The sequence below is a fragment of the Phocaeicola sp. RTP21198st1_B8_RTP21198_201120 genome (genome assembly GCF_040929485.1).
Lineage (GTDB): Bacteria > Bacteroidota > Bacteroidia > Bacteroidales > Bacteroidaceae > Phocaeicola > Phocaeicola dorei.
This window is the reverse complement of sequence record NZ_JBCOCI010000020.1, coordinates 1-57,671: the sequence shown is the minus strand read 5'-3', so window position 1 is coordinate 57,671 and position 57,671 is coordinate 1. Positions and strand designations below refer to the sequence as shown.

The window sequence follows — 57,671 nt, the reverse complement described above, 5'->3', positions numbered from 1 at the left end:
GAAATAACGCGGGAAGAGATGTACTATATGAATACGAATGTCTTTTCCATCTCTCCTGAGGTGGTGGTTTCTGAAAAGAACTTTATCCGCCTGAATACCTTTATGGAAGAGGTATGGGGAATGACGGTAGAGCGTGTACCTTATTATGAAATATCTAAGATGGGCGGACTGTTGCGCTGCTCCACCTTACCATTAATCCGAGAAAATGACTAAACAAACAACAAACCACATTTTGATGGTGGAACCCGTAGCCTTCGGGTTCAATGAAGAAACAGCGGCTAACAATTATTTCCAGCAGCGGACAGTTGCGGCAGGTGAGACAGTACAAGCTTGTGCCTTGAAGGAATTTCGGGGCATGGTGGATAAGTTGCGTGCAAACGGCATAGAGGTAATAGCGGTGCAGGATACCCCGATACCTCATACTCCGGATTCCATATTTCCGAACAACTGGGTGTCCTTTCACGACGACGGAACGGTGGTGCTGTATCCTATGTTTGCGGAAAACCGCAGGGCGGAAAGACGGGCGGATATTTTGCAGCGGATAGAGTCGGAGGGGTTCAGCATCCGTCGGAAGGTAGATTATACAGGTTTTGAGGAAGAAAACCGCTTTCTGGAGGGGACCGGGGGAATCATTCTGGACCGAGTGAACCGTTATGCATACGCGGCTTTGTCGCAACGGGTGGACGAAGCATTATTGGGTCGGTTCTGCAAGGAACAGAACTTTATTCCAGTGCCCTTTCGCGCCTATCAGACTGTAAACGGACAACGTCTGCCCATTTATCATACCAACGTCATGATGTGTGTGGCAACAGATTATGCGGTCGTTTGTCTGGACAGCATTGATGACGTGGAAGAGCGTGAGCAGGTTTGCCACATCTTGCGGCAGACAGGGAAAGAAATCATCGCCATCTCCGAGGAACAGATGCATCACTTTGCCGGAAATATGCTTCAGGTGGAGAACGGGAAAGGTGCATTGTTTCTAGTGATGTCTCAAAGTGCTTACGATTCGTTGGATGAAGGCCAGTTACAACGGCTGTCTAAGTATAACGCGTTGCTTCCCATGCCCATCCCTACCATTGAAACTTTGGGAGGAGGAAGTGCCCGTTGTATGATGGCGGAAATATTCTTGAAGAAAGAAAAACATTAAATAATAAAAAGCTTATGGATGCAAAATTATCGGCAGCTCAATTAATGGAGCTTGAGAACAAACATGGAGCACACAATTATCATCCTGTTCCTGTGGTATTGGATAAAGGAGAAGGTGTGTTTGTATGGGATGTGGAAGGAAAGAAATATTATGATTTCCTTTCCGCTTATTCGGCGGTGAACCAAGGACATTGTCATCCGCGTATTATTGATACGTTGGTAAAACAGGCGCGAAAGCTGACTTTGACTTCACGCGCTTTTTATAACAGCCAGTTGGGACGGTATGAAGAATTTGTCACCCGTTATTTCGGATATGACAAGGTTTTACCGATGAATACGGGAGCCGAGGCGGTAGAAACCGCATTGAAGCTTTGCCGCAAATGGGCGTATGAAGTAAAAAAGCTTCCCAAGGATACGGCGGAAATCGTTGTATGCCGGAATAATTTTCATGGGCGTACTACCACTATCGTTTCTTTCTCCATTGATCCGGACGCTTACAATAACTACGGACCTTTTACTCCCGGCTTTGTTGTGATTCCTTACAATGATGCCGAAGCGCTGGCGAAAGTGCTGGACGAACATCCCCATGTGGCCGGATTCCTGGTTGAGCCCATTCAGGGAGAAGCAGGTGCTTATGTACCCGATGAGGGATATTTGAAAAAATGTTACGACTTGTGTCGTGCCCACAATGTACTTTTTATAGCCGATGAAGTGCAGACCGGCATTGCCCGTACAGGCAAATTGCTGGCTTGTGACTATGAGAATGTTCATCCGGATATCCTGATTTTGGGAAAGGCTTTATCGGGTGGGGCCTGTCCTGTTTCTGCAGTATTATCATGCAATGAAGTGATGGATGTTATCCGTCCGGGACAACATGGTTCCACTTTTGGCGGAAATCCTATTGCTGCGGCAGTGGCTGTTACGGCACTGGAGGTGGTACGGGACGAACAGTTGGCGGACAGGGCATACAGACTGGGATTGATATTCCGGGAAGAGATGAGAAAACTGTGTGAAACATCTCGTGTGGCTTCTTTTGTCCGGGGCAAGGGATTGTTGAATGCGTTGATAATCAATAATGATGAAACGAAGGATTTGGCGTGGGAAATTTGCTTGAAATTGGCCGAAAACGGCTTGCTGGCCAAACCGACACATACGAATATTATTCGTTTTGCTCCGCCATTGGTGATTACAGAAGAACAATTAAAGGAGTGTATCGAAATTATAAAGAAGACGATTGCTTTGTTTGAATAAAGGATTTTTTATCCTGTCTTTTAGGGGTGGATTCAATCTGCCCCTCTAATCGTTTTCACTGATACCCACCTGTTTATGACGCTTCATCTTTCACTGTTCCATACTGTTTGGCAATCAAGGAAGTATAGAAAAAGTAATTATTTGATGAGGCTGTTCTTCTTGATAAGAATATTTAATGCAGTTATATCCGGTTAACTCGGAAATAATTTCTATCTTTGCACCCCGAATTAAAAAATAGACGTATGATGCCGTGAATAGCGGTCGTGTATTCTAGAACACCACGTAAAAAACAGGAGAAATGAAGAATAATAACACTGTATCTGTATCGTTCATGTTGCTTGGCATACTGTTTTGTGTATGTCTTGTCGCAGCAAATTTATTGGAGACCAAAGTAGTCCAGATCTGGAAAATTACGGCAACTGCCGGATTGGTTGTATTTCCTATCTCTTACATTATCAATGATTGTATAGCCGAAGTATGGGGCTTCCGCAAGGCACGTCTTATCATCTGGATGGGCTTTGCCATGAATTTCATGGTGGTAGCTTTGGGGCAGCTTGCCATTCTGATGCCCGCAGCTCCGTTTTGGGAAGGAGAGGAGGGCTTCAACTTCGTTTTCGGCATGGCGCCCCGCATCGCTGTAGCCAGTCTGACCGCTTTCTTGGTCGGCTCTTTTCTGAATGCCTATGTCATGAGTAAAATGAAGCTGGCCTCGGGGGGAAAGAACTTTTCACTTCGTGCTATCACTTCTACCTTGGTGGGTGAGAGTGCCGATTCCATGATTTTCTTTCCTGTTGCCTTCGGAGGTTTGATGCCTGCCGGTGAACTGATAAAGATGATGGTTATTCAGGCGGTGCTCAAGACACTCTATGAAATTATTATCCTGCCTGTTACCATCCGTGTGGTAAATTACATCAAGAAGGTGGATGGCAGTGATGTCTTTGATGAGCATATCTCATACAATGTATTAAAAATCAAAGAACTTTAATAAGTTGCTGATGTGTCAGTGTGCCGGTTAGCCAATTACCATGCGGTATATGGCGCAGCATATCCACATAGCGCAGCAATTGGCACATTAGTAAATTGAAAAATTATCAACAATGAATAAAAGTGACGCATTGGTTGTGTTCAGCGGAGGGCAGGACTCAACCACGTGCCTGTTTTGGGCAAAAAAACATTTCCGCAAAGTGTATGCTTTAAGTTTTATCTATGGACAAAAGCATGTGAAGGAAGTGGAGCTGGCCCGTGCTATTGCCGGAAAGGCAGGTGTGGAGTTTAAAGCGATGGATGTTTCCTTTATAGGCAACCTGGGTAAAAATTCGCTGACAGATACTACGATAACGATGGATGAGGTGAAGCCTGCCGATAGTTTCCCTAATACGTTTGTGCCGGGGCGGAATTTGTTCTTTCTGAGCATTGCAGCTGTCTATGCACGCGAATTGGGGATCAATCATATCGTGACCGGTGTGTCGCAGACAGACTTCAGCGGTTATCCTGATTGCCGGGATGCTTTTATCAAGTCACTGAATGTGACGTTGAACCTTGCCATGGACGAGCAGTTCGTGCTTCACACTCCGCTGATGTGGATTGATAAAGCGGAAACATGGGCGTTGGCGGACGAATTGGGCGTGCTCGATTTGATCCGGCATGAAACGTTGACTTGCTATAATGGCGTACAGGGAGATGGCTGCGGTCATTGCCCGGCCTGTAAGCTCCGTCGTGAAGGATTGGAAAAGTATCTGGAGATAAAGGCGGAAAGAGAGAAACGATAGGATAAATGAATGTGTTTTCTCCTTGTATGAAAGGTGTTTTCTTTTTGCCGAGTATATTGTTTCACTTTAGTGAGCAAGTTTTATTACTAGAGTGAAGAAATTTCATCACTTTAGTGGTACAACTTCATCACTCTAGTGAAACGATCTGCTCGAAGCGGGGAGAGAATTTCTTTTCTAAGGTATGATAGAGAAAACATGAATATGAAAAAAATAACTTTAATGGAAAGAAAAGATGAATTGACCCTTCTCGGGGCGAAGACCGAGTACAGGCAGGATTATGCTCCCGAAGTGTTGGAGTCCTTTGTGAACAAACATCCCGGAAACGACTATTGGGTACGTTTTAACTGTCCCGAATTTACCAGCCTGTGTCCTATTACAGGACAGCCCGATTTTGCGGAAATCCGTATCTCCTACCTGCCTGATGTGAAAATGGTGGAGAGCAAGAGCTTGAAGCTGTATTTGTTTAGTTTCCGTAATCATGGCGATTTTCATGAAGATTGCGTGAATATCATCATGAAAGATTTGATTAAGCTGATGGATCCTAAATATATTGAGGTGACGGGCATTTTTACTCCGCGCGGTGGTATTTCCATTTATCCGTATTGTAATTACGGCCGTCCGGGTACTAAGTATGAGGAATTGGCGGAGTATCGGATGCGTAATCACGATTTATAGTTGTATCTCTTGGAATGAATAGAGAGATTGTGGACTCAAATATTTGCTGGTTCTGAAAATTTGTTCTATTTTTGCACTCCGAAAAAAGGAGAGGTGCTCGAGTGGTTGAAGAGGCACGCCTGGAAAGCGTGTATACCCCAAAAGGGTATCCGGGGTTCGAATCCCCGTCTCTCCGCAATAAACGCTGAAAATCAGCAAATTGCAAAATAAACACCCAATTTTACACCCAAGAACGTAAAATTGGGTGTTTTTGTATTATTTAAGAAAACCGCCAAGTGCATTCTGCATTACTCGGCGGTTTTTATGATTTCCAATTACCTTATGGAGTCATACTTGTTTATTAATCCTGTGATGGATTTAGTACGCAAATCCATTCCATCCACGCAATAATCGGGATCGGTGACACTTCGGGATAGTCTCGTTCATCAATGGAGCCGATGAAAGCTGTTTTCAATTTGTCAGCCATATTGCTGACGGTTTGTTCCGGATTTCGCATAATTTATGTGATTAGATTGTTATACGAGCAAATTCTTGATTTATCCAGATTGTAGCTTCCGAACCAATAAAGCGGACAAGCACATAGTTCGGATCTGTTGGGCCGCCGGGAATATAATTTATAAAATATTCCTGCCACATCCGTTTGCGTGTTTCATCATCCGTAATGATTTCGACTGTGCCGCGCAATGCAACACTATCGCCATAAAACGAGTAGGAAAGCCCGGCTTTAGGATTGAGCCTGAAATCGGCAACCTTTTCGGTGTCAGCGCCGGTCACTACCCAAACTTCATTATATCCGACTGAATGGATTTTATCCAATGGGATTGGGCGCGGAAAACCGTCCGAATTGACCGATGCCAACGTAACCTCTTTGCATAGGGAAAGAAGGTGGGTCGCTTTTTCAGTCAAACTCCTTTCATCTTTCTCTTTCCAGCGTGTGAGCGTTGGAAAGATTTTTTGCATTTGAGTTTTTGCCTGTTCAGGTGTAAGGTTCCAGCCCGTTTCTTTGTTAACTTGGTCTGTAAACTGCAGGCAGAACTCAATCATTTGGTTCATATTGACATCTAAGGTAAAATCGCCATTTTGGTAGCAATAGCCACAATAGTCCTCACTTCTGCTGCCGTCTGAATTTGTGCCGATATTCCCTTCAACAAGGGGCATACCACAGCTTTGACAAAATTTTTGTTCCATATCGTTTTTCTTTTTTCGCTCCTCAGTCCAAAAGAGCGGGTTATTGAATGCAAAAGCGCGGACTACGATACCACATCTTAGTTTGTAGGTCGTAGGAAACCTTTGATGCAGATGTGACAATAGCAGCCCACGCTATATGCGTGAGAACCACTATACTATCTCTTGCATCGGTTTCTGAATTTCCTACGTTCACAAACTACAAGATGAGCATAACGCTTCTTTTTTCTTATGTCTTGGGAAGAGTTGCCCCTATCCGAATGCAAAATTAGTTATTTTATTGATGTTTTGCATTATATAGAACGGAATTATAACTTGAATCCTCTACTTTTTCTTGGTTCTTCCGCTGATTGTCGTAAGCCTTGCCGAAGTTTCTCCCATTGCTCTTTGAACCATTCGCCTATCGGTTGCCTGTTTATTGTAAGCACCAATTTATTATTATCAACCGAACTTTTCTCAATCTTGAAAATATCGTTCTTTATGTCAAACTTTCGTCTATGCTCTTCGGAATAGATTTTCCCATTGCATCTGATTGCTTCCTTTTTTGTCAAAAGACTGTTTACCATATCTTTGGTAAATCCGATGGCATAGCAGAGTTTTTCCATTCTCAACATCTCTTTGAGTAAAGGGAACCAGTTGAACGCTTTTTCAAGAATGGTGTTCAATCGTGATATTTCTTTGTCTTTGATTTCAAGCTCTTGATTATGTATTCCTTGTAGGTTACGAATCTGCTTGCCGTGCTGTTCCTGCATTTGTTGCATCTTGGCTTTTAATTCATCAATACCCTTGTCACGCTTGGCAATTTCATGACGTAAATTCTCATTAGTTTGTTCCAAATCTTTCAATTTTCCGCTTCCGAAAAGAGAACCGACACCGTTTGCTATGGCTGTGGCTGCATCGGTAGCTGCGCTTTTGAGTTTGTCGGTGCGTATTTCCGATTTTACCTGTTTGAGTTCTTGCTCAGCAAGAGTTACCTGCTGCTTCTTGTGCCTTTGGGTTTCCTCTATACGTTGCAGTTCGGCTTTCTGTTTCTTTATGATGAAATCGTTACGTTCCAGATGTTCCTTGCCTGTTTCGGTTTTAGATTGTCCTCGTTCCATCAGGAGAATGTCAGAAGCCAAACTTTGCATTTCGGTCATATCCTCGTCATTGAGTTTACAGCTCTTTCCTGTATCGTGGTTCATCCAATCGAAAATGATATGAGCGTGATAATTCGGCTTGAACCACTTTCCATCAATTTGGAAACTCTCCCTATCTTCGGCTTCGGGTTGTCCGCTCAGCCAATGTCCTTCATCTTTGTGCAGGAAGATTTGCAGCGGAGTAATACCCCAGCGTTGTTTGCACTCCTCGCCAAATTTATGCACATCTGCCAATGTGGTGTCCGCTCTGATAAGCAACACCCCCTCACGGATAGGTGAACATCCTGCCACCTTGATGATTTTTCCGTTCTTGCCTTTGCGTTCACGTTCTTTCTCCTGCATGGCACGTCCGGTCTTTTCCTTGACCATCCGTTTGATGTTGTCGTAATGTGTCCGCAATTCGGTAGTACCGAAGTCAGGATTTACCCACTGCTCGTTATCGGTGGAAAGTTTGGAAACGACATAGATTCTGGACTCTCCAATGTTGCGCATGTACTCGGCAGTCCTTCGGTTGTGTGCCTCGCTCGATACGATGTTGCAAGGCTTGATATGTATGCTTGATTTTGTTGCCATAGTTTTTTGTTTATATTAGATTACTTTGTTCGCTTCCGCAGTGGGGTTCTTAGGGGTGCAACCCATAAGCGGTGATTGCAAAGAGAGGGTCACTCTTTGCTCGGGGTTCTCAGGGGTGAACGCCCTGAGTGGGTTATTAGGGCAAAGCCCTAATCCCCTCGGGAGAGCCCACAACTACGAAAGCGGAGCGTGTAGTTATAGTGGGCTATAACCGAAAGCCGTTCTTCTTTTTCGGTTGCCGATTGTGCGTCCCTTTTACGGATTGGACTTGCCTGTTTCTTTCAGCCTGTTCCTGTAAGTATTCGTTCAAGTCCTTGCATCCGCTGTAAGTTTGTGAAGCGTCACGGATGTATCGTTCTCTGCCGTATTCCTTACGGATTTGTTGGAGGGCTTCCATGCCTGCATGGTCGTTGTCGAAAAAGCAGTGGATGCGTTCGTAATTGCCCAACGGATAGAGAGCCTTGCTCACATTCGATACAGAGTTCAATACCATATAATCTTGTCTGTCCAGTTCGGGAAATTTCGAGCAATTTTCCAATCTCAAAGTAAGAAATGAAAGATAGTCCATAAATCCCTCGAACACATAACACGTTTCCCTCGCTTTTCCCGCCTGTCTGATGTGGGAGATTTCCTTATTGGCAATACAGCCCTTGAAATAACGGTTGCGAATCTCATAGCCGTCCGATATGTTTGGAAAGGCAATGGCGAAATACCGTTTGCCGTTGTTGGTGAAATGAGCTTCGCGGCATTCTCTTTTCGCCAGTTCCGTGTTTATTCCCCTTTCCTGCAAATAGGAGAGCAGGGCAGGAGAAGAAAGCGGTACAATCTCCAGTTGTTGAAAACTTGGCTCGGAAGATGACTGCTTGCCAAAAGAGAAAGAATCAGGACGGATATGTGGTGTCTGTTCTTCGATTCTTTGCAGGAGATATGGCACATGGTCGGAACAGTAAAGTTCCTGCGCCAGTGCGATGATATTTCCACCCTTGCCGAGTGCAAAATCATACCATTGGTTGCGTTCGGTATTTACTTTGAACGAGGCTTCCGTTTCTTCCCTTAGCGGTGATTTATACCATAGGTTGATACCCTGTTGTTTGACGGGAGAATATCCCAAACTGTGAAGATAATCTGCTATCCTGATTTGCTTGGCTGTCTGTATATCCATAAGATAATTGTTTGAGTAGTTGGTGAATTGATTTATTTTTCTTTTCGTCCGTACCATTTTAAGAAGTACGGTCTATATCACCACTTCACTAAATTGTCGTATATATAGAATACGGCAATTTAGTGAAGCGGTTTATCTATTCCTTGCATCACTTTGCTTTATCCTTAATATATAGACCCACAGAATAAAGTGAAGCGATTGCAGTTAACAGGCTAATAGTGGAAGTCGGGCATGAATGTGTATTTTCTGCCGTTCTCCTGCACTATCATCCGCTTGTTGCGAAGCATGGTGATGAGCGGTACCGCCTTTTGATGGTTCAGCTTTACACCTATTGACGTATAGCTTTTGATTAAAGCATCTTCCAGTTCCTTGTAACCGTATTCCTCTTTCAGCCCGAAAACGGCTTCCAATGCGATACGGTGCTGCTGTTCGGTGATATGCCTGTAAGGGTCGAACTTTTCTTCCTCGGGTCTTCCCGGTTTCCTGCTTTCTGTTTTGTAACCCTCTATGAGTTCGGGCAAGGCATTGTCGTTGATGCGAAAGGCAAAAGGCTCGAAATCCATTGCCCGGATGTGCATGGCTGAAACACTGCTTAGATCCCCGTTGCTCTTGTCCTTTTCCACCAGCAATACAGTTTCCGCCTTATTATTTAACTCCGTGCCGATATGCCCTCTCGCATTCTCATCCCCTTTGTTCTGATGCAGTATCGTATGGATATGTATCTGCCTGTCGTCCGTCCACTGCATCAGTTTGGATATGATGCGTGTGGATTCGCCGGGACTGTTGATGTCATATACCATGTCACGGATGCCGTCAATGATTACAAGACCAATGTCGGGCGTATTATAGATAGCCTGTTCGACAATCTTTATACGCTGCTCAGGTGTGTATTTCCTCAAGGCGAGAAACTCAAGGTTTTCGCTGTCCCTGTCGTCAGGCAAGCCAGCCATCCGTAAAATGCGTTTCATGACTTTCAGGCAATGATAAGGGCTTTGCTCCGTATCAACATAAAGCACTTTCCGCTTCCCGTCGGAGAGCTCTGCCACATACCGCAACACAGTGCCATTCTTCAATGTAGCGGCTACGATAGCCGATACATTGAACGTCTTTTTACTTTTGGCTTTGCCGATGGATGCGCTGAAGTTGCCCAATGTCCCAATGACAGAACCATGAACTTTGAGGATTTCGGGTGCTTTCTCATAACTTTTCGACAGGCTCAAACGTGAGGCTTGCCAAAGGATTACGGCTTCTTCTGCCGATATGTCCTTAATCTCTTTCATATAGTCCATAGCCATACCACCCGTTATTTCCGTCCTCCGGTTTTCTTTCCTGCTAGTTCAAGGGCAAGTTCCGCATCAACGATAATCTTGCGCCCTATTTGCGTAATGGCTTTGTCTATCTTACCGCTTTTCTTTATACGGTTGGCGGTGGGCAGACTGCACCCGAACAGTTTGGCAATGCCCAGTATTCCGTACACATATTTTCTTTCTGTGTCCGTAATGGGGCGTGGTTGCGCTTCCGCTTGACCGGAAGCGTGCTTGCTCAGGAATATGAACTCTTCGCCTGTCATCTGCCAGACGGGTTTTAATAATAACTCTTGAAGATTTGTCATCGTTCAATCTATTTAGCCGTTAAACAATCAGCCCTGCGCACTGGCTGTTATCTCTGTTCTCGAACGATGCAAAATTAGGTAGGGGCGTGAGTGGTAAGGATGTGGTTGGTGTAAATGGAATATTCTATTATTTATCTGAATATCAAATAATAAAAATACCACTCAAAAATTAATTTGAGTGGTAAAAGTGGTGATTTCGTAAAATGTCAGGACATATCACGGATTATCGGAATATTGCGTCCATTTCTTTGGCGAACTTCTGGTTACTGTCACTTGGAAAATCCGACACCGGTTCCTTGTACTTTGACTTGTAGTAGTTCTCGTCAATATCCAACTGTTTCAGGATTATATTCTTCCATTTATCCCTGTCTTGTTTGGGCAGTCTTTCACTCATCAGGAATATCAGGTAACACACCCGTATTTTTTCTCGTGCCTTGATTTTTAATTCCTTTTTACAGGAGTAGAGGTTCATGTTGGCATAAAAGTCCTGCGTTGCAATATCTTCAAACTGTTCCCCCACACAGACTTTATGAATAAGCGAAAGTAATTCTGCATCGAAATATTCGGGTTGCTCCTTTAGTGCATCCTGCTGTTTCTCTTGCTTGCTCGTTTCATCCGGCTTGTCTTTTGCTACGGGAATATATTTTGCCAATATTTCCATAAAATGAAAACTCAGTTTATAAATATCTCCGCAACAGTTCTCTATATATTGGAAAGCTTCTTTTCTTGCCTGCCTTTCCAATTCATAAAGCCTGTCCAGTTCTTCTTTTTCCTTCTCATATTCAGCCTTGCAGCGTTCATACTCCTTTTCGGCTTGTTTTTCTTCTGCTGCCGTATGTACCCTGTAGCCAATGGAATCATACCTGTTGTATGCTTCATTCAAAGGCTTGCTTAATTTTTGTGTAACCTCCAGTTGCGCCTTTATATCAATATCATGTCTGCCTGCGAAGTTGTAGCATACACGAGAAATTACCTCGTTATCAAACAATGGATGTTTTTCGTAAATCAGTATGTTTTTCTCTATCTCGGTTCTCAGGCTGTTGAGAACCAGAGTATATTGTTCCTTCGGTTTGTCAAGCACCAGTTCAAGGATGGCGGCTTCAAAAGCTTTTGTGTCATTGTATTGCTTGTAGAAGTCCGTGATGAATTTCTGCCTGTCAAAAGAGAAAGTATGGCTGATTAAAAAGTCGTTGTATATCCGATTGAGTTCGCCATATTGGGGAATCATGATCTGTATTTCTCCTGCCATATACGCTTGGTTTATGGGTTCTTATCTTTATCAAGGAAGGAAGTCAGTTCTTCCTCCACTTCTTCTATACTTGGCAGAGCCGATTTTAAGTTTTCAGGTATAGCCTTGCTCAACTGGTAATCGCTGATGCCTATCGGCTGGTCGTAGCCTGTCAATGCGTATTGCGCTACAACTTCGTCTTTTCCCTTGCACAGCAACAACCCGATAGTCTTGTTGTCATGCTCTCCCCTCAGTTTGTCGTCCACTACATTGATGTAGAAGTTCAGTTGTCCTGCATACTCCGGTTTGAATGGGGTCGCTTTCAATTCCACTACGATGTATGCGTGTAGGGGAATGGAATACAAAATCAAGTCTGCATAGAAATCGCTGTTACCAATTTGAAAATGCTTCTGTCGGGCAACGAAAGCAAAGCCATTGCCCATTTCCAGCAAGTAACGGGTGACGTGCTTAACCAGTTGTTCTTCTATGTCCCTTTCGTCTGCCTTTTCCTTCGTTCCAGCCAAGTCAAAGATGTACGGGTCTTTCAACAGGTAATTGGCAAGGTCGCTTTGGGGTGCAGGAAGCGTGGCAGTAAAGTTATTTACTTTGTTGTTGCTGATTTGTCTGCTATATAGATTGGTTTCAATTTGTATTTTAAGAACATTGCTGCTCCAGCCCATTTCCACGGACTGTTTCATGTACCAATAGCTTACACCTAATGGAAGCGAACTGTTAAGCATAATCACATGGCTCGCCCAATTGGTTCTTGCAACAGGTGATGCCATAAATACGTTTTCTATATCCTTAATTTCCATACGGTAAATGTCGGATACGGTTTTGGCAACATTATGAATTTGTGCAAGAGGTTCTTGCGTGATTATAATTTCTTTGTTATCAATAGATTGAATTTGCGCAAGAGGCTCTTGCGTAAATTGCGAATCGTTTAAGTAGCGTACTTCGTCTGCAATTTTCTTCACGCTTGGAGTTATCAGCTTTGCATCCGTATCAATGAAATTCTGCAATACTCTCAATGGATATGTTCTTGCAAACTGACACATATAGGTAAGGTTGCGTTCTGAATAGCCTTTCTTTTCAGGGAAATTCAGCCGGATAGCCTTTGCCAGCTGTTTGATGGTTTTGCTTCCCCATCCGTGCAGTTGCTGATGATAGAGAATATAGTTGCCCATTTTCCAATAATGGAACAACATTTGCGCATTGGCAGCGGTAATCAGCCGGACTTGCGCCTGTTGTATTTCCGAACCGACAGCATTTATAAATGCGTCAAAATTCGTCTTTTCTATGTTATGTCCGTTGTTGCTCATCTTATGATATTTTCAGAATACAAATATACTTCAATGGTGGTAATCTATGAAACTAATTGATACTTTTATAGTTGATTAAACTTGTTCATGGCGTTTGCCCTGATGTTATCCGCTATGTCAATGTAGGGCTTCATGGCTTTGTAATCACTGTGTCCAGTCCATTTCATAACCACCGGTGCCGGAATTCCGAGTGCCAACGCATTACAGATGAAAGTCTTTCTTCCGGCATGGGTACTTAACAATGCGTATTTGGGTGTGACTTCATCTATGCGCTCATTGCCCTTGTAGTAGGTTTCTCTTACAGATTCGTTGATTTCTGCCAGTTCACCCAGTTCTTTCAGATAATCGTTCATCTTCTGATTGCTGATGACGGGCAATGCCATGTGGTTCTCGAAATGAACATCCTTGTATTTTTCAAGAATGGCTTTGCTGTGGTCGTTCAGTTCGATTATCAGGCTGTCCGCAGTCTTGACTGTGGTGACTTCAATGTGGTCGGGCTTAATATCACTTCTTTTAAGGTTACGAACGTCCGAATATCGTAAACTCGTGAAGCAGCAGAACAGAAAGACATCCCTGACACGTTCTAAATACTGCTTGTCATGCGGTATCTGATAATCTTTCAGCTTGTTCAGTTCATCCCATGTCAGGAATATAACCTTTTTAGGGGTTGTTTTCAATTTGGGTTTGAATGCGTCGTATGCAACGTTCTGATGATGCCCTTTTTTGAAGCTCCAACGCAGGAACCATTTGAGAAATCCCATTTGTTTACCGATGGTGCTGTTTCTCATGTCCTTTTTGTCACGCAAGAAATTGACATACTCATTTAGCCCGAATTCGTTGAAGTATTTAAAGGTTACATCCTCCTTGAACTCTTTGATGTGATTTCTTACCGCTGCAAATTTCTCATAGGTGGATGCCGTCCAATTATTCTGGTTGCCACACTCTTTTACAAACTCATCGAACACTTCCCAAAAACTTATCTGCGCTTCTTCCGGCTGTTCTTTACTGCTGTCTTTCATCCGCAGATTGAACGCATCCTTTAGCTGCTGGGGGGTAGGCATGGTTTCCTGTACCTCAAACTCCTTGAACACGTTTTGCATTTCGGCATAGTATTTCAGCAAGTCTGCATTGATTTCGGATGCGCTTTGTTTCAGCTTGTTGGTGCATCCGTTCTTTACCCGTTGTTTGTCGGCATCCCATTTGGCTACGTCAATTCGGTAGCCTGTCGTAAACTCGATGCGTTGGCTTGCGTATATGACACGCATACGGATAGGCACGTTCTCTACGATTGGCACACCGTTCTTCTTCCGGCTCTCCAATGCAAAAATGATGTTACGTTTGATATTCATAATTGGGTGCGTTTGAAATTCTACACCCAAATATACACCCAAAAATTGAAATAGCAAAAGGCATTTAGAAAGATTTAGATTTACTCTGCATTGTATATAATGTATGATTATCAGTGATTTGCAATTTTATGATATTTTCTGAAAGCGTAGGTTCGGGAGCCTGTCTCTCCGCGAAAGTAGAAAAGTTAAAGTTGTAGATTCTTGAATTTGAACGATTCAAGAATTTTTCTTTTTCTAGTATTTTCCTTCATCTTTTCAAGGAGCTTATGTTAAATTGGAATCCGGTAATTTGATTTATGAAGACAATTTCGATATATGATTCGTTGCTTGTTTTAGGGCGTGGAATAGGACAAGTCATGTTTCAGAATAATGCGTTGTCCGGTTTGTTAATGTTGGTCGGAATTTTTCTGAACTCGTGGCAGTTGGGAGTATTAGCGGTAGGCGGTAATATAATAAGCACGTTGGCGGCTTGTATCTCAGGTTATGGACGTGACGATATAAAGAATGGACTGTATGGTTTTAACGGCACATTGATAGGTATAGCAGTCGGAGTTTTCATGCAGCTGTCTTTGTGGTCTTTGCTGCTCATGGCGGTAGCTTCATGTTTTTCTACTTGGATAGTACGGCTTTTCAGCCGGCAGCATTCACTTCCCGGATTTACTGCTCCTTTCATTTTTTCTGTGTGGATATTATTGGGAATCTGTACTTGGATAACGCCGGATTTATTGCTGGTTTCCGAAACGGTATCTGATACTGTGCGGGAGGTTGATTACGTTCAGGCTTTTTGTTTAGGTATTGGTCAGGTCATGTTTCAAGAAAATTTATTGACCGGACTGTTCTTTTTGGCTGGTATTGGGGTTAATTCATGGACTGGAACTTTTTATACTGCGCTGGGGACACTTCTTCCTGTTCTTTTTGCTGTATTTTGGGGGATAGATCCGGAAATGTTGAATATGGGATTGATGGGCTATAATGGTGTATTGTGTGCTTTGGCTTTAGGAGGCAAAACTTGGAAAAGCTTTGTATGGGCTTTATGTTCAGTCTTGCTGTCCGTTGTATTGCAGTTTGCAGGGATCAAGTTGGGAATTACTACTCTGACTGCACCTTTTGTACTATCTGTATGGATGATAATGATAATGCAGAAAGTGGTGAATACAAAAGGTGAATAATAGACAGTATCCGTAGTTCAGGCAGATTGATTTTATAATGGATGTAAAACAATCTAATTGGGATATTATTATGGATCTAAATTGATTGACGCAAAGGCTGGAAAAGTATAGCTTACGCTCAATGAATCATTTATGAAGGGTTCCTTTCAAGATCCTTCATGACAACACATTGAAAAACAATATATTGTGTAATTATGAAGGATTTGAAGGATTTCCCGGTATCTTTTTATATTTATAGGTTTTATGATAACTCCAATCCCAGTGCTTCTTTTAATTTCAGCAGATTCGGGTTTTTCTTGCTCATCATCTGGAAACGTTCCACATGGCTGTAAGCACGGATGTTCTCGGTAGGGGCACTGACACGTACCGTCATGGTGATTTTCCGGTTGTGCAGTCGTTCGCGTAAATGATTCTGAACCGATGGTATCAATTGTACCATATATTTTTCCACCATATCATTGTCTACTGTCACTTCAAAAGTCGTGTCATTCAACAAATGCGGATGCATGTTCATCATTCGTGCGGAGTTAGCCTTCTCTTCCTTGGGCAGGGCGGCTGCAAATTCACGCCAGTAATAGTCCAGATCTTTTTCATTGAAAATATAATCTTCGTATGTGGCATCGTTTTGGACAGCGGTGCTTGCCGCTTTTGCTTCTTGCTTTTCCGCAGCTTGCTGTTCGTGCAAAGGACGACGCAGGGATATACCGAGTGAGCCCGCCTTGAACACCGGGATTTTTTTCTCTTCTCTGGTCTGAGGCAGCGGGCTTGGACGGCTTGCGTTCATACTGCCGGCTGTACTTGTACCCTGTGGTTGAGGAACGGCGGTTGCTGCGGTCTGTGCAGCGGCAGCTTTAGCCTGAGGCTGTGGCTGCGTGGCGGCTGTGGAAGCCGCTTGCTGCGTAAATAGGGGTTTTAATATCTTCTTAGGGCCACGCCCACCACTTACATCATCGGCGTCGGGCAGAGTGAGTTGGGCGCATTGAATCAGTGTCAGTTCTACCAGCAGACGTTTGTTTTTGCTTGCACGATAGTTCAGGTCACAATCATTGCATAGCTTCATGGCACGGTACAGGAATTTCTGGTCACATTTTTGTGCTTGTTCTTTATAGCGGTCTCGGATACCGGCGCCTACTTCCAGCAATTGCAGGGTGGAAGGATCCTTGCTCACCAGCAAATCCCGGAAATGAGAGGATAGTCCGGTGATGAAATGGCTGCCGTCAAATCCTTTTTTCAATACGTCGTTAAAAAGCAGCATGGATTCGGGAACTTTGTTTTCAAGCAACAAATCGGTCAGCTTGAAATAATATTCGTAATCCAAGACATTCAGGTTTTCAATCACACTTTTGTAAGTGATGTTCCCACCTGTGAAGCTGACTACTTGGTCGAAGATGGAAAGAGCGTCGCGCATACCACCGTCGGCTTTCTGTGCGATGACAGTCAGGGCTTCGGGTTCGGCGTTGATATGTTCCAGTTTGGCAACGTATTGCAGATGGTCGATAGTGTCTTTGATGCCGATGCGGTTGAAGTCATAAATCTGGCAACGGCTCAGAATAGTCGGCAGTATCTTATGCTTTTCCGTTGTGGCAAGGATGAAGATGGCATGATGAGGCGGTTCTTCCAATGTTTTCAGAAAAGCATTGAAGGCGGCTTGCGACAACATGTGGACCTCATCAATGATATATACCTTGTACTTGCCGATTTGTGGCGGGATACGTACCTGCTCAATCAGCGAACGGATATCTTCTACCGAGTTGTTGCTGGCGGCATCCAGCTCATGTATGTTGTAAGAACGCTGTTCGTTGAATGCCAGACAAGACTCACACTGATTGCAGGCTTCGCCTTCGGCAGTGGGGGTCTGGCAGTTGATGGTTTTGGCAAAGATACGTGCACACGTTGTTTTTCCCACTCCACGCGGTCCGCAGAACAGGTAGGCATGTGCCAGCTTGCCGGTGGCAATAGCATTTTTTAAGGTGATGGTCAACGCGCGTTGTCCCACAACCGATTCGAATGTAGCGGGACGATATTTTCGTGCCGATACGATATAATTTTCCATAAGCGGAGTTCTTTTTTCTAATATGAGTTCTGCAAAAGTACATAAATTATCCGTTTTTATGGGTAGGATTGCTTGAAATATTTCTATCTTTGCAAAAATCAAAAAAGGGATTCTTTGTATGAGCAAATTGCTGACTATTTGGAACTACATCCGGCGCCATAAGTATATGATTACGGTGCTGATCTTTATTGTAGTTATTGGTTTTCTGGATGAGAACAGCTTGATTCAGCGGGTAAAGCATCGCAGTGAGATCAGCGCGCTGAATAGTGAGATAGAGAAATACAGAAAGCAATATGAGGAAGATACGGAGAAACTGAAGGAACTGACCACGAATCCTGAGGCTTTGGAGAAAATAGCACGCGAGAAGTATTTGATGAAGAAGCCTGACGAGGATATTTTTGTGTTTGAAGAATGAGTAAATCTTATAATATAATTTCGATGGCAGGGGCAGTCCTGCTGCTGGCAGGTGCGGTGTTGCAAATCACCCGGTGGGAGCTTGCGCCTTATCTGTATACGCTGGGTGCTGTGATGTTCGGCTATGTGCAGGTGATGGGGAATCGTTATGATGGAAGGAATTTTATCATCAAGCGTTTGCGTAGACAGCAGATTTTCGGGGCTGTCGCACTGGTCTTTACAGGAGTATTGATGTTTACCATGAAACGTAACGAATGGATTGTTTGTCTTTCCATTGCCGCTGTCCTGGAACTTTATACGGCTTTCCGTATTCCGCAGGAGTTGGAGAAGGAGAAACGTTAAGGAATCTGTGTCATTTTTTTGTCCGCGTTTATCAGAGGCTTATCTTGTGAAAAATAGGAGAACGCGGACAACACTTGTTACATGTTGTCCGCGTTCTAAAAAATAGTTGTCCGGTATTGTTATTCCACAATGGTCATTTCATCTACCAAGTGTTTCGCTCCTGCAAACTTATCAATAATAAATAAGGTATAGCGGATATCCACACAGGCTGCACGTTGTAACTGGGGATTATAAGCAATGTCACCGGTCAGTCCTTCGTAGTTGCGGTCAAAGCCGGTACCGATCAATTCTCCTTTATTATTGAAAACGGGGGAACCGGAATTACCTCCTGTATTATCTGTTCCTGTAACAAAACAGAGGGGCATTTCACCATTCTTCATGGCATAGCGTCCGAAGTCTTTCTTGTTATACAGGTCCTTTAGTTTGGCCGGAACCACGAATTCGTAGTTGTTCGGATCCTCTTTTTCCATCACTCCTTTCAGCGTGGTGTAATAGTTGTATTCCACACCGTCTTTGGGGCTGTATGAACCTACTTTACCGTAAGTGAGACGTAACGTGGAGTTGGCATCCGGATAAATAGGAGTACCTTCATGCTGTTTCAGCTTCATCATGCCCTCCACCCAAGTTTTATGGGCCAGATTATAAGCGTCGGTTTCAGCTTTCATGGCTGCATCGGTATCTGCATAACCTTGGTCTACTGATTTGGCATATTGCACCATCAGGTCATTTTCCAATGTCTTGGCATCCGGTTTTGCCACAAAGCTGTTGAAGGCCTCACGGCTTCGGAAGATGGATGTATCAAAACAAGCATCGACAAAGGCGTCAATGTTTCCTTTAAATTCTTTGTCTATTACTTTAAAGATACTGATGCGCTGTCCGGCCGGAATTAATTCTGCGTAAGTTTTCAGCAAAGCTTTGGAAACTTTGCGGTCTACTTCGGGATTATAATCTTTATTGAAAAACTTATCAGCCTGTTTGCTCAGTTTGCTTAATGCATGATCCAGCGGGCTGATTTCTTTAGTGGCGTGAGGTACTTTATATCCTTCTTTCAATGCTTGCAGGACTTTATCTGTAGAAGGAATTTTATAGAATTCCGTTCCCAGTTTGCAAACTTCATAAATGGCTTGCTGATGATATACGGCATCATGGCGTTTGCTCACGATTTCCCGGATAGCGTCGAAGGCTTTCTGATAGGCGTCTGTACCCATTTCACGTCCATAAGCCAGAAGCTTTTCCTGTTGTTTCTTTTTAGTATCAAGTACTTTCAGGTGAACCAGCCCTTCGTTCATACCGATGGCATTTTTCCAGTAGTTGGCTGATGAAGCGTATTTACTGGCGTACTGGATGCGTACTTTATCACTTTTCAGCATTTCTTCCAGCAGATTATTCAAACGTACGGTGCGGATGGTCTTACGCATGAAGTTGGTAGTCTGCATACGTTCTTCCACTTCGTCCGAAATCATGTATCGCCAGTTGCGTCCGGGGAATCCCATTACGAAAGTGAAGTCTCCCTCTTTGATTCCTCCCAGGTTGATGGTCAGATGTTTTTTCACCTTCAAAGGTACATTGCTTTCGTTATAGTCAGCCGGTTTACCGTCGGGTGTTGCATAAATGCGGAACATGGAGAAATCGCCACAGTGACGGGGCCACATCCAGTTATCGGTGTCAGCTCCGAACTTTCCGATGGAAGAAGGAGGAGCGCCTACCATGCGGACATCTTTATAGATGGTCTTTACAAACAAGTAATAGCGGTTGGCTCCGTAGAAAGGCTTTAGTTCCAAAGCGGTGAACGGAGTGATTTCTATCTTTTCTTGTTCGGCAAAACGTTTGGCTACTTTGCTCAGATAGGAGGGGGACAGGTAGTTCAGTCCTTCCGGATCCTCATCTTTGGCCAGTTGTTTCTTTACGTAAGGAGTGACGTCCAGAATTTTGTCTATGAAGGTGACAGTCAGCCCCTTGCAGGGAAGTTCTTCTTTGCGGCTCATAGCCCAGAAGCCGTCAGTCAGATAGTCGTGTTCTACTGAACTGTGTTGTTGGATATAGCTGTAACCGCAATGATGATTGGTCAGCACAAGACCTTCAGCAGAAATGATTTCACCGGTACAACCGCCTCCGAAATGCACTACGGCATCTTTCAGACTGATGCTGTCCGGACAATATACTTTATCAATGCTGATATCCAGTCCCATATCATACATGGTGGCCGCATTCTGTTCTTTCAGATCAGTCAGCATCCACATCCCCTCGTCGGCATGGCCGGCAAGGGTTGTGAGGGTAAATAGCGAGAGTAATAGTGTCTTTTTCATTATTCAACAATAGTCATTTCGTCAATCAGGTGTTTGCATCCGCCCAATTTGTCGATGATGAATAATACATAACGTATGTCCACTGCGATACAACGCTGCAGGTTGTTGTCGAAATTAATGTCACCACTCAGTGATTCCCAGTTACCGTCAAAAGCGGCGCCGATGAGCTCACCGTTACCATTGATGACAGGAGAACCTGAATTACCGCCGGTAATATCATTGGTAGTCAGGAAGCAAGCAGGCATATCACCGTTAGGTAATGCATAACGTCCGAAATCTTTTGCTTCATACAATTCCTTCAGTTTGGCGGGAACAACAAATTCCGGATTGGTCGGATCTTCTTTTTCCATGACACCTTTCAGTGTGGTGTAGTATTTATAATGTACTCCGTCTTTAGGGTTATATGACTTCACATTACCGTATGTCAGGCGGATAGTGAAATTTGCATCCGGGGCTTTGGGTTCCGGTGAATACATTTCACACAGGCCGCGTACATAAGTTTTATGTAATAAGTCCATGCCTTTCATAGATTCGGCCAGTTCGTTTCCCAGCTTGTTCATCAAGTCATATTTAGCCCGTACATATGCTGTCATCGGATCTTTTTCTATGGCTTTCACGGTAGGTTTCTTGATGAATTTATTGAAATTCGCTTCGTTGGAGAAGATGGAATTGTCATAACAATGGTCTACGTATGCATCATAATTCCCTTTGAAATCCTTCTGGATGGTGGTGTAGAAGGCAGGTAAGGCATCGGCAGGAACCATTTCGGCATACAGGGGCAACAGAGCTTTGGCCACTTTGCGGTCTACTTCATGATCGTAGTCCTTGTTATGTACATCGGCATATACTTTTTTCAGCGTTTCAATATTTTTATTAATCGCTTCTTTATCTTTATTTTTGATTGCTTCTTTCAGCTTGTCCAGAATCAGATAAGGTGTGCCGAATTCTATACCTCCTTGAAAGACTTCACGGAAACAGGTGTAGTTATAAAGAATAGGATTACTCTTTTCGATGGCGGCATCAATTTCGCTGACTACTTTTTCATAATCGGTGTTGCCTTTGGCTTTAGCAAATGCTGCGAACTTGGCTTCCTGTTCTGCTTTTGTTTCCAATACCTTATTGTCGATAATGGCTTTATTCATGCCGATAGAGTTTTTCCAATAGTTGCTGGAACCTGCATATTTGCTGGCGTATTGGATACGTACTTTGTCACTGGCAGCCATTTCTTTCTTCAGTACATCCTGACGCACACCACGTATGCGGATACGGGGTTCGTTGGTGGAATGCATCCGTTGTTTCACTTCACTTTGAGTTAGATAGCGGTTGGTGCTTCCGGGGAATCCCATAATCATGGCATAGTCACCCTCGTTAATACCTTTCAGGGAGATAGCCAGATGCTTTTTGGCTTTCAGAGGAACATTGTTTTCATTATATTCTGCCGGTTCGCCATTGGCATCCGCATAAATGCGGAAGACGGAGAAGTCGCAAGTATGACGGGGCCACATCCAGTTGTCTGTTTCACCACCGAATTTACCGATGGATGAAGGTGGAGCGGCAACCATGCGTACGTCGCTGTAGGTTTTCAGATAAATCAGATAGAATTTATTGCCTGCATAGAAAGGCAGAGCTTGTGCGCTGATACCTGCTTTCCCGTTCAGGTCACTGGCTTTCAGTTCCTCGTCGGCCAGTTTTTTCAGGAAGTCGTATTCAAAGGTTTCCTCTTCTTTTACTTCGCCTGATTTTACTTTATTGTTTACTTTATCTGTGACATCAACAATGCGTTCTACAAATTTGAACTTCAATCCCGGAGTCGGCAGCTCTTCTTTGCGGCTTTTTGCCCAAAAACCATCAGTCAGATAGTCATGTTCTACCGAGCTATGTTGCTGTATCGCTCCGTAGCCACAGTGGTGGTTGGTCAGGATCAGTCCGTCCGGTGAGATGATTTCACCGGTACATCCTCCTCCGAAAATGCCTACTGCATCTTTTAATGAAACGCGGTTCGGGTTATAAATGTCGTCTGCTTCCAGCAGTAAGCCTTGTGCTTTCATGCGGTCTGCCAAATGCTGCTCTTGCATCAGTTGCAACAGCCACATACCTTCGTCTGCCTTCGACGGCAAGAATGCTACACACATCAATGCGAGCAATAAAAGTTTGAATTTTTTCATGTTGTGTACTAATTGTTATTTCTTTATCCTTATATCGGTTACAAAAATAGAAAAAAAGAGGGAACTTTGCACTATAAATTGCCTTCTCGGTAATAATCTTCTATTTAGTTTTAAATTTTAATAAAATGTTTTTGTCACTAAATTATAGATTGTACCTTTGTATGCGAAAAATAGTAATGGGGCGTAGATAAGCATGAATAAACTTTTTTTCTCTGTGGTATCTTTATTGGCTTTTACTTCATGTGCCAGTGAGTATAAGATAGAAGGTAGTTCTTCTGTTTCTCGTCTGGATGGGAAAATGCTATTTGTAAAAGTTCCTAGTGGAGACCGGATGCTGAGTATTGATTCGGCAGAGGTGATTCATGGAATGTTCAAGATGGAAGGTATAACCGATTCTACTTCAATGGCATCCTTGTATATGGATGATGAGAGTATCATGCCTTTTGTCATTGAAAAAGGAAAAATATCCATCAGTATCGACAATGCCCGTATTGTGGTTACCGGAACTCCGTTGAATGATCGTCTGTATGATTTTGTGGGAAAAAAGACTTCTTTGGACGACAGAGCGTACGAGCTGGAGCGTCAGGAGAGCCGTATGATTATGGATGGAAAAGCGCCGGATGAAATTCAACGTGAGATAACGAGAGAACGTGAGAAACTGGCTGCTGAAATGAATGCATTGGCTAAGGAGTTTATCCAGAAGAATTATGATAATGTATTGGGACCGGGTGTTTTCATTATGTTGTGCAGCAATTTTCCTTATCCTGTCATGACTCCCTTGATTGAGGAAATTATAGAGGAGGCTCCTGACCGATTTAAAAACAACTCCTTGGTAAAGGAGTATGTGACGGTAGCCCGTTCGAATATGGAAAAATTAAAAGCTCCCCATTAATGAGGAGCCTTTTTTATCTGTCTTGGTCTGGATTGTCTATCTTTCCTTGATATTTTTCAGGTAAGTCTTTCTCAATTTCCCTGTAAGCCTCTTCCATGGTCGCTTTGATGTTTTCCATTCCCTGGCTTTGCGGATAAATGGGCTTGTGTACGACTAATGTCATAGGATGCCAGGATATAAAACCGCCGGTACGGGGAAGAATATTAAAGGAGCCGATAATAGTGAGTGGTACTACGGGAAGTTGCAAATCATCCGCCAGTTGGAAAGCGCCTTTCTTAAAATATCCCATGTGCCCGGTAAAAGTACGTGCACCTTCGGGAAATACCACTAGAGAAGTTCCATTCTGTAGTACGTGACGGGCATGTTCTATGGTTTCTATTACTTTCTTGGGACCGGATTTATCAACGAATATATGTCCGGCAGCTTCACAGGCTTTGCCGACGAAAGGCATTTTGCGCAGACTTTTTTTCATCATCCATTTAAAGTTTCGTCCCAGAAAACCATAAATAAGGAAGATATCGAAAGATCCTTGATGATTGGCTACAAACACGTAGGATGTTTTTTTAAGTACTTCCGGATGTCCTACTACCTTGACAGGAATAAGTAATACATAGCAGAAAAGCTGTGACCATATCTTTCCCGGATAATATCCCCAAAAATGCGGATCGCCTATCCATGAACCAATAATGGTAACTATTGCTGTAAGTATGGTTAATACCAGCAAAATGGGAAGTGCTATGAATAGTTGGTATAAAATATATAGTACTTTCATTTGTCTGAATTTTAGTTGTACAAAGATAGAAAAACTATTTTATATTTTATGTAACGTGATTACAGTAATTTCCGGCCATGCTCCAAGGCGCATAGGAAACATCAGATAGCCTAAACCGATATTGACAAACAAGGATTGTTTTCCTTCCTGGTATAAACCGTTGTGTTCGGGATATACGAATTTGGCAGGAGAGAAGCCAAACAGGCTGAATTGCATTTCATGGGTGTGTCCTGAAAGCATTAGCTGTACATCACTTTCCGGCAAGACTTCTCTGTGCCAATGAGTGGGGTCATGGCTCATTAATATTTTATACATTCCTTCCGTTCCTTTTAATGCTTTCTGCAGATCTCCGTGATTGGGAAATGGGGGATTTCCGCTGTTCTCTACACCTGCCAAGGCTATACTGTCTCCATGATGATGTAGAATGACATGATCGTTATTGAGCATCTTCCATCCCATTGCAGCCTGTTTGGATTTCAAGCTGTTTAGATTGGCTTCTTGAGCTTCTTCTGTTTCCCATTTTATATAAGGAGAATAGTCATGGTTGCCTAAAACGGAATACACTCCGTCTTTTCCTTTTATCTGTTCTAGAATAGGGATAAATTCGTCCAATTCCGTTGCCACGTTATTGACCAAGTCACCTGTAAAAAGTACCAAGTCGGCATGTTGTGCATTAATGAGGTTTACAGCTTTCTGTAAGGCAGCACTGTTGCCGCTCCAGCTACCGGAATGGATATCAGATATTTGTACAATGCGGTAGCCGTCAAAACCGCTAGGAAGTTCATCGGAACTGATGGTTACCTCCCTGATTTGAAAATGTTGTTTTCCTTCGGTTGCTCCATATACTACATATACTAAAGAGGCTAAAGCCAATCCTCCCGCTACATATCCTCCATACAGTTTTTTGCCGGAGATGATATATAGGAGCTTCATAAACAGGATAACAATGACGAAAAGTGCCTTGGGTACGGAGAAGCAAAGAAAAATCAATAAGAAATTGCTAAGTCGCTGCATGGAATCCGGACGTGGCTCGTGTATAGAAAAGACTAATGTCATTCCCAATAAAAGAAACAGACTGGGAAGCCAATAGGCCCAATGTGTCCATTTTTGGGAAACACGGCGTATATATGCTTTGTATATATACATATCGGGCAATATCAGTAGCACTAGAAAAAACAGAAATAATTTTATCAGCATCATAATTTATTCGTTTTTTATAGATTGGCGGCGAGAAACTTTTTAGTTTCTTCTATACTCATACCCCGGCGGGCGGCGTAATCTGCCAATTGGTCTTCACCTATTTTTCCGATGGAGAAATAGCGGGAGGCCGGATGAGCAAACATGAGTCCGCATACAGAGGCATGGGGCTTCATCATACCATTCTCGGTCAATGAAATTCCTATTTGCTTCATATCCAGCAACTCGTCTAATAAGAAATTGATGGACTGGTCGGGTAAGGAGGGATAACCCACAGCAGGACGTATCCCTTGATATTTTTCATTATGCAGGTCTTTTACGCTTAGATTTTCATCAGGTGCATACCCCCAAAGTTTTTTGCGTACATCTTCGTGTAGCTTTTCTGCAGTAGCTTCCGCCAGCCTGTCGGATAGCGTTTGTGCTAACATACGTTTATAGTCATCTTCTGCATAAAGTTGTTCCATCTCTGCATCTACCGTGGTGGCAAATGCTCCGATTTTATCTGTAATCCCCGAGGACAGAGGACGTACAAAATCACTCAGACATAGAAATGGGTCATCTTTTTTCAATTTTGCGGCTTGTTGGCGCAAAAGCGGGAAACGCTTGCCATTCAGCAGTAAATCATCTCCATCCGCATTAGCATCCATGATGTTGACCACTCCATGAGTTTGATACACTGCGTCCAGCTGGTTCAACATCCGGTTTGCCTCTTTGAAAAGCTGCATGGCTTCACTGGCTTTCGGACGATCTTCTTCCGTAAAACTAGTGAGCCACATGGCACGGCATGAATCACACCCATGTATGTCTGCGATGGCGGCAAATTTGGGCTGGAACCCCCATGCGTGGAAAAAATAAATCCAATTAATATATTCGCTGACTTCGTGAATCTTGTAATCTACAATCATCTTTTAAATCTTAATTCTTGTCCGCGATGGCTTTCATCTACTTTGTTGTCACTGTAAACCAAGTCACCATTGACGAATGTTTTTTCTACTCGTGAATGGAATTTTTGTCCTTCCATCGGACTCCATCCGCATTTGCTTAAAACGCAATCGGCTGTTACAGTCCATTCATGATCCGGATTTACTAGTACCAAGTCAGCTTGATAACCGGGGCGGAGGTAACCGCGTCTTTCAATATTATATAATTCGGCCGGTGCATGGCACATTTTTTGAACCAATTGTTCTATGCTTAATACGCCTTCGCGTACTAATTCCATGATGGCGACCAATGAGAACTGTATCATCGGCATACCCGATACGGCTTTCAATGCCCCACCTTCCTTTTCTTTCAGCAAATGAGGGGCATGGTCTGTACCTATTACATCTATGCGGTTGGTGGATAATGCTTTGCGCAAAGCATTCCGGTCTTCTAAAGTTTTGATGGACGGATTGCACTTGATATGTCCTTTCAATGCCTCATAATCTTTGTCATAGAAGTATAGATGTGACACGCAAGCTTCCGCAGTAATCTTTTTTTCACTCAGGGGTTTGTCTTCAAACAAATCCAGTTCTTGTGCGGTGCTGATGTGCAGGATGTGCAGGCGGGCATTGTTTTCTTTTGCCAGCCGGATGGCTAATGAGGAAGAATATACACATGCTTCCGCACTACGTATCTGTGGGTGGTATTTTATATCAGGATCTTCTCCATATTTTTCTTTGAAGGCTGTTGTATTGGCGCTGATTATAGATTGTTCCTCACAATGTGCTGCAATCAGTATCCCTGCATTGGCAAATACTTTTCTAAGTACTTCCATGCGGTCTACCAACATATTTCCCGTGCTGGCTCCCATAAATAATTTAACACCGCATACCCGGTTTTTATCTAGTGTGGGGAGTACATCCGCATTCGTATTGGTTGCTCCGAAATAGAATGAATAGTTTACGATGCTTTTGGTTGCCGCATCCGCAAACTTGGCATTTAAAGCTTCCAAGGTTGTAGTTTGCGGAGTGGTGTTGGGCATGTCCATAAAACTGGTGACTCCACCTGCCGCCGCCGCTGTGCTTTCAGTATGTATGTCGGCTTTGTGAGTCAGTCCCGGATCACGGAAGTGTACATGATCGTCTATTACTCCCGGTATTAGATAATAGCCTTTCGCATCTATTATTTCTCCACAAGGCTGGGCGGGAACTGTTTCTTCTGCCAGCACTTCAGCTATGACTTCATTTTCAATCACTATCGAACCGTGAAAGATCTTGCCTTCATTCACAATCCGTGCATTCTTTATCCATGTACGTTTCATACTGTTTTCTTTTGTGGGTATTTGCGGAACCAGCTACCCAGTTTTAATTGAATGACTCCTAGTACAGCTTCGCCGAAGATACTTCCGTTCATTTTTGAAGTACCTAATTCGCGATTGACAAAAATCACAGGAACTTCGGCTATCTTGAATCCGCACTTATAAGCAGTGAACTTCATCTCAATCTGGAATGCATACCCCTTAAAACGGATGCCGTCCAGACCGATTGTTTCCAAGACTTCACGGCGATAGCATTTAAATCCGGCGGTAGTATCATGTATGGGTAATCCGGTGATAATCCGTACATATTTGGAGGCGAAGTAAGACATCAGCACACGCCCCATCGGCCAGTTCACTACATTCACACCACTGACATAGCGTGAACCGATAGCTACATCATAGCCTTCAACGGCACATTTGTTATACAGCCTTGGCAGGTCATTCGGATTATGACTGAAGTCGGCATCCATTTCAAATACAAAATCATATTGATGTTCTATCGCCCATTTGAATCCGGCAATGTAAGCAGTACCCAGCCCTAATTTACCTTTACGCTCAACCATGAAAAGACGGTCGGGGAATTCTGTTTGCAGTTTACGGACAATAGTTGCCGTGCCGTCTGGTGAGTTATCTTCAATAATCAATATGTGGAAGAATTTTTCCAGTCCGAATACAGCCCGGATAATGTTCTCTATATTTTCCTTTTCGTTATAGGTGGGTATAATAATAATACTATCGGATTTCTCCATACATTTTTTGTATTAGCTGAATAAATATCATACAAAAGTAACTATTATATTAACACTCCCGTCAGAATTTAATTTTATTAATTAAAAAAAGAGGATTACCCCTGCCTGGCGCACGGATAATCCCCCTATTTAACAGAATAGTTTAGAAATCTTTAGAATGCCACACCAAGGCGGAAACCGAAATTGTTTAATTTATCCATATCATAGTTAAATACGGTTCCCTTGTTAGTAGAGTAGCTGTAGAATGCTGCCAGATGGAAGCCGATACTGTTTGTCCAAGGGTAGATATTCACACCGACTTCTGGTGATACATAGAAACCCCAAGTGTTGTCTTTCACTTCGTAAATGTAAAAGTCACTGGACATTTTGGTATAGTTGGCACCCAGCTTCAATCCGATATAAGGTTGGCATGCACCGTCACTGAAGCGATAGTGTGTCGCGAAACCGAAAGGCAACTGAAATACGGAATGTTGCTGGTCGGTTGTCAGGGCTGCCGAATTGCTGATTGGTAATGTCTGACGTGAAATATACTCATTGTTGGTATGATAATTGATGAAGGCACCGATTGACAAATCCGGTAGTACATAATATCCACCTTCGAAGTTCATACCCCAACCGCTTGCTTTGTTTGCAAAGTTATTGCTGATAGGAGCGTTGAACTGCCAGTCTACATTGAAATAGGTAAACGGAGTTACCTGTGCTTTTGCCGGCAGGGCAAAGGCTATGGCGATAGCGGCTACCGCCATCAGTCTGAGAGTAAAATATTTTATAGTTTTCATATTTCCTTTTTATTTTAAATGAATACTTGTTTCACTTACGTTTATTTTTTCAGATAAGGACTCTGAGTGAATGCTTGGTTGATGGCAGTAGTTGTACGGTTTACATTCAAACTGCCACTTCCGCCCAGCAACCCGCTGATGTATGCATTCCAGACAACAGTTAATTTCTCTTTTTGTCCTTCCGGAGCATTTTTTAAATTAATCATGTCGGCCAGCAATGAACCAGTGCTATAGCTGTAAGTGATAGGATAGGGATAGTACCATCCACCTCCCCAATTGCCGCCCCAGTATCCGGGATACCAATAACCGGGGTAATAGCCCCACCAAGGACCGTCATTGTAGTAGCCATGGAAATAGTAAGTACTTGCTACATAACTCACCTGTAGACCGAGGTCGGCGTCGTCTTTATCAACTGCGGTGTAGCCGGCAGCGTTCATCTTAGTCTTGAATGCATTGATGATGGTCTGTGCATTCTCGTCCTTCCAGTATTCAGGGTCTTTCTTGTCACCGATGATCAGGATGCTGTCAGGGATATAATAAGTACTGAAATCATTGAATTTAGTACTAGTGTCATGACTGGTGAATACCAGATACTCATTGTCCAATTTGTCCATGTCCGGGTCTTTCTCGCAAGATACCAAGGCAAAGACCGCCAGTAGGATAGGAATTAATTTTTTCATGTCAAGTTTTTGTTTAAGTTAATACTAATTGTTTTCGTCTAGTTTCTCTCATACAACGGCCAGCTTATGTTTTTGTTCACTAACAGTCTGTTCTTTAGTGAATTTTTTTGCTGCCGGGTTAATTAGAGTTTCTTTTTTAAAGTGTAATTTAGTTTAGAAACAGCTTTCTTGAAGTCCTTGCCAATCATTGTCAGTGCACTGTCACCCTCTGCCAAAAAGTTTGTCTTTTCGTGTCCCGGAGTAGCGGAAACTAATTGATAAACGATAGCGGTGCTGTCATTAGGAATTCCAATAATAGTTACAACTGTACCACTGTCGGTAAATGCCTGGTTACCATCTTTTGTTCCTAAATAAGTGGTCGTCAGATTGTACGTTCCCAGTGAGTCTTGGCCTGCCTCCTGAAGCGTCAGTTGATAGTTGATTCCTTCGGCATCGGCAGCTGGCAGAATACCTTCATAGCTATATGTTTGTAACTCACCCAGTGTGCTGTCGTTCACAGCGAAAATAGAGTCACTTTCACTTTCGGCTATTATTTCAGCACTTTTGTTTCCTTTAGAGCCACAGGAAACAATCATGGCAGCCAAAGCTGCTGCAATAAATACTTTTTTCATTGTTAAGTCAGGTTTTTAATGGTTATTTGGGTACATAACATCTGTTATGCCCGTTTTGTTTTTAATAAGTTCTCTTTTCAGAAAAAAACAAGACCATGTTTAAAATGCATTAAACATGGTCTTTAATAAATGGGGCGTTGTATCTGGATAAGTCAGACTACCGTAGCCGTATGCCGTTCATACTTCTTCGAATCAGTGAGTTATAGATAATTTTTCCTTTTGATACTTGTTCTTCTGCTTGTGGCAGGTCGGGCATACTTCCTGTCGTAATATAAGCTATGGTGTTCTTCAATAAATACTCTTGGGTGTCTCCCAGTGGGTAGAGAGGGGAGATGAGGTTACGTTCGCTCAATGTGAAATCGGGGGTGATGCCATTTACATAGTTGGCTTGTCCTGCCGAGTTGAGAACGTATGCCACTACCGGCCATAAAATAAAGTTGTAACGCTCATCTTGGTATGGTTCCATGGCTACATTTTTGCCAACAGTCGTTTCACCTATTACCACTACATTTTCTGTGCCTATATATGGACGGAGACAATTTATGACAGCTTCTGAAGCCGATGCAGTAAATTTGCTTGTTAGTACATAAAGCTTGCTTAAATTCAAGTTTTCAGAAGCAAGTCCTGTGTTGAGGGGGAAATCAACTTTTTGCGGGTCACTGATATTATTATACAAAGTTGTGCAAAATACTTTCCCTAGATCTACTGCGGGTGCCAGATAACTTCCTAAATCTGTGGCACAACTCAGATAACCACCGGGATTGTATCGTAAGTCCAGAATAAAAGCATCGGGTGACTGCCCTTTGAACCGGGCGAATATCTGTTTCATTTGTTCCCTGTATTCTGTATCTGTTGCCTGGTTATTGGGGCCTGTACTGAATTCATTGTAGACCATATAGGCTATTTTTCTTCCGGATACTTCATATATGGTATCTATATAGAACGGATTCAATTCTACGGGTCGTGATGCTGCTACTTTGACTGTATCTGTTGCAATCCAGCTGGAATTACCTTCCTCATCAAAAACCAAGCTTTCTCTGGCGAAAGTTGTATTGCCACCTTCCATCAGATATCCGTAATTATTGTTGGTTAGCTCTTCTTTGCCAATGGCTGATATCCAGTTCCCTCGTTCCAATCCGGCTTCTGAGGCTGGTGAATTGGGCAGTACGAATAAAATACGGGCAAATACGTGTGATGAGATTCCGGTGGGATCGGTCATTAATTCAAAATCAAATCCGTAAGTAGAAGTACGTTGCAGGTAGGAACGGGCCGCATCGGAAGTTTCTTTTGTTTCTATATACGAATACGGGTCTCCTTTTCCGTTTTGTGCCTTGGTATAAACCAATTTTTGCAGGAAGTTTTCCGGTTCGGCAAAATAGTCCGTTTCCTTTATTGCCGGAATACTGTCATACCACAAATAATGCTCTTTCATTATTTGCTCTATCCATAAATTCTCTCCAACTAATGCATAGTATTCCCCACTGCGGTCTTCGCCACATGAAGCCATTATAAATAAAGTGGTTAGAAGAAAAAAAGTGCTCCGTATATGCTTCATAATCTAATTCCTTTTTCGATCTGCAAAGCTAGGGATTTTATTTTAAAATAGGGATAAGGTTTGGAATAAATAATCCAAAAAACCTTTATATAAAAAAGAGATCCGCCGGTTAGGTCAAGCAGACTTCACGGCGGACGTTCTTAATTTTTTAGTTCTTTTCAGATTTCCATTTGTCAGCATATTCATTCAGAATTCTGCGGATACTGAGTCCGATTTTGATATAATCTTTCTCGTTCAGGTTGGCAAGTGATACACGTACACTCCATTCGGGTCCGTCGAATCCGCCACCATTCAATACGACCAGTCCTGTTTCATTGGCAAGACGGAATACTACGTCCAATGGATTATAAGTTGTCTGCAGATGTTGTACGAATTCATCTCCGTAAAATTTTTTGGCCCATACCAGCATGTCTATCTCTGAATAATAACCAGCCCTTAGTGGATCGTCGGGGAGAATGAACCCTGTGTTGTCCCATAATGCTTTCAGACGGGTATGGATTAAATTAAGCATGGCATGACGATACGTGTTTTCTTTGTCCAGCAATGAAAAAGAAGCAAAGAGTGACATCTGCATTTGTTGTGGCAAGGACAGTCCTGCTGTATGGTTCAAGGCTACTTGACGGCTATCTGCTACCATACGGTCAATGAATTTAATGTTTTCTACTTGCATGCTCAAGCTGCCATAGCGTTTGGCTAGTTCGCTTTTTCGTTTGCGGGGCAGATTAGCAATCATTCTGTCGAATACATTTTTCTCATGTAAGGCAATTACAGCAAGGCGCCAACCGGTCGCTCCAAAATATTTGGAGAAAGAGTAGACACAAATTGTGTTCTGTGGCAAATCAGCCATTAGGCTGCGGAATCCAGGGACAAAAGTACCATATACATCATCTGTTATAATCATCAGATTGGGATTCCAGCGTGTTACTACGTCTTTCAGGGCATCTACACATTCTTTGCTTAACTGATAACTGGGTGGATTACTTGGATTGACAATAAACAAGGCTTTGTATTTCGTGTCTCGCAGTTTATTGATATCTTCCACTTTGTATTGCCAGGTATGAAGCCCTTCTTCATTTAGAGTATTTGCAGGAATATTGAGCACATCATAATCGTAACGTGTCAATTCGGGTATCTCAATATAGGGTGTAAAGATAGGAACCATCAATGCTACACTATCTCCTTTGTGTAGCAGGAAATTTTCTTCCAGCGAGTCAAATACATAGCACATCCCTGCTGTTCCGCCTTCGGTGGCGAATAAATCGAATTTGCCTTGCGGGGGTTGCCCGTTGCACATTTCCTGATTCAGGTAATCCTGTACTAAAATTTCTGTATATTTCAAGATGCGGTCAGGCATGGGGTATTGGTCGCCTACAATACTTTCGGTCCATTCGTGTACTAGCTCGTCCGGATCGGCTGCATGTTCCATCAGCATATAATTATAGGTACGTTTCAATAGATCTGTCCCCGCATTTCCTTCATGCTTTTTCAGGTATTCCTCAAAACGTTGGGCTATGCCTGTTTTTTGAGGAATACCGGCAATGCCTTCGGGCATGTCCATGACCCGGCGACACTCTTCAATGCCAAAACCGCCCAAGGCAAAGAATGCTTCACGAGCCTCCGTTGCAATCCAGTTGGGATTACCTCTGCCTGCATTCAGCATGACGTGTGCCATTTTCTTCACACTTTCATCTGCCATTTCAATCAAACGGTTTTTTAATTCGAAAGGGCTGATCTTTTCCAAATTCTTGTCCATTCGGGCAACGCTGCTTTTATTACTTAAATATTCCATAATGTATGAGTTTAGTTTTTTTAGTTGATTAATAATACAATGATTACTCCCCAGATGATGAGTAGTGTATTTCCTACGGCGTAGGTCACGGTGTATCCTAAAGAAGGCGTTTCGCTGCCTACTGCTTCTTGTATGGCACCCAATGCAGCAGTGGTAGTACGGGCTCCTGCCGTACATCCCAAAGAGAGGGCGGGATGGAACTTGAATACATATCTGGCTAGAATCAGCCCTAATAATAAAGGCAAGGAAGTAGCCAACGCACCTATGATAAATAACATAGGACCTACTTCTTTTAGTCCCTGTACAAAGCTGGGTCCTGCAGAAATGCCGACTACGGCGATGAACATATTCAAGCCTACATTATTCAGCACCCATAAAGAGGATTCCGGTATTTGTCCGAAGGTAGGGCGTTTGCTGCGCCACCAGCCAAATACTAATCCGGTTATCAGGGCCCCTCCACTAGTGCTTAGGCTAATAGGTACTCCGCCGATATGGATTGCAAGTGCCCCGATGATACCTCCTAGTAAAATGCCGAGTCCTACAAATGTCATATCTGTGGCATTGGTGGGGCGGTCTATATATCCTAGTTCTTTTGCAGCAGATTCCACCTCTTTTTTCAGACCGACCAATTCCAGAGTATCTCCACAGTCGATAGTGGTTTGTGCGAAAACAGGGATATCAATACCTGCCCGTTTGATACGGCGTATACTGACTCCATGCATAAAGCTTTGACGGCGTATGAAGTCCAATTTTTGGTTGAAATATGGCTTTTTGTGTATCATGACAGGGAGTACTTCCACAGGGAAATCAAGCAGTTGGGGATCGACGATTTCTTCTCCAATCCAGTCTTCCTCACCAATGGCGAATTCTCTTCTTCCGCTCAGTACCACTTCGTCTCCTTTTTGTAATAATTGTCCGGGAATAATATCATTGACAATGGAAGATCCATGTCGCATTCTTTCAACAAACAATCTTTTCCCTTGTGAAATAAAATAGGATTCTAGCTGGTCAACGGTCTTGCCGTTGCCAAACCAATCGTTCTCTATGCGGTAAGCGCGAAAAACTACCGGACGGCGTGCTTGTTCAAATCCGGGCTCGTCTGCTTCGCTGGTACCCATTCGGGTTTCTAGCTCTTTGCAGGCGGCTTTCACTTTTTCTAATCCTCCCAACATTTTAGGACCTAAAGAAGAGAGGACCCAGGCAGAGCCTGCCGTACCGAAAATGTAAGTTACAGCGTATGCCACGGGAATGATATTAATCATATCACTTTTTTGGGAAGAGGCTATGTTGAGTCCGTTTATGGTATCTTCCGCTACCCCTATGACGGCAGAGATAGTTTGTGCTCCGGCCAGTAACCCGGCTGTTTCACCGGCATTATATCCCATTAAGGTAGCTAATAACCAAGTGATAACCAAACAACCTACGCACATGAGTACGGCGAATCCTACTTGAGGTAAACCATCTTTTTTCAGTCCGCGAAAGAATTGTGGTCCCACTTTGTATCCGATGGCAAAAAGGAATAAAAGAAAAAACACGGATTTCACCGGTTCTTCTATTGTAATGTTAAGCTGTCCCACTAATACCCCTACTAGCAATACACTGGTGACGATTCCCAAACTGAATTGTTTTATTCTCATTTTTCCAATCCAGAAGCCTGCGGCGATTGTCAGAAAAATCGCCAGTTCTGAATGTTGTCTCAAAAGATGTATAATCCATTCCATATTTCACTTCTTATTATAATTGCTGTTTAAAACAGCGTGAGGGTAAAGAAGTTGAGTTAAAAAGCTCCAAATTGTGCTTAGTTCTAATATTTTTTATTTTATTTGCATAGAGATGATGCTTGACTTATGAAAATGAAGTTGTTTGTAAAATATATTTCTTTATTAATTCTCTTGTTTGTTGTTGGAGGATGTAAAGAAAAAATGGCTGACATGTATGTGACTAAGGTCACCGATTTGACAGGAGAGGAAGAACAAGTTTTGAAATTGGAATATGATCGTGATGGTAAAATTATAAAGTATGGAGATACCCCGGTAAGGTATGAGGGCGACCAAATCACAATCGGACAGATGGATTGTTTGAATACCGGCAATAAGCTTTGCAATGTTACGTTTCAAATAGGAAAAGGCAAGGCGAGGGAAAGTAGGGCCCGTTGTATATTGAAGGTAGAAGAGGAGGTTTATGAAGTTGATAAACAGACTGTCTATGATTATAAAGGAGATACTATTTTTATCAATTCTGATTATCGTGCTACTTCCGATTATCGTTTCTTGAGAAAAGTGCAAGGAAAATATGTTTTTGATCAATTGGGACGGTTGAAGGAAGTAATGACTGTTTTTACTGAAGCAAATGATAGTGTGTCTAGTTGTCATACTTATTATAATTATGATAATAACATTAACTATCAGGCGAATTTGAATTTACAGGCTTATGTGATTGATTATGATGGGGTGGATAGTTTCTTCTATTTTTTATTGAATCTTGGGCAGTTGAGGAATAGAACAGCCTTACCTAATGATATCGGATATTGTATGAATCATGGTTTAAGCACTTATAATGTGCATGCCAATTATCGTCTGGATGATGAGAATCCGGTCAGGATAGAAGTTTTATATAATTATACCAAACTTCTATCCCGAATAGATTTATCTTATAATCCTTTAAATTAATTCATCGGGAAGTATAAACAAGTCTACTTCATTGGCGCCTTGCTTTATCAAGTCTTTCTTATCTATTTGGTAAAGACGGATAAACTCATCATGACTGTCGCATAGTTCCTGGGCTTTGCGATAATATTCTATTGATTTTTCTGTTTCATTCAGGATATAATACACATGTCCTGCATTCATCCAGTCTTCCATAATGGGTTTGGGCTCGGATATCAGCAAGTCGTAATATTTCTTGGCTTGTTGATGGTTGCCGGTAATGAAGGAACACCATCCGATGGCGCGTCGGGCATTCTGTGGCTTTTTATCCAGATACTCCACTTTGAAGAAATAAGCCAGTGCTTCATCGTATCGTTCCAGTGCCATCAGGCATTGTCCTATTTGTAGCGTCAGATTCAGATTGTCAGGCTGTACTTGTTCCACCTTATTATAATATTCCAAAGCTTGTTGGTAGTTTCCTTCTTTTCTATAACATTGTGCCAAATGGCGGTTATTCCATGCGTTATCAGGGATCAGCAGATCTGATTGCAGGTAATAATCTATCGCTTTTTTATAGGAACCGATTTTCTGATAAATGAAACCTGCTTTCTGCCATAATTCAGCATTTTTACGATTGTATAATTCAATTGATTTATCATAGAGAATCCCGGCTTCTGTCAGGTCGTCGTGTGTGAATAGGTAATCTGCCAGCTTGTTGATATAATCTTTGTGCAACAAGGCTTGAGACAATGTTTCTTTATTCCATAAGTCTAGAGTGTCCTCAAAAATGTCATGTATTTCATGTCTTCTTGACCATAATTTGAAGAAACGGTAGAGGTCATGAATATATTGCCGGCTCACGAATTCAGCGCGAGCTTTTGATTGTGACATTTCTTTTAAACGTTCTTTCAGTTCTTCAGAAGCCTCATGTTGTTCGTTCAATTGTTGCTGCATGAGATTTCTTTGGCTTTCCGGCATTTGTAACATGGTAAAACAAAAAGAGTATTTGTCGGAATTGCAGAATACATCCGAGTTCATCAAAATGTTGAGCAGAGAGATTTTTTGTTCGTCATTTCCGAGAGATAATTTGGCGATATCCTGATATTGGGGGTCAAAAGGATAGAACCAGTGAGAAATTTTGCGGAAAAACGGGAATTGTTTCAGCTGTGAAAAGGTACTCATATACACATCCGCCCCGGACATTTGCAGTTCACCTAATTCGCGCAATTTATCGGTAATGCCTGAACGGTCAATCCATTCTTCCCATTCCGGATTATGATCTTCGGCATCTTCATCCAGTCCTTCCAAATTAAGTTTGGGATTTTTCATCATTTCGGGAATGATTTCTTCACGCATTTTCTTGTCTATCTTTCGGGTTTCACGGGAAGATTGCAATAATTGAATCTGGATATGATGCAGGTTTTTGATGAACTCGGTATTTTCATTCAGTTCATTTATGCGCGACACGGCTTCAGGGTATTGAAGGATACGCTTTTCATAATAGTAGCATGTTAGTGCGATCCCTGCAATAGCCCGCTGATTCAGCATGGTATCCTGATGGGTATAGGCGTTCAATAGAAACATGAACTTGCGGATGTCGAATATTTGCAGCAGGCTCATGGTGACGGCGCTGACCATTATGGAAAGGTCGTTGACTTGGATCAATAGTGAGTTGAACAAAATTTGCGCTTCAGCATATTCCGATTCACTCCACCGGGTGGATACCCATATTTTTTCAAATAATTCGTCTACGGCTGTTTCGTGACGTTTTCTCATGGCATCCATTTCTTCATTTCTTTTGGCCTCGGTGGTATATATCAATGGGGCTGTAGCCATATCTTCTGTATATGCCTCCAATTGCATTTGTAATTCGGCATAGCTGTGGGGAGGGCTTTGGACAAAAGTGCGCATTGTGTCATAATAGGCTCCATAATTTTGTGTTGCCTGTACGGCTATATGGATACGGTCGGTCAGTTCGTATGCCGTGCGCAACATTTTATGGTATATTTCTACCTTATTGGGATCTTTCATCCCTTTTGAAGTATATTGCAGCATCAGGTCGTATGACGTTTGCAGGGCTTCTAGCTCATTCTTTAATTGCCAGTCGGAAGTATGGGTGGCATATCCTGTCATTTGGGATAATGCTTCTTTTAACCGATATTGGTCTAATAGTTTTATGATTTCTTCGCGCATATTTTAAAGTTCTATTTGTATGTCTTTTATAAACAAATGCGGGCAGACTTCGGTTCTTGGCTTATTTCAGCCAGGTTGCCCGTTTCCATATATATTCCATCGGACCGTGAGAGTGGTGATTCATCCACCAGCGGCAGAAAGAGAATTGCAAGATGAAGAAAACTATTCCTGCCAGGCAGCTGGCTGTGATACCAAACTGATTGTGCAATGCAAATCCCCAGTTGTAGTATAACATGGAACCTACTATACTTTGAGTGATATAATTGGTAAGGCTCATCTTTCCGTATGGCGTTATTTTCATTAATCCGTCGTGTAAGTTTGTCTTATAAAAAGCGAAGACGACACCGGATACCAGAATCAGCATAAATGCAAAATTGGAAAGCGAGGTGATGATTAGTGAAAGAGGGGTCAGAATGGATTTATTTGTGATAAAGTCTGGTAGCATATTGCCCAACCCATATAAAGGGAAAAATGAGATGAGTGAGCCTGCAAGTACCTTGTTCCATACCTTCAAGTGCTCTTTCAAAAAAAGTCCCTTGCGCCCTATCAGCATACCGAGCAGGAAGAGGGCGGCTGTTTGGAATACCCGTCCGTGATCCCAGGCCCAGGCAAGGCTTGCCAACTGTCCTTCCCATAAATTGACACGGATGGTTTCCAGAAAATTACCATTGCTTTGCACTGCAAAAGTTGCATTCCAGAAGCTGCGGGTGGGGATGGCCGGAGTAACAAATTCCGGATCGAGGCAGGCACGCATTACATAATAAAGCGGCAATGGCTGGATTAATAGCAGACATGCCAATGCAAATATCCATTTGTCTTTCAGCCGGCAAGTCAGTGGCAGGATGAAACCTACTAAAGAATAAAGGACCAGCACTTCCGCTGTGAAAAAACTGGCATTGATATTACCTATCAGGAAAAGAAGAATTAACCGCCAACAAAAACGTAGACGGAAATCATTGCCCCGTAGGCGTTGGTTGTCATCTTGAATAAAAAAACTAAAACCGAAAAGTAAAGCGAATATGGCGTATGCTTTTCCGCCGAACATGAAGAATAACCCGTTCCAAATGGCTTTGTCCGAGAAGTTCAGCCACGCACTTTGTCCGGCTGTATCGGGAAATGAGTAGAAATTAAAATGTTCGATAGAGTGCAGGATGATGATTCCCATCACTGCCAGTCCGCGTAGCACATCAGCTACATCTACACGTGCGTGTCCTTTCAATTTTGTGTTTATTGCTTTTGTTTCCATGGGGTTATATATTAGCGTACAAAAATAGGAAAATCTTGAATAGTTGGCAAAAAAAGGAGGAAGTAATCAGATATTTCTTTAATTTTGTCCCCATCTTAAAAAAAGATATGGATATTTCGGAATTGCAACGTATTTATGCCGGTCATCCTAACACTAAGGGACTGGCTGCGTTATTGGAAGATTCCTCAGTGAGGACTATTTTCCTGGGAGGATTATATGCTTCTGCGGCAGCTTTATTTGTTTCCTCCTTTCTTAGAGAGAATAAACAGACATTTGTATTTGTACTGGGTGACTTGGAGGAAGCGGGTTACTTTTATCATGACCTGACACAGGTGAACGGTGATGAGCATATTTTGTTCTTTCCATCCTCGTATCGTCGGGCTGTTAAATATGGGCAGAAAGATGCAGCCAATGAGATCCTGCGTACGGAAGTGTTGAGCCGTTTACAGAAAGGCGATCCGCTATGTGTGGTGACTTATCCTGAAGCGTTGGCGGAGAAAGTGGTATCACAAAAGGTACTGATGGACAAGACGTTAAAACTTGGTGTGGGTGAGCATGTGGACACAGAGTTTATCACGGAAGTGCTGTCCGGTTACGGATTCGAGCATGTAGATTATGTTTATGAACCGGGGCAATATGCTGTACGCGGTAGTATTATTGACGTCTTCTCTTTTGCTTCCGAGTATCCTTACCGTATTGACTTTTTTGGTGACGAGGTAGACAGCATCCGTACTTTTGAAGTGGAAAACCAGCTTTCGAAAGAGAAGAAACAGAGCATTGCCATCGTGCCCGAGCTGACGAATGCCGCCGACAAGAGCGGGGTGTCTTTCTTTGAATTCATTCCTCGGGAAACAGTTCTGGCAATGAAAGATTTTCTTTGGGTACGTGAAAGAATACAGGTAGTACGGGAGGAGGCACTCTCTCCTCAGGCGCTTGCCGCATACGAGGGAGAGAAGACGGAACTGATGAATTTGGAACTGAAGCTGATAGACGGGGCGGAATTTACAGTACGGGCTTTGGAATTCAAACGGATTGAATTTGGTAACAAACCTACAGGAACTCCACAGGCTACGTTGGCTTTCGATACGACAGTCCAGCCTATTTTTCATAAGAATTTTGATTTGGTAAGCACTTCATTCACTGATTATCAGAAACGAGGTTACACCTTATATATATGTACCGATAGTGAGAAGCAGGCAAAGCGTCTGAAAGATATCTTTGAGGAGCGTGGTGATCATATCACGTTCATTCCGGTCAACAAGACTTTACATGAGGGCTTTACAGATAATGTATTGAAAAGCTGCTTTTTTACAGACCATCAGATTTTTGACCGTTTCCATAAATACAATCTTCGTAGCGACAAGGCGCGTAGCGGTAAGGTGGCGTTGACCTTAAAAGAGTTGAGCCAGTTTGAGCCGGGTGACTTTGTGGTACATATAGATCATGGTGTAGGTCGTTTTGGCGGTTTGGTACGCATTCCGAATGGAAATACCACTCAGGAAGTGATTAAACTTACTTATCAGAATGAGGATGTGGTATTTGTTTCCATTCATTCCCTGCATAAAATATCCAAGTATAAAGGGAAGGAGGGAGAAACTCCCCGCCTGAACAAATTGGGAACCGGTGCGTGGGAAAAAATGAAAGAGCGTACCAAGAGTAAAATCAAAGATATAGCTCGTGATCTGATCAAACTGTATTCGCAACGTAAACAGGAAAAAGGATTTTCGTATAGTCCCGACAGTTTTATGCAACATGAATTAGAGGCAAGCTTTATCTATGAGGATACCCCCGATCAGTTGAAGGCGACCCAAGATGCCAAAGCCGATATGGAGAGCGATCGCCCTATGGACCGTTTAGTGTGTGGTGATGTGGGATTCGGAAAGACCGAAGTAGCGATTCGTGCCGCTTTCAAAGCTGTGACAGATAACAAACAGGTGGCTGTGCTGGTTCCCACTACGGTTTTAGCTTATCAGCACTTTCAGACTTTTAGCGAACGGTTGAAAGATTTTCCATGTAAGGTGGATTATTTGAGCCGTGCCCGCAGTACGAAAGATGTTTCCAGAATAGTGAAAGAACTGGCGGATGGAAAAATAAATATTTTGATCGGTACACATAAAATCATCGGTAAAAGCGTTAAGTTCAAAGATTTAGGATTGCTGATCATTGATGAGGAACAGAAGTTCGGAGTAAGTGTGAAAGAGAAGTTGCGTCAGATGAAAGTGAATGTGGATACACTTACTATGACCGCTACCCCCATCCCCCGTACTTTGCAGTTCTCGTTAATGGGCGCCCGTGATCTTTCTGTTATTCAGACTCCGCCTCCCAACCGTTATCCCATTCAGACAGAGGTGCATACCTTTAATGAAGATATCATAACGGAAGCGATCAATTTTGAAATGAGCCGTAACGGACAGGTATTCTTTGTCAATAACCGCATACAGAATCTGGTAGAATTGGAAGCCATGATCAAGCGGAATATACCCGATTGCCGTGTCTGCATAGGTCATGGACAGATGGAGCCCGAAAAGCTGGAAAAGATTATTTTCGACTTTGTGAACTATGATTATGATGTGCTGCTGGCAACCACCATTATCGAGAGTGGCATTGACATACCGAATGCCAATACGATTATCATCAACCAGGCGCAGAATTTTGGCTTGAGTGATTTGCACCAGATGCGTGGACGTGTGGGAAGAAGCAATAAAAAAGCATTCTGTTATTTGTTGGCGCCTCCGTTGACTTCACTGACTCCTGAGGCAAAGCGTCGTCTTCAAGCCATTGAAAATTTCAGTGATCTGGGCAGCGGTATTCATATAGCCATGCAGGATTTGGATATCCGTGGAGCAGGAAATATGCTGGGGGCGGAGCAGAGTGGTTTCATTGCCGATTTGGGCTATGAAACTTATCAGAAGATATTGGCTGAAGCGGTGAAGGAATTGAAAGAGGATGAGTTTGCCGATCTTTACGCAGAGGAGTTGCAGGCAGCGGGAGAAGAGAAAATCAGTGGCGAGAACTTTGTGGATGAATGTCAGGTGGAAAGTGATTTGGAATTGCTTTTCCCTAATGAGTATATCCCCAGCAGCAGCGAACGTATGTTGCTTTATCGTGAACTGGACGGATTGGAATTGGATAAGGACCTGCTCGCTTTCAAGGCACGGTTGGAGGACCGTTTCGGAAAGGTTCCTCCCGAAGGGCTGGAACTTCTGCGTATCGTACCTTTGCGCAGATTGGCTAAACGGTTGGGGGTGGAAAAAGTATTCTTGAAAGCCGGACGAATGACTTTGTTCTTTATCAGTAATCAGGAAAGTCCTTATTATCAAAGTGCGGCTTTTGGCAAGGTGATTGATTACATGAGCAAGAATCCGCGTTACTGCAATTTGCGTGAGCAGAACGGCAAGCGTAGTATGGTAGTCAAGAATGTGGAAACGGTAGAGACTGCGGTAGGTATTCTGCAGGAGATAGTGAGTTTGTGATAAAAGATGTCTGTATTGGCGGAAACCGGCATTGCCGTAGAGTAAGCAGGATATGTTAACGTAAAATTGAATATTAACTAAATAAACAGCTGATTTTTAATTAATTGTTTAACGGAATTGAATTTGGGGTGTTTTATATTAAAAAATAATATAAGACGTTCCTTTTTCTTTTAACTTATCTATATTTTAACTATCTTACTTCCAGTTTAAAAGCGGACACTGAGATTTTTACTCACATATTGTCTAATTAAAAAACACTTGTTATGGAAGTGAAAAAAACACGAAGAGCCGACCTTGAAAAGGGCAAGTCCCGTTGGCTGTTCATGGGTCTCATTGTGACGCTGTCGTTTATGTTTGTTTCGTTCGAATGGACTGAACGTAATGTAACTTACACGATCAGTGATCTAGTCAGTGACCCGGATTTCTTTGAAGAATTAGTTCCTGTAACCTACAATCAGGATAAACCTCTGCCCCCACCGCCACCTCCGGTTGCCGTCAACCCGGATGAGCTCAACATAGTGGATGATAACTCGACGGAAATAGAAGGCGATATTGCCGCTTCGGACCCTACGGACGCTCCTGTTATTATACCCATTCCTGTTGAAGTACCCGAGGAAGTAGTGGATGAAAATGTGGAATTTGTGGTGGTGGAAGAGATGCCGATGTTTCGTGATGGTACTGCTGATTTGATGAAGTATTTGAGTGAAAACATCAAATATCCTACTGTCAGTGCCGAGCAGGGAGTTCAAGGTAAGGTTGTGGTACAGTTTATTGTGGGTGTTCATGGCGAGATTCTGAATCCGGTAGTGGTGAAGAGCGTGGATCCGTATCTGGACAAGGAAGCAATCCGCGTGATCAGTTCCATGCCAAAATGGAAGCCCGGCAAGCAAAGAGGAAAAGCAGTGAGGGTGAAATACACTGTTCCTGTAGTCTTCAGACTGCAAAATTAAGATTTAATTAGTATGGATGGAGGAAGCGTAATCTCGGGAGAGGACGCTTCCTCTTTTTTTATCTCAAATTATCCTAAGCATAAAGAGATATATACGTTTGCTAATGTATTACTTTATTAAAATATACTTATTTATAAGCTGTGAATAGGTACAACCTAAATTGCATCATGAAAATCTAAATATGGAAAATTAGTTGCAATAACAAGCCTATGATATAATAGGCTGACAATCAAAAGATTTTCATTTTTACTGTTTAATAAAACTTGGGATTCTCTTAGTAAGAGAACCCCATTTCGCTGCAAAGATAACTATAATTCCTTAATATCGAAATATCATCATTAAAAAAAGACCTCAAAATTGGCTTCAAATTCGCGATTGTTTGCAAAATCAAGGTCGAAAGCACTCCTATAAACCATATTATCAGGCATTTAATAAAACTTGGGGTTCTCTTACGAAGAGAACCCCAAAATATAGAGGATATCTGATAGCAAATCTGTTCCTCTTTTTCAAATAAAGGTATGATAAAATGTAATGTTTTGATGGGAACAACAAATGACAATCAAGACATAACGAGCGAAGCGCCTAAGTTACTGCTCTGCAGTTCAATCGCTTCTGCTTCAGACCCGGGGTCAAATGCAGTAACCAAGCCACAGGCTGGAATAGGGAAAGAACACCCTGAACTCTCGTGGTACTATATGTATCTTTCCTATAAGGAACTGAAGCGTTATATTGCAGTCTTCAGTGGCAGAAAAGCAGTAAAGCTCCGTACTTCGGAAGGGATAACCGAGGAATGTTACTTCTGTTTCAAAGTATTTTCTTATACCGAGGCAGGTCATCGGAAACGTTTCGAACAGTGTGATTATACTAAACAAGAGTATGCTGCTCGCCGTGAATCCGCCAGAATCGTGAAGGAAGCCTTTTCCACCGGTTCTGCCTCACAACTCAATGCCCTGACAGATGAAAAGGAAGTACAAAGTAGCGGTTGGTTATTTGTGTGCGCTCCTTTGGAGCAACTTCAGCGCATCTTGTCTGCCATGCTCCCCCGCCAATATCTGGTAACGGACTACGTTACCCATCGTGCTGCGGTCATTCCCCAGTGTCAGATGGAGGAATTCATCTATCTATATGAATCCATGCCCTACAACATTGAACTGTTGAACCGTCCTTTAGAGGCTTATCTTCAGAAGAAACAACGTATTCGCATTACCGGCGGCATCTTTCATGGCAAGGAGGGGTGCATCATGCGGCTGCATCGCAATACAAGGTTGGTGTTCGCTTTTGGAAATATGACGGTGGCTATCAGCTATCTTCATGCTTTTCCGTTCGAAAAGGTGGACTAGGATACATATTATATTCCCTATTTAACTGAATGACAATAATATGTCCAATTCCTTAAAACAAGTAGCGACCAAGGGGGTTCTTTGGAGTTCGATAGAACGCTTTTCTGTGCAAGGTATTCAGTTTGTAATCATGATTATCATGGCCAGACTGCTAACTCCGGAGGATTACGGCCTTGTCGGAATGCTGACCATATTCTTGGCTGTTTCCCAATCATTGATAGACAGTGGATTTTCCCAGGCCTTGATACGTAAACAAAACCGGACAGAAGTAGATAATTCTACTGTGTTTTATTTCAATATAGCTGTCGGTCTTGCACTTTATCTGTTATTCTATATCTCCGCGCCTTGGGTGGCGGATTTTTATGGACTTCCCGAACTTTCTTTAGTGATGAGAGTGGTATGCCTGGGTATAATCTTTAACTCACTGGCTGTAGTCCAGCGTGCACTACTGACAGTCAGGATAGATTTCAAGACCCAGGCAAAGGCATCATTGATTGCTGCTGTTATCTCCGGTATGGCAGGTATCATATTGGCTTATACAGGATTTGGCATATGGGCATTGGTATGCCAGCAACTGGTCAATCTGGGGATAAACACCTTGTTATTATGGATCTTTTCAAAATGGAAGCCCATGAGAACCTATTCCTGGAAATCTTTCAGGGAATTGTTCTCCTTTGGCTCCAAACTGTTGGCGTCCGGTCTGCTGGATACCACTTACAACAATATTTATCCCATTGTCATAGGCAAGGTCTTTTCCGCCGGTGATTTGGGACATTATACACGGGCCCAGCAATTCTCTGTTTTTCCCTCTTCTAATATTACAGGGATACTGCAACGTGTGACTTATCCCGTGCTTTGCAGTATACAAAATGATATTGACAGATTACGGGGAGTGTATCGTAAATTTCTCAAGTTGTCCGCTTATGTGGTCTTTCCTCTTATGACAGGACTTGCAGCGGTTTCCTTTCCGTTTATCCGGATTGTGTTGGGTGAGAAATGGATATTCTGTGCGGTTCTGCTTCAAATCATCTGTTTCTCGATGATGTGGTATCCCATTCATGCCATCAATCTGAACCTGTTACAGGTACAGGGACGTTCCGATCTTTTCCTTCGGTTGGAAATTATCAAGAAGGCGATAGGAGTCAGCATCCTTTGCCTGACCATTCCTCTAGGTCTGAAAACCATGTGCTTTGGGGGAGTGGTAAGCTCCCTTCTTTGCCTGGTAATCAATACCTTTTATACAGGAAAGCTGATACAAGTCGGTTTTATCATGCAGATGCGCGATTTGTTTCCCACTCTGGTGGTTTCCTTGCTGATGTTTGTCCTTGTGTTTTCCCTTCAGTGGATGACTGAGAATCTGTATGCCCAGTTGCTGGGCGGCATCATTTTGGGCAGTGGGTTTTATCTGGCTGTAACAAGGATTCTCCGCTTTCAGGAACTACAGGAACTGTTCTCATTGTTCTCAAAAAGATAAATTTAAAAAAAATGATATGGATAAAAGTTTGATAACAGTAACGTCTCCGTTACTGCCGGACCTTGACGATTTTCACGCAATGCTCAAGGAAATTTGGGCGAGCAAGTGGATAACAAACAATGGTTCTTTTCATAAGCAACTGGAAAAGGAACTGGCTGCTTATCTGAAAGTACCTTTTATCAGTCTTTTCACCAATGGGACACTGCCATTGATAACTGCTTTGCAGGCTTTGAGAATAACGGGCGAGGTGATAACCACCCCTTATAGTTTTGTGGCTACCACCCATGCCCTTTGGTGGAATGGTATCACTCCGGTTTTCGTGGATATCGACCCGTCTACAGGTAATATGGATCCGGATAAGATAGAGGCTGCCATTACACCCAGAACAACGGCCATTATGCCGGTTCATGTATATGGGAAGCCCTGTGATACCGTGCGTATTCAGGAGATAGCCGACAAGTATGGCTTGAAAGTTATTTATGACGCGGCCCATGCGTTTGGTGTGGAAGTAAACGGTAAAAGCATTCTGAATGCAGGGGATATGTCCACACTCAGTTTCCATGCCACCAAGGTTTATAATACGATAGAGGGTGGTGCTTTGGTCATGCACGATGAACAAACCAAGAAACGTATAGACTATTTGAAGAATTTTGGCTTTGCTGATGAGGTGACCGTGGTGGCTCCGGGTATAAACAGTAAAATGGATGAAGTGCGTGCCGTATACGGACTGCTGAATCTGAGGCAGGTGGATTCCGCCATTGCTGCACGTCGTCAGGTTGCCATAAAGTACCGTGAAGCGTTGAGTGGGGTGGATGGTATCACATTCTTTGATGATATGCCGGGCGTGAAGCACAACTATTCATACTTCCCCATTTTTATAGATGCAGAGAAATATGGTATGACTCGTGATGAACTTTATTACAGGATGAAAGAGCATAATGTGTTAGGACGCAGGTATTTTTATCCGTTGATAAGTACGTTCGGTACTTATCGGGCTTTGCAAAGTGCCATGCCTGAAAATTTGATTAATGCGCATCGAATGGCAGATAGTGTTATCTGTCTGCCGATGCATCATGCGTTAGGTGATGGGGATATAAAAAGAGTTTTGGATTGTATAATGTAAATCTTATGAAGAATCTATTGATAATAGGGGCTCGTGGCTTTGGGAGAGAGATATACAATTTAGCATTGGAAAGCATTGGTTATGGTACTGAATTTACAATAAAAGGTTTTTTGGATGATAAAAAGGAGGTTTTAGATGGATATGACGGTTATCCTTCAATTATCAGTTCAGTAGAAAATTATGCGGTGCAGTCAGATGATGTATTTATTTGTGCGTTAGGTGATGTAATTTATAAAAAACATTATGTAGATATCCTTCAGGCAAAGAAGGCACATTTTATTAATCTCATCCACCGATCAGCTACAATTGGTAAGAATACCAATATGGGAATAGGATGTATCATCTGTCGTAATGTAAATATAAGTTGCGATGTTACAATTGCTGACTTTGTGACTTTCCAGCCTTTTGTAACTATTGGGCATGATGCTATTATAGGCAGTTGTTGTCATTTGAACACTTATTCTTTTATGGGGGGATTCTCTCAATTGGAGAATATGGTAACTTTACATACCGGTGCTATTCTTTTGCCACATGTAAAAGTTGAAGAAGGAGCCGTTGTTGGTGCTTCTTCTGTTGCGGTCCGTAAGGTAAAATCGGGAACAACAGTATATGGCAATCCTGCAACATTGCTGAAATATTAAATTTAAGTAATAATGATATGGAAATACAAGATTTTATTCAAAATTTCGCAGACCAATTTGATGACCTATCGAAATGAGTTATATTAAGGGTAATGTTTTGGTTGACTTAGGATATAGTGAAATATTCTTTGAAGTTGATAAATTCAATAAAGCTGTATATAAATTTAATTTAAGAGATCGCGATACAGAACCGTTGGAAAAAATTGCACTTCCTGATGAACGAAAGCGTATTCTTTTCAAGAAAATAATAAAACATAAAGTTATAACATTTTGAATTTTTAATTATGAAATCATTAGAAGAATTTGTAGAGCTCTTTGCAGAGCAGTTTGACGAGACAGATGCAAGTGAAATCACTGCTGATAAAAATTTCCGTGAGTTAGTGGAGTGGTCATCTCTTATCGGTCTCTCAATCATCGCTATGGTCGACGAAGAATTTGAAGTAACTCTCCGTGGTGAGGATATGCGTAAGGCAAACACTCCAGCAGAGCTTTATGAAATTGTAAAAAGCAAACTGTAGTTCATGGAATATAATCCGTATGCCCTTACAGGCAAAACAATTTTAGTAACAGGAGCCTCGTCTGGAATAGGAAGGGCGGTAGCTATAGAGTGTTCCAGGCTTGGTGCTCATGTTATTTTGAGTGCCCGCAACAAAGAAAAGTTAGAAGAAACTCTAAAAATGATGGAAGGCCACGGTCATCAGGTAATTGAGTGTGATCTTAGCAAGGAAAAAGAAGTAAGCCTTCTTATAGATGAAGTACCGGAAATACAAGGGTTGGTAAATAATGCAGGTACCACAATGACAGTACCTGTTCCATTCATCAAATTCAATGTTTTAAGCGACTTGCTTAAAGTGAATACCATTGCACCAATAATGATTCTTAGTGGCCTAGTAAAGAAAAAGAAACTGCGTGCAAATTCTTCTGTTGTATTTACTAGTTCTGTCTCAGGTTTGGGACGTGTAAGTCCAGGTAATACTATGTATGCAGCAACAAAGGGTGCTGTTAGCACTTTTGTAATGGGAGCTGCCAAGGAACTTGCGAGTAAGGGTATCCGTGTCAATGCGGTATGTCCAGGAATGACGGAAACAGATATTATGTCACATCTTGCAGCATCTGAGGAACAATTAGAAGAGGATAGGAAAACATTCCCTTTAAAACGATATGGAAAGCCCGAGGAGATTGCTTGGGCTATTATATATCTTCTTAGCGATGCATCTGCATGGGTTACTGGCACTAATCTGCTAATTGATGGTGGTCGTTGCTTAAAATAGAAGTAGCTAAATTTATTAAATAATATGGCGTTTTTTCAATTCAAGAATATAAAGATTTCAGGTGTAGCAAGTACTGTACCTACAAAGGTTGTAAGAGGTGAAGATTTTTACGATCAGTTTGGTGAGGAAGCAGTGAAGAAGTTTCAGGATTCGACGGGCGTGAAGGAATTCCGTAAGACTTCAGAGTATCAAACAGCATCAGACCTTTGCTATGTGGCAGCAGAGAATATCATCAAGACCAAAAATGTGAATCGTAAGGAAATTGGAGCTTTAGTATTCATTGCTCATAGTACCGACTATCGTAGACCTGCTACAGCATGTGTGCTACACAAGCGTCTGGGATTGGATAAGGATTGCGTATCATTTGACATAAGTCTTGGTTGCTCAGCTTTTGTATATGGTCTTAATGTAGTTTGTTCACTAATGGCTAACTCAGATGTAAACAAGGCTCTGTTACTTGTAGGTGAGTCGTTAACCAAGATGACAAACTCTAAAGATAAGTCTGTGGCAATGCTCTTCGGAGATGGTGGTGGTGCTATTCTGCTGGAGAAAACAGAGGAAAACTCAAGCATCAAAGGCATTCTAAAGACTGATGGTAGTGGCTACAAGTCCATCATTGCTCCTGCTGGCGGCTTCAGAAATCTGAATGCTACAACTGAGAGCTTTACATGGCCTGATGGTAATGTGCGCACTCTCTACAACACCATTATGCAGGGTGAGGATGTGTTTGCATTTACCATTTCGGCTGTTCCACGTACCATCAAGGAGTTTTGGGCTAAGACCGGAACAACAGTTGAGGATTATGATTGTTTGGCTTTCCATCAGGCAAACCAATTTATTAGTAAAATGCTTTGCAAGAAACTGAAAGTAGAACCTACCAAGATGCCTTTGTGTCTTGATCGCTTTGGTAATCCATCTGCTCCAGCCATTCCAATGGTAATTTGTGATGCCTATGGTAAGGACGAAGAGGATAAGGAATTGAACTTCTTGATGTGTGGTTTTGGTGTAGGTCTCTCATGGGGGGTATGTTCAGCTAAGGTTAACGTGAAGGATATTTTACCAATAATCGAAACTGACGAGGTGTTCGAGGAAGGTATTATTAATTGCCCTAAGGATTTTCTTAAAGAGTAATTTGAAAATTAAACGACATGAGCTATATTGAAAGACTTTTAAAAATAACAGACGATTTATCTGAGCAGATTGAAATAGGTAGACGTTTAGTAGTAAGCTATGATAAGGAAATGGTGAAATTCATCATGAGTACTTTTGATAAAATCAATGATTTTGAAAAAAGGACAAATGGTATATCAAAAGAGAATATGCTCTACAAGAGTGCCTATGATTATTGGATGTATGGATTTCGACCAGATCAGCAATTTTATTATCATTTGTGGTTGAAAACTCATGAGGAGAAGAAAACCTATCTCTCACAGATGAAGCAAATGGTTTATGATGCATATTCCAATAGAATGGAGGATATGCACTATTTGGAGGATAAATTCGAAGCATACGAACTTCTTAAGCCTTATTATAAACGTGAGATAATTAAAATTATGTCAAAAGAAGATTTTTCTAAATTCTCAGATTTTGTATCTCGACATAGGCAGTTTGTTTTAAAGCCATTGAGTTTACATGATACATATGGTATAAAGAAGGTTGATATTAGTACCAGCTCAAAGCCATTAGAAGAAATCTTTCTTTCTATTATTAATCCAGGTAAAGAGTTTGTTGGCGATTATACTACTGACGGATATGGACATGTGGGGGCAGTTCTAGAAGAAATTGTTGAACAAGATTCCGAATTTGGGAAAATGAGCCCTAAGTCTTTAAATGTAATTAGAATTGGTACTTTAAGAGCGAAGGGCAAGATCCATCTATTGGGAGCATATACTAAAATCGGTATAACAGATGACCTTATCGTGGGTGAGTCACGTGATGCAATAATGGCTGGTGTTAATCTCCAAACAGGTGTCATTGAAACCAAAGGCTATTATGAAAGTGGAGATACTACTGATGAGCATCCTGTATCACATATCAAGATGATAGGTTTTCAATTTCCGAAATGGGATGAATTATTGGAGATGCTGAATGAAGTAGCAACTAACATGATATCAACTATAAATTATATTGGATGGGATGTAGCATATACTCCTAAAGGATGGGTCATTATTGAAGGTAACTTCTTTGGTCAGCATTTGTGGCAAATTGTGTATGAACATGGCACAGAAAAGGAGGTTGGTGACATTCTTGGTTGGCATATCGAAGATGATAAATATTGGTGGCAATATAATAAAAAGAAGCTTCAAAAGGAAGCTGGTTTTGCTTAATATCTCTGTCTATAAATCTATTCAAACGCCTATATTTGAGAAGAGCATGTTTCGATAACGTGCATCTGCAAGATGTACATTATATAGATTATGAATGACAATACTTCCTGTAAATAATTTTATTCTGAATAGTGTAACCTGCGTCCTCTATTCAGAAGATGTAGATTACTGTATTCTGATAGATTGTGGAGAGTATGAAACTCTAAAACCTGTTCTGGATAGAATTAATAAAAAGGTTAAAGCCGTATTGCTGACTAATGGTCATTCCTTTAATTATGTGAATCGTGGTAAAAAACTTTTTCCTTATGATACACTCGAAGAAAAGGCACGTATTGTTAAAGGAAGTTCTGTTTTCTGCGAGAAAGCTTATGACACAGTTAAGCAGGAGTTATATAAAAATACTTCGGATGACATTTTGCAAGATTATATGTGATAAAAAGGAATTACTTTGCAATCTTCTCCTATTGTAGCTTTCTCGAAAGAAGAAGAGGAATGTTTCTTGAATGACTGGAATAATGATGGTAAGAGGAAAATTTGTGACAAAATTTTAGTACGAGCTGTGTGGACAGGACTGATGGATGAAACTTCAAAAAATGATATGGATTAAGAATTAAATGATTTTTATGTATATATTTGATAAACAGTCTATTATATTTCACGTCATACGCATATGTACTTGTGTACATGAAGCTGGTGAAAATAAAATTCCTGCATATAAGCAAATTCATGAAACAGAATCGTCTCGCAAAGAACGAAACTCTAATCTGGAACTTTATCGGATCATTGTGATGCTGCTTATTGTGGCCCATCACTATGTTGTCAATTCCGGCTTAATGTCTGTGATGAAAGAGGAACCACTTCATATCCAGTCCATATTTCTTTATTTATTTGGAATGTGGGGGAAAACAGGTATCAATTGCTTTGTGATGATTACCGGTTATTTTATGTGTAAATCCCATATCAGCTTACGAAAATTCATGAAGCTGTTGTTTGAGATTTATTTCTATAACCTTATTATTACAGGCACTTTTCTGCTTACGGGATATTGCAGTCCTTCTTTCAGTACTGTTTTTTATGCATTGGTACCGATACAAAGTTTTGGAGTGAATTTTGTGGCGTGCTTCGTGGTATTCTATTTGTTGATCCCTTTTCTTAATCTTTTGATACAAACCATGAACTCTAAGTTGCATTTACGGCTTATTCTTCTTTGTCTGTTGGTGTATAGTGTGATAGGTACTATACCTAAGATCACTTTGGGAGTAAATTATGTCTCATGGTTTGTCGTGTTGTATTTCATAGCTTCTTATATTCGTCTTTACAGATTTCCAATAAAAATATCCAATAGGAATTGGGGATGGTTGACCTTGTTGTCTATATTGATTTCTATGGCAAGCGTGGTGTTCATGGCGTGGTTGTCCACTGTCTTTGTTAATAAAAATATACCTGTGTTTTGGTTTGTGGCTGATAGTAATCATATTATGGCTCTGGTTACTGCTCTTTGCTCGTTTATGTTTTTCAAGGACCTGAATATAAGATACAGTAAAGTGATAAATTTGATTGGAGCAAGTACTTTTGGTGTGCTTCTGATCCATGCAAATAGCGATATTATGCGACAGTGGCTGTGGCAGGACATTCTCAATAACGTGGGTCAATATGGTACAAATACCATGGTTCTTCATGCTATTTTGAGTGTAATTGCAATTTTTGTGATTTGCATTTTGGTTGATATGCTGCGGATGAGGTTTGTAGAAAAACCATTGTTTAATAAGTGTGTAAATAAACTATAATAAATATGATACAAAAAGATAGTCCATTGGTTACTATTCAATGTCTTACGTATAATCATGAGCCATATATACGTCAATGCTTGGAAGGCTTCGTAATGCAGCAAACAGATTTTTGTTTTGAAGTAATTGTTCATGATGATGCTTCTACTGACGGAACGGCTAATATTATACGGGAATATGCTGAAAAGTATCCTAATATAATTAAACCTATATTAGAAAGAGAAAATCAATGGTCGAAGAAGGATGGAAGTTTGGAGCGAATAATGAATGAACATACACATGGGAAATATATAGCTTTATGTGAAGGGGATGATTATTGGATAGATCCATATAAATTACAAAAGCAAGTGGATATAATGGAAAATGATGAAAAGGTGGGGTTTGTTTATTCGGCTTTTAACACTGTTGATGTCTTAGGTAAATTATATGTTAATGATGTTTCTGAAAGAAATATGAAGAAATCATTTTCTGGTGATATTTTTTGCGAATTGTTGAATAATAATTTTCCTCAAACGTTAACTGTATGCTTTCGTAAAGATTATTGGTCTGACTATTTAGAACAGAAGTTTGCAGGCTATGATTATTCATTATTTCTTTTTATTGCAGGTAAAAGTCTTTGTTATTATCTAAATGAAAAGACAGGATGCTATAGAATACATCCTACTGGTATTATGCAATCAGGAGGAGTACCGAGGCTTTGGAGTAATAATGCTTTTCTTTTTGCCGCTAGTTGTTATTATTCAGGTTATTTTTGGCGTCGATCATATAGTACTGATTTGAGAATTAGATTTTGTATTATTAAACGCTTAATAAAGATTATAATAAGACACAATTATTCTTTCAAATTAAACCAAGTATTGCTTTTTAAAATACTAGAATTAATGCTTAAACCTGTAGCTAAACTTGTAAAGAAACACTGATGTAATGTTGATCTGGTTAATCTTTTTGTTTTTTGTTTGTTTTTCAGTACATTCGCAACGCTTCATACTTCCTGCTTTTTTTAGTATTGTTACATGTTTACCGTATTATGTGCGTTTAGGACCGATTTCATTGTTCGCAGGAATTTGTTTATTCATCTATTGTTATGGAGTAGTGTCTAAATATAGAATAGAAACATTTTTTGTTAATAAGTGGATTAAATATTTTCTATTATATTATGTCGGAAGTAGAGTAATGATTGCTCTGCTTGGGGAACAAACGATTCCTTTGTCCCAACAAATCTCCCACTTAAAAGGTGTTATACCTTTAATCGCTATTTGTCCAATTTTCTATTTAGGTGAAAAAGGGGATTGTAAGTATGTATACAAATGTTTTAGGATCTTATGTTTTGTTGTATGCTTATATGGAGTGTATGCTTATTCGGTTAATTCTAATCCATATTTAGAATATATCTCTCAGTATTTTGATGATAAAATAGCTTATTTAGAATCTGCAAATCGTTTTATAAACGAAGAAAGAGGTGGATTGCATGGACGATTATCTGGAATAACCTTTAATCCAATACAATATGGAATATTATTAGTTGTATTGGGATATATCCCTTTATTTAATATTATTGTACGAAAACAAAATAATTTGGGTGATTTATTTGTCATAATATTAATTTTTTTAAATATGTTTTTAACGGGGTCAAGAGGCCCTTTATTTGCTTTTTTCTTTCCTGTTTTGTTTTTATTCTTATCGTCATTACCACCAAAGCGACGTTTACTTTTTTTGTTTATAGTAGGAGTTTTAATGGTTTCTATAATATATTTCCCTGTATTGGAAAAATATGCTCCTTTTGTAAAATCTTTTATTTTAATATTTGATTCTTCTTCTTCAGAAGCTGCAAATATAAATGGTTCATCTGTTGAGGGAAGATTGGGGCAATTAATTGCAACTATATTTTTAATAAATTTAAATGTAAAGACATTTTTGTTTGGACATGGCTATGGCTATGTTGCTTATTTTTTGGAAAATGGAGAAAAGAATGCTTTGACAGGAGAGTTTGAAGGGGAACTATTAAGTTCATTATTAAGCTATGGGATAATAGGGACAATTATTATCATGCTATTATCATATTATTTTTGTTTTTATTTAGTCTTCTATTTATATAGAAAACAGCAAATAACAATGGAAGCTAAAACTTTTTTGGTTTTGTATATTATTTCAAAGTTTTTATTTAGCTTTCTTGTAGGTGCGGCTAGTGAGCATTTGTGGTATATCTGTTTTTTATTCTTTTGTGCACAGTCAATATTTATAAATAAAAAAAATGTATAAGAAAGCAAGAGTTATAGCGTTTTATTTACCCCAATATCATCCGATACCAGAAAATGATATGTTTTGGGGAAAAGGATTTACAGAATGGACAAATGTTGGAAAAGCAAAACCTTTATTCAAAGGGCATTATCAGCCTAAAGTCCCAGCTGATTTAGGATACTATGATTTAAGGTTACCTGAAGTAAGGGAAGAACAAGTAAATTTAGCTAAGTATGCAGGTATTGAAGGTTTCTGTTATTGGCATTATTGGTTTGGATCCGGCAAGGAATTATTAGAGAGGCCTTTTAATGAAGTTGTTAACTCTGGACATCCTAATTTCCCTTTCTGTTTAGGTTGGGCAAATCATACATGGTCCACTAAAACGTGGTCTGCGTCTAATTCTCAATTTAAAGAAACTGTAATAATGGAACAAACATATCCAGGAGAAGAAGATTATAAATTGCATTTTAATACATACTTAAAAGCATTTAAAGATTCCCGATATATAAGGGTTGATGGGAAATTGTTATTTGTCATTTTTTCTCCTTTATCAATACCCAATTTTGTAGAAATGAAAAGGATTTGGAATAATTTAGCAATGGAGAATGGGTTGAAAGGTTTCTATTTTATTGGTATTGCTGAAAATTATACAGTAACCAATAATACCACGAGTCATTCTATAAAAAAACGATATACATATTCTTCTTTGGCTAAAAAGGCAGAGAGTGTATATAATAATTTATTTGAGAAAGGATTTGATGCTGTAAATTCTAGGGGTAGTAATAGAGCACAAGTATTATCTGATTCTCCTTTGGTATATTATTTTAAGAGGTTTATGAT

General features: G+C 41.5%; 52 protein-coding genes, 1 tRNA gene and 1 pseudogene (1 of these 54 running past the window's edge). 29 read left to right on the top strand and 25 right to left on the bottom strand.

Annotation, left to right across the window (positions count from 1 at the left end):
- The 7 genes from AB5935_RS10165 to AB5935_RS10135 all read left to right on the top strand — a co-directional run.
- A protein-coding gene (locus tag AB5935_RS10165) for a dimethylarginine dimethylaminohydrolase family protein (protein WP_005846048.1) crosses the window boundary here: on the top strand, positions 1-213 show its final stretch. Its footprint begins 708 nt before the window's first position; only the last 213 of its 921 coding nucleotides appear in the window; its start codon lies off the left edge, out of view; it ends in the stop codon at positions 211-213.
- Positions 206-1,147 (top strand): citrulline utilization hydrolase CtlX, encoded by a 942-nt coding sequence (gene ctlX / locus AB5935_RS10160; protein WP_229057199.1) that lies wholly within the window; start codon positions 206-208, stop codon positions 1,145-1,147. Before AB5935_RS10165 ends, ctlX begins: the two co-directional genes overlap by 8 nt.
- A 14-nt stretch (positions 1,148-1,161) precedes the next feature.
- Positions 1,162-2,397: an ornithine--oxo-acid transaminase gene (rocD, locus tag AB5935_RS10155; RefSeq protein ID WP_005848693.1), complete on the top strand. Its 1,236-nt coding sequence runs from the start codon at positions 1,162-1,164 to the stop codon at positions 2,395-2,397.
- A 298-nt stretch (positions 2,398-2,695) separates the two neighbouring features.
- On the top strand, positions 2,696-3,382 hold the full coding sequence (locus AB5935_RS10150) for a queuosine precursor transporter (protein WP_007837016.1): 687 nt from the start codon (positions 2,696-2,698) through the stop codon (positions 3,380-3,382).
- Positions 3,383-3,494: 112 nt separating this feature from the next.
- Positions 3,495-4,166 carry a 7-cyano-7-deazaguanine synthase QueC gene (queC, locus tag AB5935_RS10145; RefSeq protein ID WP_005846058.1) on the top strand — a complete coding sequence of 224 codons (672 nt, stop codon included), beginning with the start codon at positions 3,495-3,497 and terminating at the stop codon, positions 4,164-4,166.
- 219 nt (positions 4,167-4,385) lie between these two features.
- Positions 4,386-4,841 (top strand): preQ(1) synthase, encoded by a 456-nt coding sequence (gene queF, locus AB5935_RS10140; protein WP_007845523.1) that lies wholly within the window; start codon positions 4,386-4,388, stop codon positions 4,839-4,841.
- A gap of 87 nt (positions 4,842-4,928) precedes the next feature.
- Positions 4,929-5,016, top strand: a tRNA-Ser gene (locus AB5935_RS10135).
- Between the two features lie 228 nt (positions 5,017-5,244).
- On the opposite strand, the pseudogene AB5935_RS10130 reads toward AB5935_RS10135, so the two are convergent.
- From AB5935_RS10130 to AB5935_RS10090, 9 genes and pseudogenes are all read right to left on the bottom strand, one after another.
- A pseudogene (locus tag AB5935_RS10130) lies at positions 5,245-5,337 on the bottom strand (pyridoxamine 5'-phosphate oxidase); the annotation flags it as partial.
- Positions 5,338-5,348: 11 nt separating this feature from the next.
- Complete coding sequence (locus AB5935_RS10125; RefSeq protein ID WP_036610700.1) at positions 5,349-6,029, bottom strand: zinc ribbon domain-containing protein; 681 nt, start codon at positions 6,027-6,029, stop codon at positions 5,349-5,351.
- Between the two features lie 305 nt (positions 6,030-6,334).
- On the bottom strand, positions 6,335-7,738 hold the full coding sequence (locus AB5935_RS10120; RefSeq protein ID WP_149940666.1) for a mobilization protein: 1,404 nt from the start codon (positions 7,736-7,738) through the stop codon (positions 6,335-6,337).
- A 205-nt stretch (positions 7,739-7,943) separates the two neighbouring features.
- Complete coding sequence (locus AB5935_RS10115; RefSeq protein WP_149940667.1) at positions 7,944-8,900, bottom strand: toprim domain-containing protein; 957 nt, start codon at positions 8,898-8,900, stop codon at positions 7,944-7,946.
- Between the two features lie 212 nt (positions 8,901-9,112).
- Positions 9,113-10,195 (bottom strand): AAA family ATPase, encoded by a 1,083-nt coding sequence (locus AB5935_RS10110; protein WP_394810522.1) that lies wholly within the window; start codon positions 10,193-10,195, stop codon positions 9,113-9,115.
- Between the two features lie 8 nt (positions 10,196-10,203).
- Positions 10,204-10,512: a DUF3853 family protein gene (locus tag AB5935_RS10105; RefSeq protein ID WP_149940668.1), complete on the bottom strand. Its 309-nt coding sequence runs from the start codon at positions 10,510-10,512 to the stop codon at positions 10,204-10,206.
- 223 nt (positions 10,513-10,735) lie between these two features.
- Positions 10,736-11,761, bottom strand: coding sequence for a hypothetical protein (locus AB5935_RS10100; protein WP_149940669.1), 1,026 nt, complete (start codon positions 11,759-11,761; stop codon positions 10,736-10,738).
- 11 nt (positions 11,762-11,772) lie between these two features.
- The gene (locus AB5935_RS10095; protein ID WP_149940670.1) at positions 11,773-13,062 is read right to left on the bottom strand and encodes a YhcG family protein; all 1,290 of its coding nucleotides are present in this window, start codon (positions 13,060-13,062) and stop codon (positions 11,773-11,775) included.
- A 65-nt stretch (positions 13,063-13,127) separates the two neighbouring features.
- Complete coding sequence (locus tag AB5935_RS10090; protein WP_149940671.1) at positions 13,128-14,411, bottom strand: site-specific integrase; 1,284 nt, start codon at positions 14,409-14,411, stop codon at positions 13,128-13,130.
- A gap of 296 nt (positions 14,412-14,707) precedes the next feature.
- On the opposite strand from AB5935_RS10090, the gene AB5935_RS10085 reads away from it, so the two are divergent.
- Positions 14,708-15,580 (top strand): urea transporter, encoded by an 873-nt coding sequence (locus AB5935_RS10085; RefSeq protein ID WP_007837021.1) that lies wholly within the window; start codon positions 14,708-14,710, stop codon positions 15,578-15,580.
- Between the two features lie 241 nt (positions 15,581-15,821).
- Here AB5935_RS10085 and AB5935_RS10080 read toward each other — a convergent pair whose 3' ends face one another.
- Positions 15,822-17,633, bottom strand: a complete 1,812-nt coding sequence (locus tag AB5935_RS10080; RefSeq protein WP_007842341.1) for a DNA polymerase III subunit gamma/tau — start codon at positions 17,631-17,633, stop codon at positions 15,822-15,824.
- Positions 17,634-17,751: 118 nt separating this feature from the next.
- Here AB5935_RS10080 and AB5935_RS10075 point away from each other — a divergent pair, with 118 nt between their 5' ends.
- Together AB5935_RS10075 and AB5935_RS10070 are read left to right on the top strand one after the other, a co-directional pair.
- On the top strand, positions 17,752-18,048 hold the full coding sequence (locus AB5935_RS10075) for an FtsB family cell division protein (RefSeq protein ID WP_005846067.1): 297 nt from the start codon (positions 17,752-17,754) through the stop codon (positions 18,046-18,048).
- Positions 18,049-18,071: 23 nt separating this feature from the next.
- Positions 18,072-18,389 carry a hypothetical protein gene (locus AB5935_RS10070; protein ID WP_005846069.1) on the top strand — a complete coding sequence of 106 codons (318 nt, stop codon included), beginning with the start codon at positions 18,072-18,074 and terminating at the stop codon, positions 18,387-18,389.
- Between the two features lie 119 nt (positions 18,390-18,508).
- Here the strand turns inward: AB5935_RS10070 and AB5935_RS10065 are convergent, their stop codons facing one another.
- On the bottom strand, positions 18,509-20,695 hold the full coding sequence (locus AB5935_RS10065) for a S46 family peptidase (RefSeq protein WP_038608890.1): 2,187 nt from the start codon (positions 20,693-20,695) through the stop codon (positions 18,509-18,511).
- On the bottom strand, positions 20,695-22,860 hold the full coding sequence (locus AB5935_RS10060; RefSeq protein ID WP_007842344.1) for a S46 family peptidase: 2,166 nt from the start codon (positions 22,858-22,860) through the stop codon (positions 20,695-20,697). The genes AB5935_RS10065 and AB5935_RS10060 overlap by 1 nt, the downstream gene beginning before the upstream one ends.
- Positions 22,861-23,053: 193 nt before the next feature.
- Here AB5935_RS10060 and AB5935_RS10055 point away from each other — a divergent pair, with 193 nt between their 5' ends.
- Entirely contained in the window at positions 23,054-23,752 is a 699-nt protein-coding gene (locus AB5935_RS10055; protein WP_007837031.1) for a DUF4369 domain-containing protein, read from the top strand.
- A gap of 13 nt (positions 23,753-23,765) precedes the next feature.
- Here the strand turns inward: AB5935_RS10055 and AB5935_RS10050 are convergent, their stop codons facing one another.
- The 11 genes from AB5935_RS10050 to aspT all read right to left on the bottom strand — a co-directional run bounded on the left by AB5935_RS10050 (position 23,766) and on the right by aspT (position 35,844).
- Complete coding sequence (locus tag AB5935_RS10050) at positions 23,766-24,524, bottom strand: lysophospholipid acyltransferase family protein (protein WP_007837033.1); 759 nt, start codon at positions 24,522-24,524, stop codon at positions 23,766-23,768.
- Between the two features lie 39 nt (positions 24,525-24,563).
- Positions 24,564-25,724, bottom strand: coding sequence for a metallophosphoesterase (locus AB5935_RS10045; protein WP_008652873.1), 1,161 nt, complete (start codon positions 25,722-25,724; stop codon positions 24,564-24,566).
- A 14-nt stretch (positions 25,725-25,738) separates the two neighbouring features.
- A complete protein-coding gene (locus AB5935_RS10040; protein WP_007837036.1) occupies positions 25,739-26,626 on the bottom strand; it encodes a vitamin B12 dependent-methionine synthase activation domain-containing protein in 888 nt (295 codons plus the stop codon).
- On the bottom strand, positions 26,623-27,963 hold the full coding sequence (locus AB5935_RS10035) for a dihydroorotase (RefSeq protein WP_008652871.1): 1,341 nt from the start codon (positions 27,961-27,963) through the stop codon (positions 26,623-26,625). Before AB5935_RS10035 ends, AB5935_RS10040 begins: the two co-directional genes overlap by 4 nt.
- Positions 27,960-28,709, bottom strand: a complete 750-nt coding sequence (locus AB5935_RS10030) for a polyprenol monophosphomannose synthase (RefSeq protein WP_007837048.1) — start codon at positions 28,707-28,709, stop codon at positions 27,960-27,962. Before AB5935_RS10030 ends, AB5935_RS10035 begins: the two co-directional genes overlap by 4 nt.
- A 152-nt stretch (positions 28,710-28,861) precedes the next feature.
- Entirely contained in the window at positions 28,862-29,488 is a 627-nt protein-coding gene (locus AB5935_RS10025; RefSeq protein WP_007842351.1) for an outer membrane beta-barrel protein, read from the bottom strand.
- Between the two features lie 41 nt (positions 29,489-29,529).
- Positions 29,530-30,168, bottom strand: coding sequence for a DUF4136 domain-containing protein (locus AB5935_RS10020; protein ID WP_007842353.1), 639 nt, complete (start codon positions 30,166-30,168; stop codon positions 29,530-29,532).
- A 122-nt stretch (positions 30,169-30,290) separates the two neighbouring features.
- Positions 30,291-30,779 (bottom strand): copper resistance protein NlpE N-terminal domain-containing protein, encoded by a 489-nt coding sequence (locus tag AB5935_RS10015; RefSeq protein ID WP_007837052.1) that lies wholly within the window; start codon positions 30,777-30,779, stop codon positions 30,291-30,293.
- Between the two features lie 157 nt (positions 30,780-30,936).
- Positions 30,937-32,334, bottom strand: coding sequence for a S41 family peptidase (locus AB5935_RS10010; protein WP_007837059.1), 1,398 nt, complete (start codon positions 32,332-32,334; stop codon positions 30,937-30,939).
- A 148-nt stretch (positions 32,335-32,482) separates the two neighbouring features.
- The gene (locus tag AB5935_RS10005) at positions 32,483-34,123 is read right to left on the bottom strand and encodes a bifunctional aspartate transaminase/aspartate 4-decarboxylase (RefSeq protein ID WP_038605963.1); all 1,641 of its coding nucleotides are present in this window, start codon (positions 34,121-34,123) and stop codon (positions 32,483-32,485) included.
- A gap of 20 nt (positions 34,124-34,143) precedes the next feature.
- Entirely contained in the window at positions 34,144-35,844 is a 1,701-nt protein-coding gene (aspT, locus tag AB5935_RS10000; RefSeq protein ID WP_007842372.1) for an aspartate-alanine antiporter, read from the bottom strand.
- A 126-nt stretch (positions 35,845-35,970) separates the two neighbouring features.
- Here aspT and AB5935_RS09995 point away from each other — a divergent pair, with 126 nt between their 5' ends.
- A complete protein-coding gene (locus AB5935_RS09995; RefSeq protein WP_007842373.1) occupies positions 35,971-36,792 on the top strand; it encodes a hypothetical protein in 822 nt (273 codons plus the stop codon).
- Here the strand turns inward: AB5935_RS09995 and AB5935_RS09990 are convergent.
- Positions 36,784-38,961, bottom strand: a complete 2,178-nt coding sequence (locus AB5935_RS09990; RefSeq protein ID WP_038608893.1) for a tetratricopeptide repeat protein — start codon at positions 38,959-38,961, stop codon at positions 36,784-36,786. The genes AB5935_RS09995 and AB5935_RS09990 overlap by 9 nt on opposite strands.
- Positions 38,962-39,022: 61 nt before the next feature.
- Complete coding sequence (locus AB5935_RS09985; RefSeq protein ID WP_368327416.1) at positions 39,023-40,207, bottom strand: DUF418 domain-containing protein; 1,185 nt, start codon at positions 40,205-40,207, stop codon at positions 39,023-39,025.
- Positions 40,208-40,314: 107 nt separating this feature from the next.
- Here AB5935_RS09985 and mfd point away from each other — a divergent pair, with 107 nt between their 5' ends.
- The 17 genes from mfd to AB5935_RS09900 form a co-directional block, all read left to right on the top strand.
- Complete coding sequence (gene mfd, locus AB5935_RS09980; RefSeq protein WP_038612207.1) at positions 40,315-43,680, top strand: transcription-repair coupling factor; 3,366 nt, start codon at positions 40,315-40,317, stop codon at positions 43,678-43,680.
- Positions 43,681-43,943: 263 nt separating this feature from the next.
- Positions 43,944-44,630: an energy transducer TonB gene (locus tag AB5935_RS09975; RefSeq protein ID WP_007845504.1), complete on the top strand. Its 687-nt coding sequence runs from the start codon at positions 43,944-43,946 to the stop codon at positions 44,628-44,630.
- A 539-nt stretch (positions 44,631-45,169) separates the two neighbouring features.
- Positions 45,170-45,970 carry a hypothetical protein gene (locus tag AB5935_RS09970; protein ID WP_007842915.1) on the top strand — a complete coding sequence of 267 codons (801 nt, stop codon included), beginning with the start codon at positions 45,170-45,172 and terminating at the stop codon, positions 45,968-45,970.
- Between the two features lie 40 nt (positions 45,971-46,010).
- Entirely contained in the window at positions 46,011-47,444 is a 1,434-nt protein-coding gene (locus AB5935_RS09965) for a lipopolysaccharide biosynthesis protein (protein WP_038609642.1), read from the top strand.
- 16 nt (positions 47,445-47,460) lie between these two features.
- Positions 47,461-48,567: a DegT/DnrJ/EryC1/StrS family aminotransferase gene (locus AB5935_RS09960; protein ID WP_038609645.1), complete on the top strand. Its 1,107-nt coding sequence runs from the start codon at positions 47,461-47,463 to the stop codon at positions 48,565-48,567.
- 5 nt (positions 48,568-48,572) lie between these two features.
- Positions 48,573-49,208, top strand: coding sequence for an acetyltransferase (locus AB5935_RS09955; protein ID WP_038612290.1), 636 nt, complete (start codon positions 48,573-48,575; stop codon positions 49,206-49,208).
- A 73-nt stretch (positions 49,209-49,281) separates the two neighbouring features.
- On the top strand, positions 49,282-49,482 hold the full coding sequence (locus AB5935_RS09950; protein WP_038609648.1) for a hypothetical protein: 201 nt from the start codon (positions 49,282-49,284) through the stop codon (positions 49,480-49,482).
- 10 nt (positions 49,483-49,492) lie between these two features.
- Positions 49,493-49,726, top strand: a complete 234-nt coding sequence (locus AB5935_RS09945) for an acyl carrier protein (RefSeq protein WP_038609651.1) — start codon at positions 49,493-49,495, stop codon at positions 49,724-49,726.
- Between the two features lie 3 nt (positions 49,727-49,729).
- Entirely contained in the window at positions 49,730-50,479 is a 750-nt protein-coding gene (locus AB5935_RS09940) for an SDR family NAD(P)-dependent oxidoreductase (RefSeq protein ID WP_038609654.1), read from the top strand.
- A gap of 24 nt (positions 50,480-50,503) precedes the next feature.
- The gene (locus AB5935_RS09935; RefSeq protein ID WP_038609657.1) at positions 50,504-51,610 is read left to right on the top strand and encodes a 3-oxoacyl-ACP synthase III family protein; all 1,107 of its coding nucleotides are present in this window, start codon (positions 50,504-50,506) and stop codon (positions 51,608-51,610) included.
- Between the two features lie 17 nt (positions 51,611-51,627).
- Positions 51,628-52,806, top strand: coding sequence for a sugar-transfer associated ATP-grasp domain-containing protein (locus AB5935_RS09930; RefSeq protein WP_038609660.1), 1,179 nt, complete (start codon positions 51,628-51,630; stop codon positions 52,804-52,806).
- 94 nt (positions 52,807-52,900) lie between these two features.
- Positions 52,901-53,239 carry an MBL fold metallo-hydrolase gene (locus AB5935_RS09925; protein ID WP_038609663.1) on the top strand — a complete coding sequence of 113 codons (339 nt, stop codon included), beginning with the start codon at positions 52,901-52,903 and terminating at the stop codon, positions 53,237-53,239.
- 15 nt (positions 53,240-53,254) lie between these two features.
- Positions 53,255-53,413, top strand: coding sequence for a hypothetical protein (locus AB5935_RS09920; RefSeq protein ID WP_165861708.1), 159 nt, complete (start codon positions 53,255-53,257; stop codon positions 53,411-53,413).
- Positions 53,414-53,429: 16 nt separating this feature from the next.
- Positions 53,430-54,593, top strand: a complete 1,164-nt coding sequence (locus AB5935_RS09915; RefSeq protein WP_227235724.1) for an acyltransferase family protein — start codon at positions 53,430-53,432, stop codon at positions 54,591-54,593.
- A gap of 95 nt (positions 54,594-54,688) precedes the next feature.
- Positions 54,689-55,513: a glycosyltransferase gene (locus tag AB5935_RS09910; RefSeq protein ID WP_229045460.1), complete on the top strand. Its 825-nt coding sequence runs from the start codon at positions 54,689-54,691 to the stop codon at positions 55,511-55,513.
- A gap of 253 nt (positions 55,514-55,766) precedes the next feature.
- Positions 55,767-56,852: an O-antigen ligase family protein gene (locus AB5935_RS09905; RefSeq protein WP_038609668.1), complete on the top strand. Its 1,086-nt coding sequence runs from the start codon at positions 55,767-55,769 to the stop codon at positions 56,850-56,852.
- The coding region (locus AB5935_RS09900; RefSeq protein ID WP_368327415.1) for a glycoside hydrolase family 99-like domain-containing protein at positions 56,845-57,671 on the top strand (827 nt) is incomplete at its 3' end. The genes AB5935_RS09905 and AB5935_RS09900, both read left to right, overlap by 8 nt.

Bases quoted from the DNA above. Each gene is read 5' to 3' on its own strand.
- AB5935_RS10080 (WP_007842341.1), bottom strand. From the start codon at position 17,633: ATGGAAAATTATATCGTATCGGCACGAAAATATCGTCCCGCTACATTC.
- AB5935_RS10035 (WP_008652871.1), bottom strand. From the start codon at position 27,963: ATGAAACGTACATGGATAAAGAATGCACGGATTGTGAATGAAGGCAAG.
- AB5935_RS10125 (WP_036610700.1), bottom strand. From the start codon at position 6,029: ATGGAACAAAAATTTTGTCAAAGCTGTGGTATGCCCCTTGTTGAAGGG.
- AB5935_RS10075 (WP_005846067.1), top strand. From the start codon at position 17,752: ATGAGCAAATTGCTGACTATTTGGAACTACATCCGGCGCCATAAGTAT.
- AB5935_RS10150 (WP_007837016.1), top strand. From the start codon at position 2,696: ATGAAGAATAATAACACTGTATCTGTATCGTTCATGTTGCTTGGCATA.
- AB5935_RS09970 (WP_007842915.1), top strand. From the start codon at position 45,170: ATGGGAACAACAAATGACAATCAAGACATAACGAGCGAAGCGCCTAAG.
- AB5935_RS09930 (WP_038609660.1), top strand. From the start codon at position 51,628: ATGAGCTATATTGAAAGACTTTTAAAAATAACAGACGATTTATCTGAG.
- AB5935_RS09910 (WP_229045460.1), top strand. From the start codon at position 54,689: ATGCAGCAAACAGATTTTTGTTTTGAAGTAATTGTTCATGATGATGCT.
- AB5935_RS10010 (WP_007837059.1), bottom strand. From the start codon at position 32,334: ATGAAGCATATACGGAGCACTTTTTTTCTTCTAACCACTTTATTTATA.
- AB5935_RS10015 (WP_007837052.1), bottom strand. From the start codon at position 30,779: ATGAAAAAAGTATTTATTGCAGCAGCTTTGGCTGCCATGATTGTTTCC.
- queF (WP_007845523.1), top strand. From the start codon at position 4,386: ATGGAAAGAAAAGATGAATTGACCCTTCTCGGGGCGAAGACCGAGTAC.
- rocD (WP_005848693.1), top strand. From the start codon at position 1,162: ATGGATGCAAAATTATCGGCAGCTCAATTAATGGAGCTTGAGAACAAA.
- queC (WP_005846058.1), top strand. From the start codon at position 3,495: ATGAATAAAAGTGACGCATTGGTTGTGTTCAGCGGAGGGCAGGACTCA.
- AB5935_RS10090 (WP_149940671.1), bottom strand. From the start codon at position 14,411: ATGAATATCAAACGTAACATCATTTTTGCATTGGAGAGCCGGAAGAAG.
- AB5935_RS10030 (WP_007837048.1), bottom strand. From the start codon at position 28,709: ATGGAGAAATCCGATAGTATTATTATTATACCCACCTATAACGAAAAG.
- AB5935_RS09925 (WP_038609663.1), top strand. From the start codon at position 52,901: ATGACAATACTTCCTGTAAATAATTTTATTCTGAATAGTGTAACCTGC.
- AB5935_RS10040 (WP_007837036.1), bottom strand. From the start codon at position 26,626: ATGATTGTAGATTACAAGATTCACGAAGTCAGCGAATATATTAATTGG.
- AB5935_RS09960 (WP_038609645.1), top strand. From the start codon at position 47,461: ATGGATAAAAGTTTGATAACAGTAACGTCTCCGTTACTGCCGGACCTT.
- AB5935_RS10115 (WP_149940667.1), bottom strand. From the start codon at position 8,900: ATGGATATACAGACAGCCAAGCAAATCAGGATAGCAGATTATCTTCAC.
- AB5935_RS09995 (WP_007842373.1), top strand. From the start codon at position 35,971: ATGAAAATGAAGTTGTTTGTAAAATATATTTCTTTATTAATTCTCTTG.
- AB5935_RS10100 (WP_149940669.1), bottom strand. From the start codon at position 11,761: ATGGCAGGAGAAATACAGATCATGATTCCCCAATATGGCGAACTCAAT.
- AB5935_RS09975 (WP_007845504.1), top strand. From the start codon at position 43,944: ATGGAAGTGAAAAAAACACGAAGAGCCGACCTTGAAAAGGGCAAGTCC.
- AB5935_RS10120 (WP_149940666.1), bottom strand. From the start codon at position 7,738: ATGGCAACAAAATCAAGCATACATATCAAGCCTTGCAACATCGTATCG.
- AB5935_RS10065 (WP_038608890.1), bottom strand. From the start codon at position 20,695: ATGAAAAAGACACTATTACTCTCGCTATTTACCCTCACAACCCTTGCC.
- ctlX (WP_229057199.1), top strand. From the start codon at position 206: ATGACTAAACAAACAACAAACCACATTTTGATGGTGGAACCCGTAGCC.
- AB5935_RS10055 (WP_007837031.1), top strand. From the start codon at position 23,054: ATGAATAAACTTTTTTTCTCTGTGGTATCTTTATTGGCTTTTACTTCA.
- AB5935_RS09955 (WP_038612290.1), top strand. From the start codon at position 48,573: ATGAAGAATCTATTGATAATAGGGGCTCGTGGCTTTGGGAGAGAGATA.
- AB5935_RS09990 (WP_038608893.1), bottom strand. From the start codon at position 38,961: ATGCGCGAAGAAATCATAAAACTATTAGACCAATATCGGTTAAAAGAA.
- AB5935_RS09935 (WP_038609657.1), top strand. From the start codon at position 50,504: ATGGCGTTTTTTCAATTCAAGAATATAAAGATTTCAGGTGTAGCAAGT.
- AB5935_RS10070 (WP_005846069.1), top strand. From the start codon at position 18,072: ATGGCAGGGGCAGTCCTGCTGCTGGCAGGTGCGGTGTTGCAAATCACC.
- AB5935_RS10085 (WP_007837021.1), top strand. From the start codon at position 14,708: ATGAAGACAATTTCGATATATGATTCGTTGCTTGTTTTAGGGCGTGGA.
- AB5935_RS09940 (WP_038609654.1), top strand. From the start codon at position 49,730: ATGGAATATAATCCGTATGCCCTTACAGGCAAAACAATTTTAGTAACA.
- AB5935_RS09945 (WP_038609651.1), top strand. From the start codon at position 49,493: ATGAAATCATTAGAAGAATTTGTAGAGCTCTTTGCAGAGCAGTTTGAC.
- AB5935_RS10045 (WP_008652873.1), bottom strand. From the start codon at position 25,724: ATGATGCTGATAAAATTATTTCTGTTTTTTCTAGTGCTACTGATATTG.
- mfd (WP_038612207.1), top strand. From the start codon at position 40,315: ATGGATATTTCGGAATTGCAACGTATTTATGCCGGTCATCCTAACACT.
- AB5935_RS09985 (WP_368327416.1), bottom strand. From the start codon at position 40,207: ATGGAAACAAAAGCAATAAACACAAAATTGAAAGGACACGCACGTGTA.
- AB5935_RS10105 (WP_149940668.1), bottom strand. From the start codon at position 10,512: ATGACAAATCTTCAAGAGTTATTATTAAAACCCGTCTGGCAGATGACA.
- AB5935_RS09965 (WP_038609642.1), top strand. From the start codon at position 46,011: ATGTCCAATTCCTTAAAACAAGTAGCGACCAAGGGGGTTCTTTGGAGT.
- AB5935_RS10020 (WP_007842353.1), bottom strand. From the start codon at position 30,168: ATGAAAAAATTAATTCCTATCCTACTGGCGGTCTTTGCCTTGGTATCT.
- AB5935_RS09905 (WP_038609668.1), top strand. From the start codon at position 55,767: ATGATTGCTCTGCTTGGGGAACAAACGATTCCTTTGTCCCAACAAATC.
- AB5935_RS10050 (WP_007837033.1), bottom strand. From the start codon at position 24,524: ATGAAAGTACTATATATTTTATACCAACTATTCATAGCACTTCCCATT.
- AB5935_RS10095 (WP_149940670.1), bottom strand. From the start codon at position 13,062: ATGAGCAACAACGGACATAACATAGAAAAGACGAATTTTGACGCATTT.
- AB5935_RS09950 (WP_038609648.1), top strand. From the start codon at position 49,282: ATGAGTTATATTAAGGGTAATGTTTTGGTTGACTTAGGATATAGTGAA.
- AB5935_RS10005 (WP_038605963.1), bottom strand. From the start codon at position 34,123: ATGGAATATTTAAGTAATAAAAGCAGCGTTGCCCGAATGGACAAGAAT.
- AB5935_RS10110 (WP_394810522.1), bottom strand. From the start codon at position 10,195: ATGGCTATGGACTATATGAAAGAGATTAAGGACATATCGGCAGAAGAA.
- AB5935_RS09915 (WP_227235724.1), top strand. From the start codon at position 53,430: ATGTATATATTTGATAAACAGTCTATTATATTTCACGTCATACGCATA.
- AB5935_RS10025 (WP_007842351.1), bottom strand. From the start codon at position 29,488: ATGAAAACTATAAAATATTTTACTCTCAGACTGATGGCGGTAGCCGCT.
- AB5935_RS10060 (WP_007842344.1), bottom strand. From the start codon at position 22,860: ATGAAAAAATTCAAACTTTTATTGCTCGCATTGATGTGTGTAGCATTC.
- aspT (WP_007842372.1), bottom strand. From the start codon at position 35,844: ATGGAATGGATTATACATCTTTTGAGACAACATTCAGAACTGGCGATT.